The sequence below is a fragment of the Rhodomicrobium sp. R_RK_3 genome (assembly GCF_002198715.1).
Lineage (GTDB): Bacteria > Pseudomonadota > Alphaproteobacteria > Rhizobiales > Rhodomicrobiaceae > R-RK-3.
The window spans coordinates 169,327-225,582 of record NZ_MWLK01000001.1 but is presented as its reverse complement, the minus strand read 5'-3'; the positions used below and the strand labels follow the sequence as shown (position 1 = coordinate 225,582).

General features: G+C 65.0%; 52 protein-coding genes (2 of these 52 cut by a window edge). 14 read left to right on the top strand and 38 right to left on the bottom strand.

Annotation, left to right across the window (positions count from 1 at the left end):
• On the top strand, nt 1-682 hold the final stretch of the coding sequence (locus tag BLEFHOIH_RS01005; RefSeq protein ID WP_088342624.1) for a glycosyltransferase. 1,289 nt of this gene lie to the left of the window's left edge; 682 of the gene's 1,971 nt are visible here — the last part of the coding sequence; its start codon lies beyond the left edge, outside the window; it ends in the stop codon at nt 680-682.
• Between the two features lie 266 nt (nt 683-948).
• Here the strand turns inward: BLEFHOIH_RS01005 and BLEFHOIH_RS26005 are convergent, their stop codons facing one another.
• Nucleotides 949-1,851, bottom strand: a complete 903-nt coding sequence (locus BLEFHOIH_RS26005; RefSeq protein WP_125461528.1) for a hypothetical protein — start codon at nt 1,849-1,851, stop codon at nt 949-951.
• A 316-nt stretch (nt 1,852-2,167) separates the two neighbouring features.
• Here BLEFHOIH_RS26005 and BLEFHOIH_RS00995 point away from each other — a divergent pair, with 316 nt between their 5' ends.
• A complete protein-coding gene (locus BLEFHOIH_RS00995; protein WP_088342622.1) occupies nt 2,168-2,725 on the top strand; it encodes a DUF924 family protein in 558 nt (185 codons plus the stop codon).
• A gap of 26 nt (nt 2,726-2,751) precedes the next feature.
• Here the strand turns inward: BLEFHOIH_RS00995 and csgH are convergent, their stop codons facing one another.
• Complete coding sequence (gene csgH / locus BLEFHOIH_RS00990; RefSeq protein WP_088342621.1) at nt 2,752-3,105, bottom strand: curli-like amyloid fiber formation chaperone CsgH; 354 nt, start codon at nt 3,103-3,105, stop codon at nt 2,752-2,754.
• A 208-nt stretch (nt 3,106-3,313) separates the two neighbouring features.
• Nucleotides 3,314-4,768 carry a PLP-dependent aminotransferase family protein gene (locus BLEFHOIH_RS00985; protein ID WP_088342620.1) on the bottom strand — a complete coding sequence of 485 codons (1,455 nt, stop codon included), beginning with the start codon at nt 4,766-4,768 and terminating at the stop codon, nt 3,314-3,316.
• A gap of 92 nt (nt 4,769-4,860) precedes the next feature.
• On the opposite strand from BLEFHOIH_RS00985, the gene BLEFHOIH_RS00980 reads away from it, so the two are divergent.
• Both BLEFHOIH_RS00980 and BLEFHOIH_RS00975 read left to right on the top strand, forming a co-directional pair.
• Nucleotides 4,861-5,505, top strand: a complete 645-nt coding sequence (locus tag BLEFHOIH_RS00980) for a pyridoxamine 5'-phosphate oxidase family protein (RefSeq protein WP_088342619.1) — start codon at nt 4,861-4,863, stop codon at nt 5,503-5,505.
• 81 nt (nt 5,506-5,586) lie between these two features.
• Entirely contained in the window at nt 5,587-6,378 is a 792-nt protein-coding gene (locus BLEFHOIH_RS00975) for an SDR family oxidoreductase (protein ID WP_088342618.1), read from the top strand.
• 191 nt (nt 6,379-6,569) lie between these two features.
• On the opposite strand, the gene BLEFHOIH_RS00970 is transcribed toward BLEFHOIH_RS00975, so the two are convergent.
• The 6 genes from BLEFHOIH_RS00970 to BLEFHOIH_RS00945 all read right to left on the bottom strand — a co-directional run bounded on the left by BLEFHOIH_RS00970 (nt 6,570) and on the right by BLEFHOIH_RS00945 (nt 14,270).
• Nucleotides 6,570-7,745 (bottom strand): PLP-dependent aspartate aminotransferase family protein, encoded by a 1,176-nt coding sequence (locus tag BLEFHOIH_RS00970; RefSeq protein ID WP_088342617.1) that lies wholly within the window; start codon nt 7,743-7,745, stop codon nt 6,570-6,572.
• Nucleotides 7,742-9,133: a pyridoxal-phosphate dependent enzyme gene (locus BLEFHOIH_RS00965; RefSeq protein ID WP_088342616.1), complete on the bottom strand. Its 1,392-nt coding sequence runs from the start codon at nt 9,131-9,133 to the stop codon at nt 7,742-7,744. Before BLEFHOIH_RS00965 ends, BLEFHOIH_RS00970 begins: the two co-directional genes overlap by 4 nt.
• A 219-nt stretch (nt 9,134-9,352) precedes the next feature.
• Nucleotides 9,353-11,092 carry a cation:proton antiporter gene (locus tag BLEFHOIH_RS00960; RefSeq protein ID WP_088342615.1) on the bottom strand — a complete coding sequence of 580 codons (1,740 nt, stop codon included), beginning with the start codon at nt 11,090-11,092 and terminating at the stop codon, nt 9,353-9,355.
• 208 nt (nt 11,093-11,300) lie between these two features.
• Nucleotides 11,301-12,800 (bottom strand): tripartite tricarboxylate transporter permease, encoded by a 1,500-nt coding sequence (locus BLEFHOIH_RS00955; protein ID WP_170936929.1) that lies wholly within the window; start codon nt 12,798-12,800, stop codon nt 11,301-11,303.
• Between the two features lie 10 nt (nt 12,801-12,810).
• Nucleotides 12,811-13,293, bottom strand: coding sequence for a tripartite tricarboxylate transporter TctB family protein (locus tag BLEFHOIH_RS00950; RefSeq protein ID WP_088342614.1), 483 nt, complete (start codon nt 13,291-13,293; stop codon nt 12,811-12,813).
• An 8-nt stretch (nt 13,294-13,301) separates the two neighbouring features.
• Nucleotides 13,302-14,270, bottom strand: a complete 969-nt coding sequence (locus BLEFHOIH_RS00945) for a tripartite tricarboxylate transporter substrate-binding protein (protein WP_088342613.1) — start codon at nt 14,268-14,270, stop codon at nt 13,302-13,304.
• 494 nt (nt 14,271-14,764) lie between these two features.
• Between BLEFHOIH_RS00945 and BLEFHOIH_RS00940 the strand changes: the two genes are divergently transcribed.
• The gene (locus BLEFHOIH_RS00940; RefSeq protein ID WP_125461527.1) at nt 14,765-16,573 is read left to right on the top strand and encodes an ice-binding family protein; all 1,809 of its coding nucleotides are present in this window, start codon (nt 14,765-14,767) and stop codon (nt 16,571-16,573) included.
• A 145-nt stretch (nt 16,574-16,718) separates the two neighbouring features.
• Here BLEFHOIH_RS00940 and BLEFHOIH_RS00935 read toward each other — a convergent pair whose 3' ends face one another.
• A complete protein-coding gene (locus tag BLEFHOIH_RS00935; protein WP_088342611.1) occupies nt 16,719-17,771 on the bottom strand; it encodes a peptidase M42 in 1,053 nt (350 codons plus the stop codon).
• Between the two features lie 252 nt (nt 17,772-18,023).
• Here BLEFHOIH_RS00935 and BLEFHOIH_RS00930 point away from each other — a divergent pair, with 252 nt between their 5' ends.
• A complete protein-coding gene (locus tag BLEFHOIH_RS00930; protein WP_088342610.1) occupies nt 18,024-18,380 on the top strand; it encodes a thermonuclease family protein in 357 nt (118 codons plus the stop codon).
• 64 nt (nt 18,381-18,444) lie between these two features.
• On the opposite strand, the gene BLEFHOIH_RS26000 is transcribed toward BLEFHOIH_RS00930, so the two are convergent.
• The gene (locus BLEFHOIH_RS26000; protein ID WP_125461526.1) at nt 18,445-18,687 is read right to left on the bottom strand and encodes a hypothetical protein; all 243 of its coding nucleotides are present in this window, start codon (nt 18,685-18,687) and stop codon (nt 18,445-18,447) included.
• Between the two features lie 142 nt (nt 18,688-18,829).
• A complete protein-coding gene (locus BLEFHOIH_RS00925) occupies nt 18,830-19,030 on the bottom strand; it encodes a DUF2842 domain-containing protein (RefSeq protein ID WP_170936928.1) in 201 nt (66 codons plus the stop codon).
• A gap of 108 nt (nt 19,031-19,138) precedes the next feature.
• Here BLEFHOIH_RS00925 and BLEFHOIH_RS00920 point away from each other — a divergent pair, with 108 nt between their 5' ends.
• The gene (locus tag BLEFHOIH_RS00920; protein ID WP_088342608.1) at nt 19,139-20,206 is read left to right on the top strand and encodes a COX15/CtaA family protein; all 1,068 of its coding nucleotides are present in this window, start codon (nt 19,139-19,141) and stop codon (nt 20,204-20,206) included.
• A gap of 203 nt (nt 20,207-20,409) precedes the next feature.
• Nucleotides 20,410-22,209, top strand: coding sequence for an autotransporter domain-containing protein (locus tag BLEFHOIH_RS00915; protein WP_170936927.1), 1,800 nt, complete (start codon nt 20,410-20,412; stop codon nt 22,207-22,209).
• 217 nt (nt 22,210-22,426) lie between these two features.
• Here BLEFHOIH_RS00915 and BLEFHOIH_RS00910 read toward each other — a convergent pair whose 3' ends face one another.
• The 7 genes from BLEFHOIH_RS00910 to BLEFHOIH_RS00880 form a co-directional block, all read right to left on the bottom strand.
• Nucleotides 22,427-23,263 (bottom strand): ABC transporter ATP-binding protein, encoded by an 837-nt coding sequence (locus tag BLEFHOIH_RS00910; protein ID WP_088342606.1) that lies wholly within the window; start codon nt 23,261-23,263, stop codon nt 22,427-22,429.
• 355 nt (nt 23,264-23,618) lie between these two features.
• Nucleotides 23,619-24,881, bottom strand: coding sequence for an ABC transporter substrate-binding protein (locus BLEFHOIH_RS00905; RefSeq protein ID WP_245296813.1), 1,263 nt, complete (start codon nt 24,879-24,881; stop codon nt 23,619-23,621).
• Nucleotides 24,882-25,004: 123 nt separating this feature from the next.
• Nucleotides 25,005-25,886 carry a hypothetical protein gene (locus tag BLEFHOIH_RS00900; protein WP_125461525.1) on the bottom strand — a complete coding sequence of 294 codons (882 nt, stop codon included), beginning with the start codon at nt 25,884-25,886 and terminating at the stop codon, nt 25,005-25,007.
• A gap of 94 nt (nt 25,887-25,980) precedes the next feature.
• Nucleotides 25,981-27,054, bottom strand: a complete 1,074-nt coding sequence (locus tag BLEFHOIH_RS00895) for a branched-chain amino acid ABC transporter permease (protein ID WP_088342604.1) — start codon at nt 27,052-27,054, stop codon at nt 25,981-25,983.
• 175 nt (nt 27,055-27,229) lie between these two features.
• Nucleotides 27,230-28,123, bottom strand: coding sequence for a branched-chain amino acid ABC transporter permease (locus tag BLEFHOIH_RS00890; protein WP_088342603.1), 894 nt, complete (start codon nt 28,121-28,123; stop codon nt 27,230-27,232).
• A 3-nt stretch (nt 28,124-28,126) separates the two neighbouring features.
• Nucleotides 28,127-30,064 (bottom strand): long-chain fatty acid--CoA ligase, encoded by a 1,938-nt coding sequence (locus tag BLEFHOIH_RS00885; RefSeq protein WP_088342602.1) that lies wholly within the window; start codon nt 30,062-30,064, stop codon nt 28,127-28,129.
• A complete protein-coding gene (locus BLEFHOIH_RS00880) occupies nt 30,061-30,879 on the bottom strand; it encodes an ABC transporter ATP-binding protein (protein WP_088342601.1) in 819 nt (272 codons plus the stop codon). The genes BLEFHOIH_RS00885 and BLEFHOIH_RS00880 overlap by 4 nt, the downstream gene beginning before the upstream one ends.
• A gap of 176 nt (nt 30,880-31,055) precedes the next feature.
• Between BLEFHOIH_RS00880 and BLEFHOIH_RS00875 the strand changes: the two genes are divergently transcribed.
• From BLEFHOIH_RS00875 to BLEFHOIH_RS00865, 3 genes are all read left to right on the top strand, one after another.
• Nucleotides 31,056-31,943 (top strand): hypothetical protein, encoded by an 888-nt coding sequence (locus BLEFHOIH_RS00875; RefSeq protein WP_088342600.1) that lies wholly within the window; start codon nt 31,056-31,058, stop codon nt 31,941-31,943.
• Between the two features lie 18 nt (nt 31,944-31,961).
• The gene (gene kdsA, locus BLEFHOIH_RS00870) at nt 31,962-32,825 is read left to right on the top strand and encodes a 3-deoxy-8-phosphooctulonate synthase (RefSeq protein ID WP_088342599.1); all 864 of its coding nucleotides are present in this window, start codon (nt 31,962-31,964) and stop codon (nt 32,823-32,825) included.
• Nucleotides 32,826-32,926: 101 nt separating this feature from the next.
• Nucleotides 32,927-33,799: a YiiX/YebB-like N1pC/P60 family cysteine hydrolase gene (locus BLEFHOIH_RS00865; RefSeq protein WP_088342598.1), complete on the top strand. Its 873-nt coding sequence runs from the start codon at nt 32,927-32,929 to the stop codon at nt 33,797-33,799.
• A 164-nt stretch (nt 33,800-33,963) separates the two neighbouring features.
• Here the strand turns inward: BLEFHOIH_RS00865 and BLEFHOIH_RS00860 are convergent, their stop codons facing one another.
• From BLEFHOIH_RS00860 to BLEFHOIH_RS00820, 9 genes are all read right to left on the bottom strand, one after another.
• Nucleotides 33,964-34,425 (bottom strand): T6SS immunity protein Tdi1 domain-containing protein, encoded by a 462-nt coding sequence (locus tag BLEFHOIH_RS00860; RefSeq protein WP_088342597.1) that lies wholly within the window; start codon nt 34,423-34,425, stop codon nt 33,964-33,966.
• Between the two features lie 195 nt (nt 34,426-34,620).
• Nucleotides 34,621-35,616 (bottom strand): DUF1835 domain-containing protein, encoded by a 996-nt coding sequence (locus BLEFHOIH_RS00855; RefSeq protein WP_088342596.1) that lies wholly within the window; start codon nt 35,614-35,616, stop codon nt 34,621-34,623.
• Nucleotides 35,617-35,618: 2 nt separating this feature from the next.
• Entirely contained in the window at nt 35,619-36,086 is a 468-nt protein-coding gene (gene queF, locus BLEFHOIH_RS00850; protein WP_088342595.1) for a preQ(1) synthase, read from the bottom strand.
• Nucleotides 36,086-36,451 (bottom strand): 6-carboxytetrahydropterin synthase, encoded by a 366-nt coding sequence (locus tag BLEFHOIH_RS00845; RefSeq protein WP_088342594.1) that lies wholly within the window; start codon nt 36,449-36,451, stop codon nt 36,086-36,088. Before BLEFHOIH_RS00845 ends, queF begins: the two co-directional genes overlap by 1 nt.
• Nucleotides 36,452-36,511: 60 nt before the next feature.
• Complete coding sequence (queE, locus tag BLEFHOIH_RS00840) at nt 36,512-37,150, bottom strand: 7-carboxy-7-deazaguanine synthase (protein WP_088342593.1); 639 nt, start codon at nt 37,148-37,150, stop codon at nt 36,512-36,514.
• 113 nt (nt 37,151-37,263) lie between these two features.
• On the bottom strand, nt 37,264-38,217 hold the full coding sequence (locus BLEFHOIH_RS00835; RefSeq protein ID WP_088342592.1) for an AraC family transcriptional regulator: 954 nt from the start codon (nt 38,215-38,217) through the stop codon (nt 37,264-37,266).
• A gap of 164 nt (nt 38,218-38,381) precedes the next feature.
• Nucleotides 38,382-39,050: an amino acid ABC transporter permease gene (locus BLEFHOIH_RS00830; protein ID WP_245296812.1), complete on the bottom strand. Its 669-nt coding sequence runs from the start codon at nt 39,048-39,050 to the stop codon at nt 38,382-38,384.
• Between the two features lie 12 nt (nt 39,051-39,062).
• Entirely contained in the window at nt 39,063-39,803 is a 741-nt protein-coding gene (locus BLEFHOIH_RS00825; protein ID WP_245296811.1) for an amino acid ABC transporter substrate-binding protein, read from the bottom strand.
• 176 nt (nt 39,804-39,979) lie between these two features.
• The gene (locus BLEFHOIH_RS00820; RefSeq protein ID WP_088342589.1) at nt 39,980-41,410 is read right to left on the bottom strand and encodes an MATE family efflux transporter; all 1,431 of its coding nucleotides are present in this window, start codon (nt 41,408-41,410) and stop codon (nt 39,980-39,982) included.
• Between the two features lie 165 nt (nt 41,411-41,575).
• Here BLEFHOIH_RS00820 and BLEFHOIH_RS00815 point away from each other — a divergent pair, with 165 nt between their 5' ends.
• Nucleotides 41,576-42,172, top strand: coding sequence for a TetR/AcrR family transcriptional regulator (locus BLEFHOIH_RS00815; protein ID WP_088342588.1), 597 nt, complete (start codon nt 41,576-41,578; stop codon nt 42,170-42,172).
• Between the two features lie 5 nt (nt 42,173-42,177).
• Here BLEFHOIH_RS00815 and BLEFHOIH_RS00810 read toward each other — a convergent pair whose 3' ends face one another.
• From BLEFHOIH_RS00810 to BLEFHOIH_RS00765, 10 genes are all read right to left on the bottom strand, one after another.
• Entirely contained in the window at nt 42,178-44,457 is a 2,280-nt protein-coding gene (locus BLEFHOIH_RS00810) for a xanthine dehydrogenase family protein molybdopterin-binding subunit (protein WP_088342587.1), read from the bottom strand.
• Nucleotides 44,454-45,428, bottom strand: a complete 975-nt coding sequence (locus BLEFHOIH_RS00805; protein ID WP_088342586.1) for a xanthine dehydrogenase family protein subunit M — start codon at nt 45,426-45,428, stop codon at nt 44,454-44,456. Before BLEFHOIH_RS00805 ends, BLEFHOIH_RS00810 begins: the two co-directional genes overlap by 4 nt.
• Before the next feature lie 3 nt (nt 45,429-45,431).
• Entirely contained in the window at nt 45,432-46,085 is a 654-nt protein-coding gene (locus BLEFHOIH_RS00800) for a 2Fe-2S iron-sulfur cluster-binding protein (protein ID WP_088342585.1), read from the bottom strand.
• A gap of 126 nt (nt 46,086-46,211) precedes the next feature.
• The gene (locus BLEFHOIH_RS00795; RefSeq protein WP_088342584.1) at nt 46,212-47,594 is read right to left on the bottom strand and encodes an FGGY-family carbohydrate kinase; all 1,383 of its coding nucleotides are present in this window, start codon (nt 47,592-47,594) and stop codon (nt 46,212-46,214) included.
• Complete coding sequence (locus BLEFHOIH_RS00790; RefSeq protein ID WP_088342583.1) at nt 47,591-47,908, bottom strand: L-rhamnose mutarotase; 318 nt, start codon at nt 47,906-47,908, stop codon at nt 47,591-47,593. Before BLEFHOIH_RS00790 ends, BLEFHOIH_RS00795 begins: the two co-directional genes overlap by 4 nt.
• Nucleotides 47,908-48,912, bottom strand: coding sequence for an ABC transporter permease (locus BLEFHOIH_RS00785; RefSeq protein WP_088342582.1), 1,005 nt, complete (start codon nt 48,910-48,912; stop codon nt 47,908-47,910). The genes BLEFHOIH_RS00790 and BLEFHOIH_RS00785 overlap by 1 nt, the downstream gene beginning before the upstream one ends.
• Nucleotides 48,909-49,892 carry an ABC transporter permease gene (locus tag BLEFHOIH_RS00780; protein ID WP_088342581.1) on the bottom strand — a complete coding sequence of 328 codons (984 nt, stop codon included), beginning with the start codon at nt 49,890-49,892 and terminating at the stop codon, nt 48,909-48,911. Before BLEFHOIH_RS00780 ends, BLEFHOIH_RS00785 begins: the two co-directional genes overlap by 4 nt.
• The gene (locus BLEFHOIH_RS00775; protein ID WP_088342580.1) at nt 49,889-51,418 is read right to left on the bottom strand and encodes a sugar ABC transporter ATP-binding protein; all 1,530 of its coding nucleotides are present in this window, start codon (nt 51,416-51,418) and stop codon (nt 49,889-49,891) included. The genes BLEFHOIH_RS00780 and BLEFHOIH_RS00775 overlap by 4 nt, the downstream gene beginning before the upstream one ends.
• An 80-nt stretch (nt 51,419-51,498) precedes the next feature.
• On the bottom strand, nt 51,499-52,491 hold the full coding sequence (rhaS, locus tag BLEFHOIH_RS00770; protein WP_088342579.1) for a rhamnose ABC transporter substrate-binding protein: 993 nt from the start codon (nt 52,489-52,491) through the stop codon (nt 51,499-51,501).
• Between the two features lie 48 nt (nt 52,492-52,539).
• A complete protein-coding gene (locus tag BLEFHOIH_RS00765; RefSeq protein WP_088342578.1) occupies nt 52,540-53,349 on the bottom strand; it encodes a DeoR/GlpR family DNA-binding transcription regulator in 810 nt (269 codons plus the stop codon).
• Nucleotides 53,350-53,692: 343 nt separating this feature from the next.
• Here BLEFHOIH_RS00765 and BLEFHOIH_RS00760 point away from each other — a divergent pair, with 343 nt between their 5' ends.
• Both BLEFHOIH_RS00760 and BLEFHOIH_RS00755 read left to right on the top strand, forming a co-directional pair.
• Nucleotides 53,693-54,946, top strand: a complete 1,254-nt coding sequence (locus tag BLEFHOIH_RS00760) for a hypothetical protein (RefSeq protein WP_125461524.1) — start codon at nt 53,693-53,695, stop codon at nt 54,944-54,946.
• Between the two features lie 397 nt (nt 54,947-55,343).
• Nucleotides 55,344-56,256, top strand: the start of a protein-coding gene (locus tag BLEFHOIH_RS00755) for a bifunctional rhamnulose-1-phosphate aldolase/short-chain dehydrogenase (protein ID WP_088342576.1). The gene runs 1,190 nt beyond the window's last position; 913 of the gene's 2,103 nt are visible here — the first part of the coding sequence; its start codon is at nt 55,344-55,346; its stop codon lies beyond the right edge, outside the window.

Here is a 56,256-nt window from a genome sequence, read left to right as displayed (position 1 = left end):
GGACAAGGCGCGCCTGCCGATGCCGCTCGGCGGCACCTCCAATCATTTCCGCACCGAGATCTTGCGCAAGCTTGGCGGCTGGGACGCCCACAATGTCACCGAGGACGCCGATCTCGGCATGCGGCTTTATCGCTGCGGGCTGAGGGCCGAGGTTCTGGAATCGACGACATTCGAGGAGGCCGCCTGCCAGCCCGGCAATTGGATCCGGCAGCGCACGCGCTGGCTGAAGGGCTGGATGCAGACTTATGGCGTGCATATGCGCCAGCCCGCGCGGCTCTACCGGGAGCTCGGGCCGGCGGGGTTTTTGGCTTTCCAGGGCCATTTCGCCGGCATCATCATCGCGGCGCTGGTCTATCCCTTATCCTTCGTGCTGATCGTCCATGACGCCGCGGCCGGCATGATCTTTGCCCCGGCGGAGACCGCTTTCGGCCATCAGCTCTGGATGATCGCGGTCTTCAATCTGGTCGCGGGCTATGCGGCGTCGCTGGCGCTGGGGCTGTTCGTGCTGAAGGGCAGGTCGGTGCGCCGGCTGGCGCCGCAGCTCGTGTTCATCCCGGTCTACTGGCTGTTCATCTCCGCCGCCGCCTACCGCGCCGTTTACCAGCTCATCACCGCACCCCATTATTGGGAGAAGACGGAGCACGGGGTGACGAGGGTCAGTCGAGTCAAGAATAACCGGTAACTTGCAGCGCGCAATAGCGATTCGGAGCTAAAATTTCCTAATCTGTCGGCGGGTCTATTGCGCAAATATTTGATAATGTTCCAATATTGTGTCCCGCATGTGGGACAAATCCGGCTTGGCCGCAATCTCTTGAATGTCGTCATAGGTTAGGAGACTGCAGCGTTCCGACAGCGGGCCGGTCTCGAGCAGACTAAATACGGGTCGTTTTATCTGGTCTAAGACTGCCGATTGACGTTCCTCCGGCGCTACAATGTGTAAGGGGATATTTATGTCCGGCTGGAGCGCAACGAGGTCAGCCATGCGCAATAACCCAGAGTAGATGGCCGTGGTGTGCTCGATTTCAAATGCTCGCGCGAAGATCGCCCTCGCAACCACAAAACATCGATCTGCTCAATAGTGCGGATGGTTGCATCGTTATAGTTCATTGGCAGCATATCGGCAATAATGTTGGATAAATCATATGCAGAAGCGGATTTTACTCGCTCACGGTCCGCCCTGGGCAACCAAATCCTGAAGCCCATCTTGTTTCCAATCTCGGCGATTAGACCTTGGACAACGTGCGATTGGCGGGCTTCAGGCTCTTTCACTGCTTCCGACTCAACCGCCCCGATGTCATCGTCCTCGCCGGGGATCTCGACCGGCAACTCCCCTGAAACAGTGCGAACAGTTGCCCGATTCAAAGCTCGACGATCTTTTGAGGTCAGATCGTAGCGCTGCGGCTGATGAGACTGCGCGATGAGACGCTTGAGCAAATACGCTCCATCCTCCTCTGGCAATCGTCTGAGTGAACGTTGAAAATTCGCTCCCCACCCGACGGAGCCAGGCACGATAGCTTTAGTCCAGGCCAGCGTCCTCCATATGTCAAGTTCGCGTATGGGTAAGGCATGTTCCGGATCGAGAACTACTAGAGGAGATACGCGGAAGCGGATAATGAACGGGTCAGTCTCTTGTTTAAACAATGGCGTTTCGTCAATATAGGCTTCTGACTCGATCTTTAGAGCGCCGCACCACCGTCCTAAACCGACCAGATAACACAGGAATACACTGTCTAGCGCTAGCGAACGCTGCGCTTGTGTCTTTTGATGCCGAGAAAATCCGGTAACGGTACATCCAGCCTCGCGGAATGCTGTCCACGTCTCAGGTGAGAATAGATTTAGAAAATAGGGCATGAGAACTCTCCTATCGTAAAATAGTAAATGGCCTTATCGCGTGTTTGTTCTCAGCGAAATTGACGGATTGATGCGCGCGGTCCTGCACAGCACCCAAGCTTCCCGCAGAGCCCCGACGGGTGTAACTTGTCGGAACCAGTCATTGAATCACCTAGGTGCTGGATGTGGCAAGGAGTGGAGATGTCTTGCAACGATCGTGACACGTTCAGCATTCTATTCACCTCAGAGCGAGCCATATTTTCTGCTCTCCTGGCAGTTGGAGAAGACTGAGCATGGGGTGACGAAGGTCAGTCGCCGGCGTTGAGGAGCGAAAACGATGAGCGGCGGCGAGGCGGTGACGCCGGGGGACGTGGTGGGGTTCTGGTTCTCCGAGGCGGTAAAGGCGAAATGGTTCGACGCGGACGCCGATTTCGATGCGGGCTTGCGGATGAGGTTCGAGGCGGCGCTCGGCAAGGCGAAGCGCGGCGAGCTTGCGGCGTGGGAGGCGAGCGCGGAGGGGATGCTGGCGCTGGTCGTCCTGCTCGACCAGATCCCGCGCAACATCTATCGCGCAACCCCGGAAGCGTTCGCGACGGACGGGCAGGCGCTTTCGCTTGCCGAACGGGCGATTGCCGCGGGTCTCGATGCGAAATTGACGCCGGAGCAGCGGATTTTCCTCTATCTGCCGTTCATGCATTCAGAGCGGCTGGCAGTCCAGGAGCGGGGCATCGCGCTATATGACGAGCTCGGCATCGCGGAACAGATCGACTACATGCGGCGCCACCGTGACGTCATCGCGCGGTTCGGACGCTTCCCGCATCGCAATGCCATCCTCGGCCGTGTCTCGACCGAAGCGGAGCTGGCGTTTCTGACCGAGCCGGGATCGCGGTTTTAGGGTGGAGGCGGGCCGGGGCCATCGCCTCAAAGATTGCGCTCCTTCGCCCCGCCGACGCTCTCCTCGCATTCGACCGTGCCGCCGGACCACGTCACCTGCAGCTTGGCCGAGTAGGCCGCGTCATCGCCGCCGAGCGTCACCATGCCGACCTTGGCGGGCGCATCCGGCGCGGCGCTGAAATTTCCGCCCTGATTGACATTGGAGCTGCCGCCGCCACTGGTCTTGCGCACCTGCAGCCGGTAGCTGCCCGCCACCTTGTCGCTGGCGAACACCATGCCTTCCAGTTGCACGCCGCCGCCGTCCCTCAAAACCTTGATCTCGCAGCGGATCGGACCGGATTCCGCGCTCGCCGCCGCGCCATGCTCGCTTGCCACGACCATCACTCCCAATCCGAGGGCCAGCGGGATGAACCGTTGCCCAGCCATTGCATTGCCTGCCGCCATTTGGTCTCCCTGCCGCCGGTATCCCTGCGCGGCCGAAATCGCTCCGTTGAACATGACGGCGATGCTATCGCGCGAGGCTTGCGTCGCGGTTGCCGATATTAGCGCCGGGGCGGCCGCGCGCCATCCGCGTAGTGCCACGTAGCCGTCAGCGGTAAAGCCGGGCGAGCCGCGCCATGGCTTTTGCCGCCTCGGCTTCGCCCCAGGCCGCAAAACCCATCAGCATGCCGCGATGAACGGCCGCCTTGGGCACCATGTGGAAATCGCCGAGCGGCTGTCCCTGCATATCGGCCTTGGCCAGATGCGCGGCGAGCGCCGCATCCGCCATGCCGTCGCGGCTGGTGACGACCGTCTGCAAGCCGCCATCGGGCATGGCCGCCGCCAGCGCCCCGCCGGAGTGCCGGGCGATGCCTTCGCAGAAGGCCGACAGGCGGTCGGAATAGATCGATTTCATCCGGCGGACATGGGCGGCGTAATGGCCGCGTTCGAGGAAATCGGCGAGAGCAAGCTGGATCACCGGCGGCACGAATTGCGCGGTGTGCCGGTGCACCTTCCGGAAGCCGTCCGCCAGCCCGGCCGGCACCACCACGAAGCCGACGCGGATCGCCGGCAGAAGGCTCTTCGAAAATGTGCCGAGATAGAGCACGCAGCCGCTGCGGTCGAGGCCCTGCAGCGCGGCGATCGGGCGGCCGCGATATTGGAACTCGCTGTCATAATCGTCCTCGACGATATAGGCGCCGGCGCGGCTCGCCGCATCGAGCAGTTCCAGACGCCGCGCCAGGGTCATCACCGCGCCCGTCGGATATTGATGGGAGGGCGTGGTGTAGATCAGCCGCGGTTTGCCCGAGGCGGGCGCACGCGATGGATCGATGCCTTGCGCGTCGACAGGCACGGGGACCAGCCGGCCGCCATGCGCGGAGAAGATCGCCTTGGCGCTGCGGAAGCCGGGCTCCTCGACCCAGCACTCCTCGCCGGGGGAGAGCAGGGCGCTGGTCAGCAGGCTGAGGCCGCCGCGCGCCGAGGAGGTGACGATAATCTGCTCAGCTTCCGCCACGACGCCGCGCGCCTCGGCCAGATGTTTGCACAGCGCCTGCCGGAAGCGCGGATGGCCGGACATGTGGTCGTAGCCCGCGCTCGGCGTGTCCGCGAGACGCGCGGCGCGGCGCAGGGCGGTGCTCCATTGCTCATGCGGGAAGGCGTTGAGATCGGGGATGCCGGGCGCGAAGGGTTGGGGATGGGCGAGCGCGGAGGGCTGAAACTCGGCGAGCGGCAGACGCCAATGCGGCGCGAGGCGGTGTTGGCGCGCTGCCGCTTTCGCCGGCTTGGCGCGCAGGAGGTCCGGTTCCGGCAGCGGCGCGACGCGCATGCCCGAGCCGGGCAGGCTCTCCAGAAAGCCCTCGGCCTTGAGCTGATCGAGCGCCGCCATCACCGTGTTGCGGCTGACCGCGAGACCCGCCGCCATCGCCCGGCTCGACGGCAGGCGCAGCTTGGCCGGGAGCTTTCCGGCCAGCACCGCGCGCTTGATCTGGTCGATGATCTGCACATGCAGCGGCACGGGGGTGGCCCGGGAGAGGTCGAGAATTCCGGACAGGAGATCGGCCAACTGGTCCTCTCAAAAATCGGGAACTGGCACTTTTCACTGGGGCCAGATTACCGCAGATTGAACGCCATAAGCCAGACTTTCGAGAGGCCGCCATGTCCGAGACCGCCATCCCCCGTTACAGCAAGGTGCGCCGCGCCGATCGCGGCAGCTACGACCACGCCGCAATCCACGCCGTGCTCGACGAAGGGCTGGTCGCCCATGTCGGCTTTGTGGCCGATGACCGCCCGATGGTCATCCCGATGATTTACGGACGCGTCGGCGAGAATTTCTACCTGCACGGCGCCAAGGCGGCGCGCTTCGCCAAGACCATGGGTCCGGGCGTGCCGGTCTGCATCACGCTGACTTTGCCCGACGCCATCGTCGTTGGCCGCTCGGCCTTCCATTGCTCGATGAACTACCGCGCGGTGATGATCCATGGCAATGCGCGGCTCGTCACCGACCTGGAGGAAGCGGAAGCTGCGCTCGCCGCCGTCACCGATCATCTGCTGCCCGGCCGCTGGGCGGAGTCGCGCCCGATGACGGAGAAGGAGCTCCGCTCGACCGCCGTTTTGCGGGTCGAGGTCGAAGCGGCCTCGCTGAAGGCGCGCTCCGGCCCGCCCATCGACGAGGAGGAGGATTACGAGCTGCCGATCTGGGCCGGGCTGATCCCGCTGCGCGTCGCGGCGGGCGCGCCGGTCGGGGACAGCCGCCTGCGTGAGGGCGTCGCGATCCCGGCCTCGGTCAAGGCACGCCTCTGACCGGCTCGCGGCCAAGGGCCACGGCCCTTGGCCGACTCCGGCTTCCGGGCTATCGAATCCCTTGTGTATAGGGAGACCGCCATGGGATTCGACTTCACCTTCGCCGGTAAGACCGCCATCGTCACCGGCGCCAGCCGGGGCATCGGCCGGGCCATCGCGCTGGAATTTGCCCGGCTCGGCGCCACTGTCGCGGCGGTCGCGCGCACGCAGGCGGATCTCGACAGCCTCGCCGCCGAGATTGCGCAAGGCGGGCAGGGCAGGGCGCTTTTATGCGCGGTCGATCTGCGCGGGCCCAGCGTTCCGGCCGAAGTGGTTGAGCGCGTCGTGGCGACATTCGGCAGTGTTGATATGCTGGTCAACTGCGCCGGCACCACCAAGCGCGGCGGCTTCCTCGCCCTCACCGACGAGGACATGCTCGACGGCTTCCTGGTGAAATTTCATGCCGCGGTCAGGCTGTGCAAAGCGGCGTGGCCGCATCTGAAGGCCAGTCAGGGCGCCATCGTCAACATCGCGGGCGTCGGAGGCAATACGCCGGCGGCCGAGTTCACCATCGGCGGTCCGGTCAATTCGGCGCTGATCAACTTCACCAAGGCGATCGCGGATCAGGCGCTCACCGACGGTATCCGCGTCAATCTGGTGAACCCGGGCCATATCGCCACCGACCGGCTCGCCGGCCGCATCCGCACCTATGCGGCGCAAAAGGGCGTCAGCTATGACGAGGCCTATGCCGACACGCTGAAGAGCATGAGCCTCACCCGCTACGGCGAGCCTGTGGACATCGCGCGGGCGGTGGCGTTCCTGTGCTCCCCTTTCGCCGCCTATGTCCACGGCGTCAGCCTCGACGTCGATGGCGGCGCGACGAAGGGGATTTAGCTCCTTCTTTTGTCACGATCCGCAGCCGAACCCCCTCTCCCTTGGGAGAGGGCGGGGGTGAGGGGTTCGTGAGCGAGCCGAGACTCCGCAACCCCTCACCCGGCACGCTTCGCGCGCCACCCTCTTCCCTCGGAGAGGGTTCGGCTGCGGCGAGGAGCAGGGCAACTGCTTCCAACCAAAATGATCCCGCACTAACCCAAAGCCTGCGCCAGATCGGCCTGCAAATCGGCAACGTCTTCGATGCCGACGGAGAGGCGGATCAGGCTGTCGGTGATGCCGCTCTTGGCGCGCATTTCGGCGGGGATCGAGGCGTGCGTCATCACGGCGGGATATTCGATCAGGCTCTCGACGCCGCCCAGACTCTCGGCGAGCGTGAACAGATGCGTGCGCGACAAGGCGGCATCGACGGCGGGCCGTCCGCCCTTCAGGAAGGCCGTCACCATACCGCCGCCCTTGCCGCCCATCTGGCTTTGCGCCAGGGCATATTGCGGGTGGCTCTCCAGCCCCGGATAGATCACGCGCTCGACCTTGGGATGCGCCTCCAGCCAAGCCGCCAGATGCAGGGCGTTCGAGGAATGCCGCTCCATGCGCAGGCCGAGCGTCTTGACGCCGCGATGCATCAGGAAACTGTCGAACGGGCCGGAGATCGCGCCCGCCGCGTTTTGCAGGAAGCGGAGCTTGTCGACCAGATCGGGCCGGCTCGCCACCGCGACGCCGCCGATGACGTCGGAATGGCCGCTGATATATTTGGTCGCCGAATGCAGCGTGATGTCGGCGCCGAGTTCGAGCGGGCGCTGGATAAAGGGCGAGGCAAAGGTGTTGTCGACGACGACAATCAGGTCGTGCCTGTGCGCCTCCTCGGCGATGGCGGCGATGTCGGCCAGCTTCAGCAGCGGGTTGGTCGGGGTTTCCAGCCAGACCATGCGCGTGGTCGGGCGGATCGCCTCTTTCAGCCTCGATGCATCGGTGAGATCGACATAGCTTACCTCGAGCCCCGCCGAACGCCGCCGCACCCGCTCCAGCAGGCGGTAGGTGCCGCCATAGAGATCGTCGATGGCGATGACATGCGCGCCCGCGTCGAGCAGCTCCAGCACCGTCGCCGAGGCGGCGAGCCCCGAGGAAAACGCAAAGCCGGCCTGGCCGCCCTCGAGCGCCGCGACCGCCCGCTCGAAGGCGAAGCGCGTCGGGTTCTGGCTGCGGCCATATTCGAAGCCGGTGTGCACCCCCGGCGATTCCTGGGCATAGGTGGCGTTGGCGTAGATCGGCGTAATCAGCGCGTGCGTGGCCGGGTCGACATGCTGGCCGCCATGGATGGCGCGCGTGTCGAAACCCTTGATGAGATTGTCTTTTTCGGAAGCTGTGCTCATGGTTGTCCGGTTCTCTTGCGCAGGAAATTGAGAAAATCGATGGGCGTGATCAGCCCGAGGAACTGCCCGTCATCGACAACGCAGGCGGCCCGACATCGCTCGAAAATCGGGATCAGCTCGGCGACCGGGCTCTTTACATCGATGGTCTCGACCTCATGGCGCATCAAGCTGCCGACCGCCGCGTTGAAGGCGGCGGGGTTGCTGGTGACGGTGGTCAGAATATCGGCTTCGTCCATCAGACCGACAAGGCGGCCCCCGTCCATCACCGGAACTTGCGAAATCTCGTAAAGCCGCATCTTGGCGTAGACCTGCTGCAGCGTCTCCTGCGGCGCGGACCAGACCACGTCGCCGCGCAAAAATGGCCGGGCGATCAGGTCGCGCAGGTCATGCGTCAGCGGCCGGTTGGTCATGCCGTGATCGTCGAGCCAATAGGGATTGTAGATCTTCGACAGATATTTGTTGCCGCTGTCGCAGGCGAAGGTGAGCACGCGCTTCGGCTCCGTCTGCTCGCGGCAATATTTCAGCGTGGCGGCCAGCAGCGTGCCGGATGAGGAGCCGCAGAGCACGCCTTCCAGTTTGAGCAGATCGCCCGCCGCGGCGATGCTTTCGGCATCGGTGATGGTATAGGCGCGGCGGACGAGGCTGAGGTCGCAATTGTCGGGGACGAAATCCTCGCCGATCCCCTCGACCAGCCAGCTTCCCGGCTTGATCCGCACGCCCTCATTGACGAGCGGGGCAAGGATCGAGCCTTCGGGATCGGCCAGCACCATTTCGACATGCGGCGCGACGCGGGCCATGTAATGGCCGATGCCCGACAGCGTGCCGCCGCTGCCGACGCCGCAGACGATGGCGTCGAGCCGGTGGTCCATCTGCCGCCAGATTTCCGGCCCGGTGCCGGTCTCGTGCGCGGCGGGGTTGGCGGGGTTCTCGAACTGGTTGACGTAGAACGCGCCGGGCGTCGCCTCGGCGATGGCGCGGGCCTTGTCCTGGTAATAGTCGGGATGGCCTTTCTCGACATCGGAGCGCGTCATCACGACTTCCGCGCCGAGCGCCTTCAGGTGAAAGATCTTCTCCTGGCTCATCTTGTCGGGAATGACCAGTTTGAGCCGGTAGCCCTTCTGCACCGCGACCAGCGCCAAAGCGAGCCCGGTATTTCCGGCGGTCGCCTCGACCAGCGTGCCGCCGGGCGGCAGCCGGCCATCGCGCTCGGCCGCCTCGACCATGGCGAGCGCGATGCGGTCCTTGATCGAGCCGCCCGGATTCTGGCTCTCCAGCTTCAGGAACAGCTCGCAGGGCCCGGTGTCGAACTTGGTCAGCCGGATGATGGGCGTGTTGCCGATCAGGCCGAGTACGGTCGAGGGGGAAGCGTCCGAAGGAGATGAATCCATCTCTGTCTCCTAACAGGTTTCCGCGCCGGTCGTCGCAGCGGAATAGTCGTCAAACCAGGATACGCCTTCTCCCGTTCCGGAACCGGATCGGCGCAATCTGCCGGGTCAACAACAAAGAGACATGTATGCGATTCTCTCAAAAGCGACGTATCGGAGGGTATTGGAGGAAGCGGAGCGCGTCAACCGCGATGCGGGGATGATGGTATTCATGCGCATGTCTCAGGCCGCGCTCGCATTCTTGCTCTTGGCCAGGATCCCCTTGCGGAGCCGGTCGACGACGTCCTGCGCGCTGGCGGCGTCGAGGCCCATCTGGCGCAGCGTGTAATCGGACATCGAAAGCGCGATCTCGCGTTCGCCCATGATGACGAGGCCGACCCGCAGCTCGGTCAGATATTGGTAATCCTCATCGGAATGGGCGCGGGCGACGATGCCGATCTGCGGATTGGCCTGGCGGGCGAGCTCGATGACGCGGCGGGTGCGGAAGGCGTCGGGCAGGGCGACGACGATTAACCTAGCATGGCGGGGGCGGGCGACCTTGAACACCTCCTCGCGCGTTGCGTCGCCGAAGATCACCGTGGTGCCGGCGGTGCGGGCGAATTCGGAGACCCGCCATTGGCCGTCGATGACGACGAACGTCTGGCCGGCGGTTTTCAGCGCCCGGGCGATGACGCTGCCGACCCGGCCATGGCCGACGATGATGACATGGTCGCGCAGGACGGCGAGCGCGCGGGCGTTGGAATGCGGGTTGCGCAGGCGCATCGGGCCGAGCGGTAGGTCGAAGCGGCCGTCGAGTTTTGCCGCGAGGCTGCCATAGGCCCGGATGGTCAGCGAATGCAGCAGGATCGAGGACAAGGCGGCGGCGAGGACGAGGCCCTGCTGGGTGCCGGTCATCAGGCCGAGACCGGCGGCGAGCGTCGTCAGGATGAAGGAGAATTCGCCGACCTGGGCGAGCGTCCCGGCGACGAGCCCCGCGACGCTGCCGCGCACACCGAGCAGGATCAGCAGGAAAAAGAAGATGATGCCGCAGCCGGCGAGGATGGCGATCACCAGCGAGATGATCTGGAGCGGCGCGGTGATGAACAGCATCGGGTTGAACAGGGTGCCGACCGAGACGAAGAACAGCACGGTGAAGATGCTCTGGATCGGCAGGGATTCGGCGGCGGCCTGGTAGCTCAAGTCGGATTCGCCGAGCACCATGCCGGCGAAGAAGGCGCCGAGCGCGACGGAGAGGCCGAGCAGCGAGGCCGAGCCATAGGCGATGCCGAGCGCGATGACGATGACGCCGAGGGTGAACAGCTCCTGCGAGCCGAAGCGCGCGGTCCAGCCGAGGATGGCCGGCAGCAGCCAGCGGCCGACGCCGAGCAGCAGGCTGAGGAAGAGGGCGATCATCAGCATGGTCTCGCCGGTCAGCAGCGCGAGGGTTCGCAGGTCCGGCGCCTCGCGGGCGACCAGCGGCAGCAGGACCAGCGCCACGATGACGACGACGTCCTGCACGACGAGCCAGCCAAGCGTGATGCGTCCGGCCTCGGTCGCGAGCTGGCGGCGCTCCTCCAGCGCCTTGGTGGCGACGGCGGTCGAGGAAATGGCGATGGCGAGGCCGAGGATGAGCGCCGCGCCGGGCGGCCAGCCGAGCAGCAGCCCGATGCCGTAGCCGAGGGCGGTACAGCCCGCGATCTGCACCAGCGCGCCCGGCACGGCGATATGCCAGACGACGGTAAGGTCGCGCAGCGAGAAATGCAGGCCGATGGTGAACATCAGGAGCGCGACGCCGATTTCGGCGAGTTCGGTTGTCAGTTTCGGGTCGGCGATGAAGCCGGGCGTGTAGGGGCCGACGATGATGCCGGCGACGAGATAGCCGACGATGTTGGGCAGGCCGATCAATCGCGCCGCCAGCCCGCCCGCATAGGCGAACACCAGCGAGATGACGATCGTGGCGATGACGGGCGAGGCGTGCTCCATGATCCTGCCATCTTAGACGCAGGATGTGCCGCCGGCACCATGCCTTTCCCGCGCCGCAGCCTTGCGGCGGGCGAAAAGACGCTCGCCCACTCGTCGCCCCGGCCGAAGAGCCGGGGCCTACTCGCATCTCCTCTTGCCGCAGCGCTCGCGGATCGGCCGTTGGGTCCCGGCTCACCGCTGCGCGGTGTCCGGGACGACGAGAGGAAGCCTAATCCTCATCCGCCTTGAAGCGGCTGAGCTTGCCCGATACGAACGGTGCCACCAGCGCGATCAAGGCGATGGTCAGCAGGATCGCGGCGGTGGGGCTTTCGACCAGCGCCAGCGGATCGCCGAGACTGATGGAGAGGGCGCGGCGGAGTTGCTGCTCCGCGAGCGGCCCCAATATCAGCCCGATGATGACGGGCGCCACCGGGTAGTCGTAGCGGCGCATCAGGAAGCCCATGACGCCGAAAATCGCCAGCATCGACAGCTCGACCACCGAGGGTTTTGCCGCGATCGTCCCCATCGAGGCGAACAAGAGGATGCCCGCATAGAGCCAGGGCTGCGGGATGGCGAGCAGCCTCACCCACAGGCCGACCAGCGGCAGGTTGAGCACCAGCAGCATGAAATTGGCGATCAGCAGGCTGGCGACGAGGCCCCAGACCAGATCCGGGCGCTCGGCGAACAGCAGCGGTCCGGGATTGAGGCCGTATTGCTGGAAGCCGGCCAGCATCATCGCCGCCGTCGCCGAGGTCGGCAGGCCGAGCGTCAGCAGCGGCACCAGCGTGCCCGCCGCCGAGGCGTTGTTGGCCGCCTCCGGCCCCGCGACGCCTTCGATGGCGCCATGGCCGAATTCCTCCGGATGCTTGGCCAGCCGTTTTTCCAGCGAATAGGAGAGGAAGGTCGGGATTTCCGCGCCGCCGGCCGGCAAGGCGCCGATCGGGAAGCCGAGCATGGTGCCGCGCAGCCAAGGCTTCCAGGAGCGCAGCCAATCGCCCCGCGTCATCCAAAGCGAGCCGCGCACCGGCTCGATGGTCTCCGGCGCGTGACGCCAGCGCGAGGCCACATACATCGCCTCGCCGACGGCGAACAGGCCGACCGCCAGCGTCGTCACCTCGATGCCGTCGAGGAGATCCGGCACGCCGAAGGCCAGACGCGCCTGGCCGGACAGCTCGTCGATGCCGATCAGGCCGAGGGCGAGGCCGACGAACAGGCTGGTCAGGCCGCGCAAGGGGGAGGCGCCGAAGGTCGCGGAAATGGTGACGAAGGCGAGCACCATCAGCGCGAAATAATCGGCGGGGCCGAAGTTGATGGCGACCTCCACCAGCCAGGGCGCCAGGAAGACGATGCCGATGGTGGCGATGGTGCCGGCGACGAAGGAGCCGATGGCCGAGGTCGCCAGCGCCGGGCCGCCCCGGCCGGCCTTCGCCATCTTGTTGCCCTCGATGGTGGTGGCGAGCGAGGCGCTTTCGCCGGGCGTGTTGAGCAGGATCGCCGTGGTAGAGCCGCCATACATGCCGCCATAATAGATGCCGGCGAACATGATCAGCGAGCCGGCCGGGTCGAGCTTGTAGGTGACCGGCAGGAGCAGCGCCACGGTGAGGGCGGGGCCGATGCCCGGCAGCACGCCGACGGCGGTGCCGAGAAAGACGCCGATGAGCGCGAAGACCAGGTTCATCGGCTGGGTTGCGACGGTGAGGCCTTGCAGCAGGGCTGAGAACGTATCCACGGCGGACCCCTTAGAAAAGCCGCTCGAAGGGCCCTTGCGGCAGGCTGAGCGAAAGCAGTTTGGTGAACATCAGATAGACCAGGAAAGACAGCGTGAAGCCGATGGCGGCGTCGGCGATCAGCGCCTTGCGGCCGAAGGCGCGCGCCGTCGCGGCGAACAGCACGGTGGCGCCGAGGATGAAGCCGCCGCCGAAGGCGATGGCCGCGATCTGGCCGGCAAGACCGACGAGGATGAGGATGACCGGCAGCAGGTCGAAGGTCTCGCGCTCCGGCGCCTCGCCGCGCCATGCGGCGAGCAGGCTGGCGGCGCCGATGACGGCGAGGCCGGCGGCGACGGCATAGGCCGCCGCTGCCGGGCCGATGCGCGAATAGGCAGGCCCCGCGCCGTGATTGGAGGCATCCCAGGAGATCAGCACGGCGAAGGCGAGCAGCCCGGCCGCAATGAAGAATCCGGCCGCGTCGCGGCGGCCGGAGGGCTTCGGATCGCCGCTCATCGGAGCGACTACTTGCCGAGGCCGATGGAGGCGAGAACGCTCGACACGCGCTCCTGCTCCACCTTCAGGAAGGCCGCGAAAGCATCGCCGGAGAGATAGACATTGTCCCAGCCCTTGGCCTTCAGGATCTCGGCCCAGGCCGGCGAGGCGTTCATCTTGTCGACGGCATCGATCAGGGCCTTGCGCTGCTCGGGCGTGATGCCGGGCGCGGCGAAGACCGAGCGCCAGTTGACGACGTCGAGGTCGATGCCCTGTTCCTTCAGCGTCGGGCCGTTGACATTGGGCAGGCGCTCGGCCGAGGTGATGGCGATCAGGCGCAGCTTGCCGGATTTGATCTGGCCCTCGAACTCGCCATAGCCGGAGACGCCCGCCGTCACCTTGCCGCCGAGCACGGCCGCCAGCGCTTCGCCGCCGCCGGAGAAGGGGATGTAGTTGATCTTGGTCGGATCGGCGCCGACCGTCTTGGCGAACAGGCCGACGAGAATGTGGTCGACGCCGCCCGCCGAGCCGCCCGCCCAGGTGACTTTCGCCGGGTCGGCCTTGACGGCGGCGGCGAGGTCCTTGGCGTCCTTGATCGGCGAATTGGCCGGGACGACGATGGCTTCATATTCGCCGGTAAGTCGGGCGATCGGCGTCACCTGGTCGAGGCTGACGGGCGCCTTGTTGGTGATGATGGCGCCGACCATGACGAGGCCGTTGACCATGAGCTGGTTGCCGTCGCCCTTGGCGCTGTTGATGAACTGGGCAAGGCCGACCGTACCGCCCGCGCCGGGGATGTTGATGACCTGGGCGCTCTTGGCCGCGCCACTGGCGACCAGCGCATTCTGCATGGCGCGCGCGGTCTGGTCCCAGCCGCCGCCGGGCGCTGCGGGCGCGACGATCTTCAATTCGGCCTGCGCCAGCGCGCGGGCGGCAAATCCGGCGCCTGCGAGCGCGGCGAGGGCGCAAGCGGCAACGATCCGTTTCAGAGACGACATTCAATAACCTCCCAATTTGCCGCGACGCTCCCCTTGGGACGGCGATCGGCGGCCGCTGTGCTCGCAGCGCGCGTTCTTGTCCGCCCGTTGCCGGCGCGGATCGGCATCACCCTAGTCCCAAATTCGCGAAAAGACGAGTGGGTCCGGCAGGTTGTGCGGGACCGGACGGCGAAGCGAGAGGCGGCTGGAAACGCCGCCGGAACCGACGTTTTCCGCGCCCGCGCGCCGCCCGCGAAACTGGGGGAGATCGCACAATTTGCATTCATCCGAAGACGTTGCATCCCGGTAACAGTCAAAGGACAAAGCGGTTGTCCCCAGTTTACGCAAGGGGGCAAAAGAGATATGCACAACCACAGATTGAATCAGAATCGATTGGGAGAGCGCTCGTGGAACCGATTTTCAGCCCCGGACCGGGTCAAAAATCTCATTGCCGGCCCGCGAGCCGCAAGCGGTCGCGCCGCGTGGCCGGCGCGGGACGGCGCAGTCCGCTGGCGATGGCTGTCGTGGCAGCCGCGCTTGGTGTTGGCGGCGTGGTATTCTCCAGCGAGGCGGAAGCGCAAAATCTTGGCACCGCCGAGTTTTTCGGCGTGCTCGGCTCCAGCACGGTCACCAATACCGGCCCGAGCGTGATCCGGGGCAATGTCGGCACTTCGCCGGGAACCGCCATCGTCGGGTTTCCGCCCGGCATCGTCGTCGCGCCGGCGTCGATCCATGCCGCCGATGCCCTCGCCGCGCAGGCCCGCGTTGATACGATCACCGCTTACAATGCCCTGCAGGCCCTGCCCTCCCAGGTCAATCTGACCGGCCAGAATCTGGGCAATCTCGTGCTCTCCCCGGCGGTCTACAGCTTCGCCACCTCGGCGCAGCTCACGGGTCTGCTGACCCTCAACGGGCAAGGCAATTCCGCGGCGCGATTTGTCTTCCAGATCGGCTCCACGCTGACCACGGCCAGCAATTCGGCGGTCCTGCTGATCAATGGCGCGAATGGCGACAATGTCTTCTGGGCGGTCGGCAGTTCGGCGACGCTCGGCACCAACACGCGCTTCGCCGGCAACATCCTCGCCCTGACCAGCATCACGCTCAATACGGGCGCCTCGATCACCTGCGGCCGGGCTCTTGCCCAGAACGGCGCGGTGACGCTCGACAACAATGCCATCACCCTCTGCATCAACGGCGTCGTTCCTCCGGATATTCCCGGCGGCACTGGCAACGATATTCCGACCGGCACCCTGTTCGGCTCGGGCGTCACCGGATTCCAGAATGCCAGCTTCGGCGCGCTCGGATTGTTCGGCCTGTCGATGATGAGGCAGGGCATGTTCTGGCGCGACGGCGGGCCTGAGGACTATACCGGCATCACGCCGCAATCCTTCAAGGATATGCCGGGCGGATCGCTGAAAGACGCCGCCCCGGCAGGCTGGGACGGCATCATGCCGCAACTCGATCCGCGCCGGACCTGGCGGCTGTGGACGACCGGCTATGGCGGTACGGGACATTTCGACGGCGATCGCAATGAGGGTAGCAACGATCTCGACACCGAGACGCTCGGCTTCTCGGTCGGTCTCGATTATCAATTCGACCCGACCACCCTCGTCGGCATCGCGGCCGGCTACAGCAATGCGCGCTTTTCCGTCGATGACGTGACGACGCATGGCCAGGGCGAGGGCGGCCATGTCGGCGTTTATGGCGTGAAGACCTATGGCCGGGCCTATGTGGCCGGCGCCGCCGACTATGCTCATTTCCACAATGACACCGACCGTTTCATCGACTGGCTGGTGAATGAGCGCGCCAACTCCTCCTTCGACAGCGACGGCTTTGCCGCCCGCTTCGAAGCCGGCTGGAAACAGCCTGTCAACCGCTTCTACGTGACGCCCTTCGTCGGCGCCGGCGTCGCCTATCTGAACAGCGAGGATTTCACCGAGGACAGCCGGGCCATTGGCGGCGGACCCGGCATTCTCGGGCTGAGCTTCGACGGCGATTCAACCACGTCGGTGACGAGTTCGGTCGGCGTGCAGCTCGATACGCGCATCCTGATGGATGAGGGGCGCATTCTCACCCCCTTCGCCCGGGTCGCCTGGGTGCATGAATTCGAGCCCGACCGCGACCTCGACGGCTTCCTGACGCAATCGCCGGCGGTGTCCTTCACGGCCTTCGGCGCACCGGCGGCGGAGGACGCGGCCAAGGTCGACGCCGGTTTCCGCCTCGATCTGACCGACCGTATCGCCGTCTTCGCCTATTTCGACGGCGAGTTCTCTGACGACACCCAGATCTATTCCGGCAATGGTGGCGTCCGCATCGCGTGGTAACCCAGTCGTCGTCCCGGACGCCGCGAAGTGGTGAGCCGGGACGCAATGGCCGATCCGCGACCGCTGCGGCAAAGGGAGATGCGAGTGGGCCCCGGCTCTTACGGCCGGGGCGACGGGAGATGGAATTGCGAGCGGCGTCCGCGCCTCAAATCCGCGCCACATCCGCCAGCAGGCGGATGAAAGCCTCGCAGGATTCAACCGCCGCCGTTTCCTGCATGGTGTGATAGCCCGTCGTCGGGATTTGCAGCGTGGTGCCATCCACCAGCCCGTTCGAGGCCGCGATGATGCGGCCCATCTCGGTGCTGCCGAGCGAGCGCGGCTTCATCCCAGCCGCGGCCAGCCGCTCATTGTCCGCCGCGATATAATGGTCCTTGTAGCTGAAGGCGATATGCCGTTCGCGGCAGAGCGCTTCCAATTGCTTGGTCAGCTCGATGTTGAAGCCGGCATTGGCGTCGCGCGAGCGCAGGACGACATGCTGGCGGTCGGCTTCGTCGCGGTTCGGATAGGCGCTGGTGTCGAGCACCACGAGCTGGTTGGTCGAGCCGCCGAAGCGCCGGAACCATTCCAGCAGATAGCGCCAGCTCCGTCCGGCCTCCTCCTGCGCCGTGAAGAAGGCGGTGCCGCGAAAGCCGATCTCGAACAGATAGACGAGGATCGCGGCGGTCAGCACATTGTCGAGCTGGCCGACGAAATGCTCGTCATCGATCCGCAGGCTGTCGCGCAAGGCAACGGGCGTCCCGGCGACCAGATGCTCGAGCCCGCTCACCTCGAAAATCAGATTGTGCCGGTGCTCGCAGATCGAGGCGAGGCTGATCGCCCCCGCGCCGCGATAGGCGCCCGACCACGGCTCATAGGCATAGACCGGCACGCCCTCGAAGCGGTCGGCGATGGTCAGCATCAGCTCTTCGGAGACGGAATTGCCGAGCAGGTCGGAGCGGCTGCCGGCGACGAAGGCGGCATATTGGAACTCGTTCGGCCCGGTGCAGATCAGGCCGTGGCGGTCGATATGGGCGGAGAACATCATGCTGTCCGGCCGGTCGCCGCGCGCCACCAGCACGCCCTCGTACCAGGTGACGTCCGCGCCGCGTTCCTCGAGCTCGCGCTGCAAGACGCGAAAGAAGGAGTGTTCCGCGCCGACGACGCTCGGACTGCGCATCAGCAGTTTCAGGAGGTCGATGAGTGGCGCGTGGCTCGACAAGGTCGGGGCTGTCCGGAGGTGTGGCGGTCGGTCGAGGCAAATTCTGCCCGCCTTGCGCGCCAGCCGCAACCACCGATTGACGCTCACGGAGCGGCATAAGGACGGCGACTCCAGAATTTGCTGTGCGAACCGCGCCAAGCGGCTTGCGCCCTCCCGCAAATCCCAGAACTATACGTAGATTCCCGTACGGATTCTCCCAAGTGATGCGTATCCGCGCGGCCGCCAACGGCCCTGCCATGGAGACGCTGACCGATGAAACACGCCCTGCGTTTCGCCTTCTACGCGCTCGCCGCCTATATCGTCGTCGACGGCGACACCATCAAGGCGCCCTATGGCGTCACCTATCGCCTGCTCGGCTTCGACACGCCGGAAACCCATTTCGCCAAATGCGACGCCGAGCGCGAATTGGGCCTCGCCGCCAAGCAGCGGCTGGAAGAGCTGCTCGCCACCAGCGAAGTGAAGGTTTTGGAAAGCGGCAAGCGCGACCGCTACGGGCGCACCCTCGCCACCGTCACGGCGAACGGCAAGGATGTCGGCGAGATCCTGATCGGCGAGGGCTTAGCCCGGCCCTATCACGGCAAGAAGCGCGATGGCTGGTGCGGGACGTGAGGCGGGAAAAAAGACGACGGCCAAACCGGCCGCCGAACATTGATCCGATCGCCCACTGAGGCGTTTACGCCAGGCGCAGCGCCTTGGCCGCCTCGATCAGAAGGCTTTTGGGAATGACCACGGCGATCTCGCCTTCGCCGGTATGCTTCTGCACCGCCGCGCTGTTCAGCACGATGGCGTCGAGCTTGCCGACGATGACCACGTCTTCCGGCGAGCCGCCTTCCATCACGGTGGGGCAGCCGCAGCCGCAATCCCCGCAATCCTTGGCGATGACCTTAAATTCTTGTGAGTTCCCGTCCCCAGGCATGAATCGTCTCCCTACGCATTCACGTCAGGCACAATTCTAACACAATTCGGCGAGGCGTGTAGCGTTTTGGGCCTGACGATTCGGGCAAGGTCAGCCTGGGGCGAGGTTTGATCTGAGCGGGCCGGCGGAAGATGCCGCCGGATCAGGGCTTCTGGATCCAGCGGATCAGCAGCGCGCAAGGGATGAACCAGATCACCACGGTCAGGAAATAGAACAGGATGTGCCAGGGCGTGGCGAGGCCGGGCAGGCGCGCGATCGCCACCGAAATCGCGAAAGTGTAGAACACCAGCGAGAAGACGATCAGGCCGAGCGCGCCGATGAATTTTCTGAGACGGACATTCATGGCCTTAGCTCTAATGCATGATCCGGCAAAGCGCGAAGCGGCGATTTGGCCTGTCGAGGCGTCATTCACCCTATTGTGGCGCGGCGGCATCGGCGCTAGCTGTAGTTCATGAGCATCGCCGACCGCCACGCCCCCGCGACCGCCGCTCTCCGCTCCGATCCGGGCGAGGCGAGCCAAGCCGCGCTGCGGATCTGGCTCTTTGCCGTGGCGGGGCTGATCTTTGCCATGGTGATCGTCGGCGGGGCGACGCGGCTGACCGATTCCGGCCTCTCGATCACCGAATGGAAGCCGCTGCTCGGCGCCATCCCGCCGCTGACATCCGCCGACTGGCAGGACGCATTCCAGAAATACCAGCAGATTCCCGAATATCAGCTCATCAACAAGGGCATGAGCCTCGCCGAATTTAAGGCGATCTATTGGTGGGAATGGTCGCATCGCTTCCTCGGCCGCTTCATCGGCATCGCCTTCCTGTTGCCGTTCCTGGTGTTTTGGGCGCGCGGCATGATCCCCCGCCGCCTGCTGCCGAAGATGATCGGCCTGTTCGTGCTCGGCGGCGCGCAAGGCGCGCTCGGCTGGTACATGGTCAAGAGCGGCCTCGCCGAGCGCACCGATGTCAGCCAATACCGGCTCGCCGCGCATCTCGGGCTCGCCGTGCTGATTTTCGGCGCAATGCTCTGGGTGGCGTTCGGTCTGCGCGCGGGGCGCCGCGAGGAAAAGGCGGGATTGCCGGTGTTCGCCGCGGCCCTGTTCGCCGGGCTGGTGTTTCTGCAGATCATCCTCGGCGGCTTCGTCGCGGGGACAGATGCCGGGCTGTCGCATAATACCTGGCCTCTGATGGACGGCGCGCTGATCCCGAGCGGACTTGGCGCCATGGAGCCGTGGTACCTGAACGCGTTCGAGAATGTGCTGACGGTGCAGTTCAATCACCGAATGGTCGCCTATCTCACCGCGCTGGCTGGGGTGGTGAATCTGGTTCTGGCGTGGCGCGGAACCGATGCGGGCGCACGGGCCCTGACGCTGACGGTGTTCGCGGTTATCCTCTGCCAGATCGCGCTCGGCGTCTTCGCCCTGCTCAGCCAATTGCAGATCGGCCTCGCGCTGGCGCATCAGGCCGGGGCGCTGGTGCTGTTCGGCCTCGCGCTTTATCAACTCCATCGACGCCTGCACGCGGCTTAGATTTCCCGGCACGGCAATACTTGCGCGAATTATGAGCGGCGATCTGTGATCGGAACGCATCAGTTGCGGATATAACAAGTCTCGCTTTGAATTCACTCGGCTTTTTGCGGGCGAAAGCATTTGCGCCGCCGCCTCCTTCTTCACTAGCCTAAGAATTGGGCATGAAAGCCGGGAAACAATACCCGGCCGGGGGAGGGAACATCTTGAAACACGCAATTTCTTGCGTCGCCTTGTGCATGGCGCTGATCGGACCGGCGCAAGCAGGTCCGGACGATTACGACCGGGTGATCAGCTTCGGCGACAGCCTTTCGGATAATGGCAATCTCAAAGCGGCGATCGGTCTGCCCGACTATATAGGCGGCCGTTTTTCCAACGGGCCGACCTTTGCTGAGATTTTGGCCGGCACCGCCAATTTCGGTGCCGGAGAGAGTTCGCAGGCGCGATTCTGGGGGCCAGGCTTTTCGGTCAACCTCGGGGCCGTGACGGGCGATGTCAATCTGGCGGTCGGCGGCGCGCGCACCGTGGACGGCGACCTGCCCTCCGAGCGCCTCCAGATCGGAGCCTTTCTGCTCGCCGGCGGCCGGTTCGGCGAGAACGACCTCGTGACCATGCTGGCCGGAGCCAACGATCTTTTCGACCTCGGCTTCGTCCCCTCGGTCGCGCTGAGTGCCGCGGTTACGCAGACGCAAAATGTGGGTGCCGTGATCGGCGCGGGGGGGCGGACGATCCTTGTCGGCAATCTGCCGGATCTCGGCGCGACCCCGGCCCATAGCGGCGACCCGGCGGCGACGGCGGCGACCAATGCATTCAATCAGCAGCTCGACCAAGGGCTCCGTCAGCTCGCGGCGGCCTTTCCGCAGGCGAACATCATCCAGATGGACCTGCATGCCACGCTTGCAGTTGCGCTCGCCAATCCGGCGGCGTTCGGCTTTACCAATGTCGACAGCCCGTGCTTCATCAGCGCGGCCAACCAATGTTCGAACCCGGACCAATTTCAATTCTGGGACGGCGTGCACCCGACCGCCGCCGGTCATCGTTTCCTCGCCCAATACGCCGCCGCGCTGCTCTCCACCGACGAGCACGGCAAGGATGTGGCGGCGCTCGGCGATGTGGCGGTGTCCACACGGCTCGAGGCGTCCGACATTCTGTTCCGGCGCGGCGTGTCGATGCTCGACGATCACACCTCCGGCGGTCTCTATGCCGAAATCATCGGGACCGGCGCCAACGACTATCAGCTAGCCGGAATTCGCGCCGGTTTCGATACGAAGCAGTACGGATTGACCTTCGGTGGTGCTCTGGCGCATTTACGCGGTCAGGTTGACGCCGCAAGACTGAACTCGGATGCCACCACCACGCAGGCGGATATTTACGCGCTCTATTCGATGGCACCGTTCTTCGTCGGCGTCGAGGGCGGCGTGTCGTTCACCGATTACGACGACATCCGCCGTGACACGACCTTTCCGACGGTGTTCGGCAAGGCCGACGACACGGACAGCACCGCCTATAGCCTTGCGGCAACGCTCGGCACGCAGCTCAAGACGGGCGGCATCACGCTGACGCCGGCGCTGCGCGTCGGCTATCTGTCGGCCGATGTCGGCGCGTTCTCCGAGAGCGCACCGCTGCTGGCATTGGGATATTCGGAGCGCGAGATCGACGCCGGCTTCTGGACGGCGCGGCTTCGGGCCTCGTCGCAGGTCTTCCATGATCTGCGCTCGGTCGCCTATGTCGAAGCGGGTTACGAGGATCTGTTTTCGGTCGAGGACGGCTACAGCGCGAAGCTGGTGAATAATACCGCGCATGCGGTCGACATCGACACGGACCCGTCCGCGCGCGGCTTCTTTCTGAAGGCGGGCCTGAGCGCGTATGTGACCGAGACCGCAACGCTTGGCGCGGAGTACGGCGTCTCCTTCCAGGACGGCGACGACGAAGTGCATTCTGGACGGCTCACGCTGAGGATTCCGCTCGGCGGGCCGGAGGAAGGACTCGGCGGCGGGAAGGATTGAGTGCCGTCGTTGAGGTATGCAGAGGCGCGGGGGGCATCGCGGCACCGAGGCCGTGGCTCGAGGCGGCGGCTGCGGCGTACTGGGTCCCCGCTCCGTGGATGACGAACAAGCGAATGCTCGTTCCCGCCCTAGGAGGCTCCGCGCGTAGATCACGACGATGTTCGTCGCGTCTCGGTGCGAAGGCGCGGGGTCCGAGACCGGCTCACGCAGGCAAGGGCTACAGCCAGCGTTTGCGGCGCTTGAAACTCTTCAAATTCTTGAAGCTGCGCCGCTCGCCGCCTGAGCCGCCGAGGTAGAACTCCTTCACGTCCTCATTCGCGGCAAGGTCGGCGGCGGTGCCATCGAGGACGACCTTGCCTTGCTCCATCACATAGCCATAGCTGGCGACCTGGAGCGCGGCGCGGGCGTTCTGCTCGACCAGCAGGATGGTGACGCCGAGCTCGCGGTTGATGCGGGCGATGATGCCGAACACCTCCTTCACCAGGAGAGGCGACAGGCCCATCGAAGGCTCGTCCATCAGGATCAGTTTCGGGCGCGCCATCAGCGCACGGCCGATGGCCAGCATCTGCTGTTCGCCGCCGGAGAGATAGCCCGCGAGCCCGGTGCGCTCGCGCAACCGTGGAAAATAGTCGAGCACCATCTCCATGTCGCGGCCGATCTCGCGGTCGCGGCGCGTGAAGGCGCCGAGCTTGAGGTTTTCGATAGCGGTCATGTCGGCGATGATGCGGCGGCCTTCCATGACCTGGAAAATGCCGCGCCGGACGATCTTGTCCGGATCGACGCCGTCGATGCGCTGGCCGTCAAAAAGGATTTCGCCGCGCGTGACCTTGCCGTTTTCGGTTTTCAGCAGGCCGGAGATGGCTTTCAGCGTCGTGGATTTGCCCGCTCCGTTGGCGCCCAGCAGCGCGACGATGGCGCCTTTCGGCACGGCAAGGCTGAGGCCGCGCAAGACGAGGATGACCTCGTCATAGACGACCTCGATATTGCGCAGGTCGAGGAGCGCGGGGGCGGCGTCTACAGGCGAGGCGGTTTCGGCTGCGAGGTGAGGCGACATGGTTTTAGTCTCTCGAACAAGGCACAGCGTGGACGCTCGCCGCAGCGGACCCTCTCCCAGTGGGAGAGGGTGGCGCGCTGAAAGCGTGCCGGGTGAGGGGTTACAAACGATCGGGCAAGCACGATGGCTCCTCCGGCATTCAGAATTCCGAAGCTCCTCCTCCGTCGCCCCGGCCGTCAGGGCCGGGGTCTCCGCAGCAATAGCGGAAATATGATTGGGTCCCGGCTCGGCCTGACGGCCGTCCGGGACGACGGGGAGAGGACCTTCGATGCGCGAAGGTCTCCGATGGGAGAGGGGGCGATCCGTTGCGTCGTTAGCGCAGCTTCTCGGGCGGCCACCAAGCGGCCCGTCACCCTCACCAGCCCAGCCGGTCGGCCTTGCGCTCCAGTTCGACTGTCTTCACCTTCTCCAGCTTGATGGTGCCGTTCTTGACCAGATCGGCCACCGGCGCTTCCGTCGCGCCGCCGACATTCATGCGGTAGATGTTCACGCTCATCAGGCCGCGATGGTCTTCGGCGCTCCAGCTCGAGGGCAGGCAGACGCCTTCCATGCCGGCGGGCACCCAGTCCTTCTTCTGATACATGCCCTGCTGCACATTCGGCCCGGTGACGCCGCCATTCTTGGCCGCCCAGTCCATCGCCTCGGCCATATAATAGGCCGAGCAGACGCCGGTGAGATAATGCACCGGACGGTAGACATCGGCGCCGCCCGAGGAGAGTTTCGAAATCGCCGCCAGCGTCGCCTTGCCGGGCGCCTCGCCGTTCCAGGCGATGCCGGTGCGCATGGGGAAGACGACGCCGTTGGCCGCATCGCCGGCCGCCTTGGCGGCGTTCTCGTCCATGCCCCAGACATTGCCCATGAACTGTACATTGACGCCCGCCGTCTTGCACGCCTTCAGCACGGAGATGTTGGAGCCGGCGGTGTTGGCGAGATAGGCGTAGTTGGCGCCGGCGTCCTTGATGGTCAGGCATTGCGAGGTGTAGTCGCCCGGCGTCATGGCGAATTGCACCGGCGGGATGATGTCGAAGCCGAGCTCCTTGGCCATGGCCTCGCCGGCTTCCTTGGGCGAGTTCGGATAGGGATGGTTGGCGCCCATATGCACGAATTTCGGCTTGCCGGTACCGCCCTTGGCCTTCCAGTCCTCGGCGGCCCAGATCAGCAACGCGCGCACGGCGTCTGAATAGCTGGGGCCGTAGAAGAAATTATAGGGCGCGGCCTTGGTCCTGCCGCTCTTGCCCCCCGGATCGGTCAGCGCGGCGGAGTAGGAGGCGGAGAGATAGGGGATTTGGTCCTTGGTGACGAAGCCGATCATGGCCTCGGTGTCGGCGGTGCCCCAGCCCTGGATGGCGGCGACCTTGGTGCCCTCCGACCACTTCTTGTACTGCGCCACGGCGCGCGGCACCTGATAACCGTAATCGACGGTCTCGACCGCCAGCTTCTTGCCGGCGATGCCGCCCTTGCTGTTGATATAGGCCAGCGCATCGGCCACGCCCTGGCCGTAGGGCACGCCGACATCGGAGGTCGGGCCGCTCTGGTCGGCGAGATGGCCGACGGCGATATCCTGCGCCAGCGCCGCGCCGCCGGCGAGCGCCCCCGCCAGCGCCAAGGCGGCCGTCATACCGGTAATCCGCAAACGTGTCATGGAGCCTCCCATTCATTTTCTTATGAGAGTCCACTTAAGCAAAATGTCGCAGTTTGCTCAACGCGGATGAGGGATGCTCCGGCCGCCGGGTTCTTCCTATCAGTTCGCGGCGAAGAGCTGGGGCAGCACCTTCACTAGGCTCGGCTCCAGCAGTTCGGTGATGATCTTGCGCGTGCGCGGATCGGCGACGGCGGCCTTGGGATCGGGCGGCAGCCGGTTGCCTGCCTTCATCTCGACATTGGGCCCGCGCAGGAGATCGGGCTCGAAAGGATTGAAGGTGATGTTCAGATTGTGCTCGCCCCGCACCGGCTGGAATTTGCTGTCATAGACCTGCAAGGAGACATAGGCGTGGACAAATTCGAGGTCCTCCGAGAGCATTTCCCTGCGCAGGACGCCGAGACCGGACACGGACTGGTTGGTGCCGCCGACACGGTCGCCGGCCGGCCCGACCACGAGGTAATAGTCGCATGGCTGAGATCCCGCATGACCGGCGATGAATTTGCCGAGTTCGTCGGTGCGGCTGGTGAAAATGAAGCTGCCCGACTCGAATTTCTCGTAAGCGCCGTCCGGGAGGCGGATGGGCTTGACCTTGAAGGTCTTTTTCAGCGTCTTGGTGACGAGCGCGGCAACCTGATCGTTGATCTTCCAGGCGCCGATCGGGATTTTGTGCTCTTCATTGCCGAAGACCATGATGCCGACACGCTTGACCGTAAAAGTATCGCCGAGAACGGAAATCAGGCCGATGGTCTTGACGGACGCAGGTGCTGCCGCGGGCGGGGTAGCGGGCTTGGCCGCACCGGGTTTGACGGCCGCGACAGGCTTTTGCCCGGCGGCCGGCTCCTTGGCGATGAAGCGCGCGGGCGGCTTGTAGCCGTCGTCATTGCTGGATGATTGGGCCGGTTCTTGCTGCGCGGCCGCGGGATAGACGGCGGCCACCGATAGCAGCACGGCGAACGCCGCCGCGCGAAACGCAGTTAACATGATCCCCTCCAACATGTCCCCAACCACGATCGATGCCACGAGGCGAACGCCGCCGCAAGCGTCGGCGCTCGAAACATGGGGAAAGTGCCCGGCCTCAGTGAGCGAAGGGATACAGCTTCCAGTATGCCTTGATCTGCTTCCAGCGGTGGGCGAGGCCGTCGGGCTCGAACATCAGGAACAGCACGATCACCGCGCCGATGGCCATCTCGCGCAGGTAAGAGATGTTGTTCTTCAGGCTGAGCGCACGGTCGATGGCGCCGCCGGCGAGGCTGGAGGTCAGCCACTCCATAGCCTCGGGCAGCAGCACCATGAAGATGGTGCCGAGGATGGTGCCCATGATCGAGCCGAGCCCCCCGATGATGATCATGCCGAGGAACTGGATCGAGAACAGGATGGTGAAGCCTTCGACCGAGACGAATTGCAGGTAGTGCGCGTAGAGCGCGCCGCCGATGCCGGCGAAGAAGGCGGAGATGCCGAAGGAGAGCGTGCGGTATTTGGTGAGGTTGATGCCCATCATCTCGGCGGAGAGGTAATGGTCGCGCACGGCGACCAGGGCGCGCCCGTCGCGCGAGCGCATCAGGTTTGTCGCCAGCACGAAGCAGAGGACCATGTAGGAGAGCACGACGTAAAAATAGCGCGCGTCGGTGTCGAAGGCGTAGCCGAAGATGGAGAATGGGTAGGCGACGGTGCCCGCGACGCCGCCGGAGAACCATGAGGCGCGGGCGAAGAAGTCCTGCAGGATGTATTGCGCGGCGAGTGTGGCGATGGCGAGGTATAGGCCCTTCAGCCGGGCGGCGGGCAGGCCGAAGATGAGGCCGGCGGCGGTCGTCATGAGCCCGGCGAGCGGGATCGCGAAGAAGACCGGGATGCCGTGGACGTTGTTCAGCCAGGCCGAGGAGAAGGCGCCAAAGCCGAAAAAGGCGGCGTGGCCGATGGAGATCTGGCCGGTGAAACCGACCAGGATGTTGAGGCCGAGCGCGGCGATCGAGAGATAGCCGATCTGGATCATCAGGCTGAGGATGTAGCGGTCGAACACCAGCGGCGCGCAGGCAACGAGGATGAGCGCCAGGATGGCGGCGTTGCGGCTGGTGACGGTCGGGAAGATCGTCGTGTCGGCCGCGTAGCTGGTTTTGTACTCGCCGGCGGGGATCAGGCTGTGCGTTGCCATGACGGCCTCCGGGATAAAGGAAGAAAAAGCCCCCTCACCCACCCGCCTGCGGCGGGAGCCCTCTCCCTCGAGGGGAGAGGGCAAGGAAGGGGCGTCTTGTTTTTAGCCCTCTCCCCTTGAGGGAGAGGGCGGGCGCCGTAGGCGACCGGGTGAGGGGGCTTTGGCACGGACTTGATCATACCCGCTCGATGTCTTTGGTGCCGAACAGGCCATATGGGCGGATCATCAGGATGATGATGAGCACGTAAAAGGGCGCGATCTCGTAGAGATTGCCCCAATGCAGATATTGCCCGTCCACATATTGCGCGAGGTTCTCCAGCAGCCCCACGATCAGACCGCCGATCACCGCGCCCGCGATGCTGTCGAGGCCGCCCAGGATCACCGCCGGGAACACCTTGATGCCGTAGAAGGACAGCGCCGACGAGACGCCGTTGACGATGCCGACCGTCACGCCCGCAACGGACGAGACCACTGCCGAAATCGCCCAGGCCATCGCAAACACGTTCTTCACCGAAATCCCGAGCGACTGCGCAACCTGCTGGTCGAAGGCGGTCGCGCGCATGGCGAGGCCGTATTTGGAGTATTTGAAGAACACCGCAAAACCCGCCATCAGGAATAGCGAGATGCCGAGACTCATCAGGTAGACGGTCTGGATCTGCACGCCGCCAATATTGATCTGCTGCGTCTCGAACACCGGCGGGAAGGGCTGGGCGAAGACGCCGAACATCCATTTCATCAGCGCCTGGAAGACGATGGACAGGCCGATCGTCACCATGATGACGGAGATGATCGGCTCGCCGATCAGCGGGCGCAGCACCACCACCTGGATGGCGACGCCGAGCACCAGCATGAAGGCGAAGGTCAGCAGCATCGCCCAGACGAACGGCACTTGGTGCGCGGTCATGATCCACCAGCAGGCCCACGCGCCGATCAGCAGGAATTCGCCTTGCGCGAAGTTCACCACCTGGCTCGCCTTGTAGATCAGCACGAAGGACATGGCGACGACGCCGTACAGAGCGCCGACGATCAGGCCGTTGATGATGAGCTGGATGAGGAGCGGGTCGACCATGGCTCAGGCGGCTTTCGCTGGCGTGGAGGGCGGGGCGGTGGCGGTCAGGTCCGCGACGGGGAGCGTCGTTTGGATGCGCTGGGTGGTGCCGTCCTGGAAGTGGATGACGGTGTCGATGTCGATGGCCGGGCGGCCGGCATAGATGGCGTCGATGATGGTGCCGTATTTTTCCGCGACGACGCCGCGCCGCACTTTCCGGGTGCGCGTCAGCTCGCCGTCGTCGGCGTCCAGCTCCTTGTAGAGCAGGATGAATTTCGCGATCCGCTGCGCCGCCGGCAGCGAGGCGTTCACCGTCTCGACTTCCTTGCGCAGGAGTTCGTAGACCTCGGGGCGGCTGGCGAGGTCGCTGTAGGTTGTAAAGGCGATGCGCTTCTTCTCCGCCCATTTGGAGACGATCGAAAAGCGGATGCAGATCATCGCGGCGAGATAGTCGCGCCCCGCCCCGGTAATGACCGCCTCGGCGATGAAGGGCGAGAACTTCAGCTTGTTCTCGATATATTGCGGGGAATAGCGGTCGCCGCGCGCGGTGACGGCGAGATCCTTGATGCGGTCGATGACGATCAGGTGGCCGTTCTTGTCGAAATAGCCGGCGTCGCCCGTATACATCCAGCCGCCGCGCAGATCCGCCTCCGTCGCCTCAGGCGCTTTGTAATAGCCCGAGAACATGTTCGGGTGCCGCGCCACCACTTCGCCGACGCCGTTCGGGTCGGGCTTGTCGATGCGGATATCGACGCCGGTGAAGCCGACGCCGACCGTGTCGAAATCGACCTCGCCCGCCTTGTGGATGGTGTAGGCGCCGAGCAGTTCGGTCTGGCCGTAGAGCTGGCGCAGCGGCACGCCGATGGCCTGGAAGAAGCGGAAGGTGTCGGGGCCGAGCGCCGCGCCGCCCGTCGCCGCCGAGCGTAGCCGGGTGAAGCCGAGACGGTCGCGCAAGGGACGGAACACCAGCAGCTCCGCGAGGCGCGAGCGGCGGCCTTCCGCTTGCGCCTTCAGCCCGCGCGCCAGACCGAAATTGTAGAGGCCGCGCTTCAGCGCCGAGGCGTCCATGATGCGCGAGCGCACGTCGGCGGCGATGCCCTCCCACAGGCGCGGGGCGAACAGCACGAAGCTCGGCGCGATCTCGCGGAAATCGTGCATCATCGTGTCCGCTTCCTCGACGAAGTTGACCTTCATCCGGCTGATCAGCGCTTTGCCGAGCGCATAGATCTGCTCCATGATCCAGGGCAGCGGCAGCACGGAGACATATTCGTCGTCGGGGCCTTTCGGGTCGCGCTCGAGATAGGCGGCGCAGTGGAAGAGCACCGCGCCGGCGCTCAGCATGGCGAGTTTTGGATTGGCGGTCGTGCCCGATGTGGTGCACAGGATCGCGACATCGCCCCCGCGGGTCGCATCGACGAGCCGGTCGTAGAGGCCGGGATCGGCGGCGGCCAGCTCGCGGCCCTTGGCGGCGAGCGCTTCGGCTGAGATCAGCCGCGGATCGTCATATTTGCGCATGCCGCGCGGGTCGCAATAGACAATGTGCGCGAGGCTCGGGATGCTCCCGGCGAGATTGAGCAGCTTGTCCGCCTGCTCCTCGTCCTCGGCGATGACGAGTTTGGCCTCGCCATCGTTGATGAGATAGGCGGCCTCTTCTTCCAGCGCGTCGCGGTAGATGCCGAGCGTCATCGCTTTCACCGCATGCGCGGCGATTTCGCCTGCCACCCAGTCCGGCCGGTTGTCGCCCATCAGCGCCACCACATCGCCCTCGCCGATGCCGAGCGCCTTCAGGCCGAGCGCGAAATCGCGGACGCGCTCGTGATAGCGCTGCCAGCTCCAGGCGTGCCAGATGCCAAAGTCCTTCTCGCGCAGGGCGATGTCGGCGGGGTGCTCGCGGGCGTTCAGGCGCAGCAGCTTGGGAAACGTATCCGCCTCGGCGAGCCGCGCCGCGATCCCGGCCGTCATGCGCCGGCCTCCGCCAGCGGCACGTCGTCAGGATCGGCGAGCACCGGGTCCACCTCGCCGAGATAGGCGGCCCGCACATGCGCATTGGCCATCACCTCGCCCGGCACCCCCTCGGCGATCTTCTTCCCGAAATCCAGCACGGCGACGCGCGAGGAAATGTCCATGACCACGCCCATATCGTGCTCGATCATGATCACGGTCATGCCGAACTCCTCGTTCAAGTCGACGATGTAGCGGGCCATGTCCTCCTTTTCCTCGAGGTTCATGCCGGCCATCGGCTCGTCGAGCAGGATCAGTTCCGGCTCGATGGCCATGGCGCGCGCCAGTTCCACCCGCTTGCGCAGGCCGTAGGAGAGCGTCCCGGCCTGCGCCTTGCGGACGGGCTGCAAATCGAGGAAGTCAATGATCTCTTCGACGCGGCGGCGGTGGGTGAGTTCCTCCGCGCGCGCGCCGGTCAGCCAGTAGAGCGAGCCGGTGATAAAATTGTTGGCCAGCAGGTGATGGCGGCCGACCATGATGTTGTCGAGCACGCTCATATGCTGGAACAGCGCCAGGTTCTGGAAGGTGCGGCCGATGCCGATCCTGGCGCGGTCGGCGGGCGGGCGGCGGGTGATGTCCTGGCCTTTATAGACGACGTGGCCCTCGGTCGGACGGTAGCGGCCGGAAATGCAGTTGACCAGCGAGGTCTTGCCCGCGCCGTTCGGGCCGATGACGGAAAACAGCTCGCCCTTGCCCACGGCAAGGCTGACATTGGACAGCGCGCGCACGCCGCCGAAGCGCAACGAGACGTTGCGTATTTCCAGTAGCCCCGCCATCGGGAGGCGCCTTTGTTGCGTTTCCTCTGCGTGCAGTGAACCGCTAAGACGCTGGCGGATCAAGCCCGCTGTCGTCCGAATGGCCGTAAAAGCGCTGCAAAAACCTTCAACGGTTGGCGCGGGGGCGCATCGGAGCTATGGTGCCGGTCATTCTTAATTTCGGGTGAGGGCAGGGCATGGCGGCGGCGATTTCGGCGTTTTTGCGCGGTGCGGGCACCGGACTTGCCCTGCTGTTGGGTTTTGCGGGCGCGGCCATGGCCCAGACCGGCGCGGACAGTCTGAGCCGCGCCGACGACGTCGTGACCCAGGCCGACATGGTGGACTTCGCCTCCGGTCTCGTCGGCAAGCCGGTCGCCGTGGCGCGCAGCCTGCCGACGCCGGAGGAGCTGGACCAGAAGGCCAAGCGCATCGCCGCGCTCGGCAGCGGCGCCGACCGGAGCGAGGTCAAGCTGGGCGATATCCGGCTGACGCTGGAGCCGCCCGGCGGCCATTGCTTCCTCGACGCCTCCCAGCCGAGCGACGCCCGGCTCGAAAGCCTGCTCCATTCGATCTTCCGCGGCGAGCTGCGCATGCTCGGCGCCTTCGCCGATTGCGCGCAGCTCAAGAGCTGGCGCACCGGCCAGCGCAAGACCTTGAGCGATTACGGCCAGTTCCTGGTGCCGCTCGATTTCCTCGACAAGAAGCTGGAGGGCGCGGCAAAGCCCTATATCGAGACCATGTGCAAGACGTTGCGCGACAATGGCGGCGAGCTGATAGCGAAAAGCGAAGGCGATGTCCGCCAGCGCTTCGAGCAGGTGCTGGCCGGCGCGAAAATGAACGAGGTGCGCTTTCTCGGCGTGGTTGGCCAGGACGACAATGCCTGCTATTTCGGGCTGATCCAGAATATCATCACCGAGCACGGCGACCCCAAGACGCAGGTCGATGTTTCGGCGATCTCGTTCATCTCGGGCAAGATGGTCTATATCAATCTCTACGCCGTGCATCAGGGCGACGAGACGCTGACCGAGCTGTTCGAGCGGCAGAAATCCAATGTCGAGCGCAATATCCGCGTCAATGGCGGCTGAGCGCCAAGGGAGTGCTATATGGCGAATTCCGCTGATCGGGGTGTTGCGCCCAACAAAACGGTGCGGATCGGCAGCGTGACGCTGGCCAATGACGCGCCGCTCGCCGTCTTCGCCGGCCCCTGCCAGATGGAGAGCCGCGACCACGCCCTGGAAATGGCCGCGGCGCTCAAGGAGATCTGCGCCCGGCTTGGCCTCGGCCTCGTGTTCAAGACTTCGTTCGACAAGGCTAACCGCACCAGCGTTTCCGGCGCGCGCGGCATCGGCCTCGACCGGGCGCTCGGCGTTTTCGCCGAGATCCGCGAGAGCCTTGGCCTGCCCGTCGTCACCGACGTCCACACCGAGGAGCAATGCGCCATCGTCGGCGAAGTCGTCGACGTGCTGCAGATCCCGGCATTCCTGTGCCGCCAGACCGACCTGCTCATCGCGGCGGCGAAGACCGGCCGGGTGGTGAAGATCAAGAAGGGCCAGTTCCTGGCGCCCTGGGACATGAAGAATGTGCTGGCCAAGGTGCTGGCCGTCGGCAATCCCAACGTGCTGCTGACTGAGCGCGGCGCGAGCTTCGGCTACAACACGCTGGTGTCCGACATGCGCGCGCTGCCGATCATGGCCGAGACGGGCTGTCCGGTGGTGTTCGACGCGACGCATTCCGTGCAGCAGCCGGGCGGCCAGGGCACCTCGAGCGGCGGCGACCGGCGCTTCGTGCCGGTGCTGGCAAGGGCGGCGGTGGCGGTCGGCGTGGCGGGCCTGTTCATCGAGACGCATGAAGATCCCGACCGCGCCCCCTCGGACGGCCCCAACATGGTCCCGCTGCGGGAATTCGAGGCGCTGATGCGGGGGCTGATGGCTGTTGACGCCGTGGTCAAGCCGCGCCAACAATCATAAAAAATGCAAAATTAATTCTTCTAACTTCGAGCCATCATCATTTCAGCTTTGGCGCGGTGAAATCTCCCGCGATCCGGGGCGCTATCGTTCGGGTGCACCAAATGTTGCGCAACACACTTTCCCGTCGCGATTTGCTTCAGGGTTTCTCCGCCATATCCGTGCTGGGTTTCGGTACGCGGGCCGCGCTGGCGGCCCCCACGCCGTCGCATCCCCGCGCCGAGCTGTTCCAGAGCGGCGATTTCCTCTGGCCCGCCAAGCCCGGCGCCTTCATTCCGAAATTCGCCCTGCGCAGCATCCAGCCGAGCGCCGAGGCCGTCGCCTGGGAGGAGGAGAAGCGGGCGTTCATCGAGAGAGCGCGCACATCCGGCACAGCGGACGACAAGGCCGCCGCCGACCAGATGGAGCAGCTCACCTTCCAGGATTTCCAGCGCCAATATTTCGAAGCCGACCGCAGCCCCGAGCCCGGCTCGGAGGGGTTGCGCACGCGCGGCATCTCGCCGATGCCGGCAGCGCTCCCGGAAGTTGGCCACGTTGCCCTGATCGAGGTCGACGGCAGCGGCAAACCCTGGGTGATCGAGGCCATGCCGCGCGCCAAATACCGCTATGCATCGCTCTACAGCCGCTTCCCCGACGGCGTCATCCGCACGACCTACGCCGACTGGATCGCCCAGCACAAGGATTACAATGTCTGGCACGGCCGGCTGAAGGAGATCGAAGCCGCCAAGCGCCGCCGCATCGTCACGGAAGCCAGCCGCTTCCTCGGCAAGGATTACTGGTTCTGGAGCTTCAACCTCAGCGATGAGAGCGCGTTTTACTGCTCGAAGCTGGTCTGGGTCAGCGTCTGGAAGGCGGCTGAGCTGGCGCTTGACGGAGACAAGAGCTTTGGGCGGAAGTTCTGGGTGACGCCGAAGGCGCTGGTCTATGCGCAAGGCATGGAGCTGCTGCACAATCCGGGGGTTTATGGGCGGGAGTGAGACCTCCGGGACCTGCGTTAGCCTGGGCAGCGAACCATTAGCGCGTTCAGCGCCATCCGGTAGCGAAACGAGGTTTTCGGCGATCGCTTGGGATGCAGCTGCCACGGCAACAGAGTCCACAAGCGATGCGCCGAGACAATCGGCCGGGTGTGTGAGCTCAATGTTCAATCTACAATGCGTATCTGAATACGGGAGCCATTCGGCAAGTCCTTGGTCTGCACATGGATCGAGGCCGTAAAGCTGATCCACTCACTCCACGAGCACATCCAGATGTTGTCGGTTTGGTACTTTCCACCGAACAGGGGGAGTGTTGTGAAGGCGTAGCATTGACAGGTGGTCGGATTCATTCCTGCCGACCGGCACCGATCCACCAGCGGACGCAATAACCAACCGTCTTCATCATCAAAGCAGCGCTGAAAAAACTCCTCCTTAGAACGAGCGATCTTTGTGATCGAAGCAGCAGATACTTGCAGCATGTGGATCGCGCCGGTGGCATCAGCCAAAAATATATCGGCAAATAGGTTGGCTCCCAAGACACGGCATTGCGCAGGCAAAATGTCCGCCCACCCGCTCAAATCTACGGCGGTCACTTCATCAGGAAGGAAATCCGAGCGGGCATGGTTCATCGCGCACCCATGAGCGGTAAGCCGGCCGACGACAAGCTACGACGCCTCAGTTAGCGTCTTTTATGAGTTTTCGATTACAGCGTTCTTCAGCGAAGTGGGATACCGGTTTGCATCGTGTTAGTTCGATCTGACTCCAGGGCCTAGATCAAGAGGCCCGTTTCGATTCGATTGTAGGTTTAGTGAGCTCTAGGGTCGTCAAATTCTCGGCGCCACCAGGCTCCGGCTGCCCGCATCCCAGCGCCAGCAGCCCTTATTCGTCAGATGCACGCCGCCCATCCAGCGGTCGAGGCGGCGGAAATCGATGGCGTCCTTGCGGCCTGTCAGGGTGGTCATGCCGAGGCCGGTCAGCTTCAGCTCGCTGCCGAGATAAGTGGTGCGCTGCTCTTCGGAAAAGGCCGGCGAGAAATGCGCGATCCGCATCCCCGTCACGAAGGGCGCCGCGCCCGACGAAAGTGAGTCCAGGATGCGCCAAAAGCTCCAGTCGCCCATGAACGGGGCTTCCTCGTTCTCCTCGAAGAAATGGAACAGCGCGACCGGCGTCGCGTGGCCGGTATAGATCATGTCGAGGATGAAGGTTTCCGTGCGCGTCAGGCCGGTGCCGGGCGCGGGATATTCGTCGAGATGGCGCAGGATGGCCGAGCGCAGGAAGGGGAGGGCGGAGGTGTCGTAGCGCAGCAGCGCGACCCAGCTTTCCGGCGTCGGGCTGCGGAACGCGGCCCAGGCGGCTTGCGCGAGGCCGAATTGCAGCTCGCTGACTGGGCGGCGCAGTTTTAGATGCATCCGCAGGCGCGACGGCGTCTCACGGCCGATGAATGTGCCCGCCTGGATCAGCGACAGGCGCGGATGCACCGACGGTTCGCGGCTGAGGAAGTCGAGGATCTGCAAAAGCTGGAGCTGGTCGTAGAGGTCGTGCTCGAACCAGAGGGTGATGTCGGAATAGTCGGCGAGGCTGCGCATGATGGCGTCGCGCTCGGCGAAGGCGGTGTAGATTTCCTGCGGCTCGCCCCAGCCGCCGCCAGCGAGGTAATCGACGCGGATCGCCGACAGCTCCTCGAAACTGTCGGTCAGCGGTACCGGGCCCTCATGCAGAATGTCGCGCCAGCACAGAATGTCGCCGTTGATGCGGGCTTCCCGCATCTTGTCGGCCGCTGTGTCGCCATTGGTGATGATGAGGCTCTTCGTCTGCGGCACAGCTAGCCCCGCCCGCGATAGGGGGCGACGCCCTGGTCCGGCAGCCACAGCCCTTCCGGCGGCGCGCCGGTCTGCCAGAAAATGTCGATCGGGATGCCGCCGCGCGGATACCAATAGCCGCCGATGCGCAGCCATTTGGGCGCGAGGAACGCCACCAGCCGCTTGCCGATATCGAGCGTGCAGCCCTCGTGGAAGGCGCCGTGATTGCGGAACGCGCCGAGATAGAGTTTCAGCGATTTCGACTCGACGATGTAGTCGCCGGGCACGTAGTCGATGACGATATGGGCGAAATCAGGCTGGCAGGTGATCGGGCAGAGCGAGGTGAATTCGGGCGCGGTGAAGCGGATCAGATAGGCATCGCCCGGATGCGGATTGGCGACGCGTTCGAGTTGGGCTTCGTCCGGCGAGGAGGGCAGGGGCACGGTGTGCCCGAGCTGCCGCAGATCGATCTCGTCGCTTCCCTCAGCCATCACACCTTACGCCCCCGGTAGATGCATCCTTCATGACATGAGGGGCGCGAAATGTGAACCTCCCAAAGGCCGGGAATCCGGGGCTCCAGACGGTTCCAGAGAAAGACTGTGATATTTTCCAGCGTCGGCGCGCCGATGCCTTCGACCTCGTTCAAAAACTGGTGGTCGAGCTCGAGGCGCACGTCCTCGATGGAGGCGGCGAAATCGTCGAAATGCACGACGAGGCCGGTCTCGGGATCCGGCTCGCCATCGACGGTGACGCGCACATGGAAGGAGTGGCCGTGGATGCGCGAATTCGGATGCCCCGGCGCGGCGGACGGCAGGAAATGCGCGGCTTCGAATGTGAATTCTTTATAGATCTGCATGGAGCATCTCGGCTGTGGCGCGGCGCGTGGCCGTCATGAGCCGTCAATGTGGTAGCTTGTTCAGGGAATGCCAGCAAGCTTATGCGTCTGCAAAGATAAACGCCAACGCGGATGGGCGAGGCAATAGGCCACGGTCTCGGCCAGATTGGCGGCAAGGCGCGGGCCGTCCATCGGCTGCAGGAAGAAATGGGTGAAGTCGAGCGCTTCGAGGGAGGCCGGATCGGCGTCGGTCTGCGGGTAGACGAATTTAAGCTCGTCGCCCGAGCGCTGCGCCAGCGGCGCGCGGCCCTTCGGGCTGACGCAGATCCAGTCGATGCCGGGCGGCGCGGCCAGCGTGCCGTTGGTCTCGATGGCGATCTCGAAGCCGCGCGCATGGAGGGCGTCGATCAGCGGCGCGTCGAGTTGCAGCAGCGGCTCGCCGCCGGTGCAGACGACGTATGGTCTTCCCCGTATGGCGTCGGCCGGCCAGAGGCCGGCAACCGCTTCGGCCAGCGCCTCCGGGCCGGCGAACTTGCCGCCGCCGGTGCCGTCCGTGCCGACGAAATCGGTGTCGCAGAAGCGGCAGACGGCATTCTCGCGGTCCTGCTCGCGTCCGGTCCACAGATTGCAGCCGGCAAAGCGCAGGAACACCGCCGCGCGGCCCGACTGCGCGCCTTCGCCCTGCAGCGTGTAGAAGATTTCCTTGACGGCGTAGACCATGGACGCAACCTGCCGCTCAACCGGTGCCAGCTCCGGCGGCGTGCTTTGCCCTTTACCACCTCGCGGGGGCGGTGAACAGGATTTCGCGGGGAGGCGAGGCTTGCGCGGACTTCCTAGGAGACCGTCCGGGGCACCCGGAGCCGGCTCGGTGTGAGGCCATAGGCGGCCTTGAAGGCACGGCAAAAGCTGGAACTGTCCGAAAAGCCGCTATTGCAGGCGATGGCGCTAAGGCTCAGCCCGGACGCCTGCTCGCTCAGGATTTGTTGCCTGGCATATTCCAGCCGCTCGCGCCGGATGAAGTCTGCCGGAGTCACGCCCATTGCCGCGAAATGGTTGTAAAGCGATCGCCGCGACAGGCCGAGATCGCGCGCGAGCTGATCCGGGCCATAGGTTTCGTCGGCGATATTGTGCTCGATGAGCAGGCGCGCGCGGCGAAGCCGGGATTGCCTATGCTCGGCGGGGCGCGCTTCGCCGGCGATCTCGTCCGCCGCGGTGAGCACGAGATCGATCAGCGCGTGCACCGCCAGATCGTCGGCCCGGCCGCCATCGGCGTGGCGCAGCAGCGCGGAAGCCCCAGCCGCGGAGGCCGCGATCGCGCCATTGCCCGCGATGACTTGGCAGATCGCTCTCCCGGCTGCCTTACCCCAGGACGGCACAGTTTCCGGATCGAAGGTCAGCACCATGCTTTCGTGTTGGTCCCGCAATTCCAGATGATGCGAGTGAACCATCGGCAAGATCACCAATTCGCCCGCTTTTACGATGAACGAGCGGTTATAATCTTCGTAATAGGTCTCTCCGGCGATTTGCCAGACGATTTTCATGATATTTGTCAGATCCTTGCCGACCGCGCGCCGGCCGCAGGATTCTGCGTTGATCTTCGACGCGTTCACCTGGGCGAGGGTATGCCCGCCTATGATCCGTGTGGTGAGGCTTTGGGCGGCCCCTTCGTCCAGCAGCGCGACGGCTGCCAGGCCGGGAAACACGCGTAACGTATGGGCGACCAACGCCGGCCCGGAGGATACGTCAAGCGAACGGTTACTCGGGCGCATTTCGTAGGAGGCTTTCATTCGTCACCTGGAGTCGAACATATTGCATTATAATGAGCGGCCGGCGCGGGTCGATGCCTGCCGTTACAACTGAAACGCGATTGCGGGCGGAGGCATAGCGTTCCGCGGCTTTTTCCGGCCGGATCTGCCAAATGGCCCACCGATCCGCCCGGCGGCGTGTCCGCCTAACGGCGATAAGCCCGGTTCAGACGGCTCTCGAGCCCGGACTGAACGTAAGACAGCGCCTCGACAATCACCCAATAGATGCAGGCCACCAGGATGAAGGCCTCGAAATAGAGAAAGCTGCCGGCGGCCTCCTTCTGCGCCGATCCCATCAGTTCGGTGACGCCGAGGGTGAAGGCCAGCGAGGTGCTTTTGATGATGTCGATAAAATAATTAACCAGCGTCGGCGCGGCGACGCGGGCGGCCTGCGGCAGGATGATCCGCCGCAGCATGAGCCCCGTGCCCATGCCGAATGCCTGGGCCGCCTCCCACTGTCCCTCATCGACGCCGATGATCGCGGCGCGGATGCTTTCGGCCATGTAGGCGGCGAAATGCAAGGTCAGGCCGGCGATGGCGGCGGTAATGCCGTCGATAGCGGTCAGCGAGGGAAAGAGCTGCGGCAGGCCGTAATAGAACAGGAAAAGCTGGACCAGAAGCGGCGTGCCGCGGAAGAAACTGATGAATACCCGCGTAAGCGGATCCGCAACGGGCAGGTTCAACACCCGAATCACGGCGAGCACCGAGCCGAGCGACAGGGCAAGCGCCATCGCCAATGACGCCATGCCCAAGGTCAGCGGTACATAGCCGAGCAGCACGGGCACCAGCCCGGCCATATATTCAAGGTTGAGCAACCGCCCGCCGCCTTATTTCTGGGTGACGTCGTCGCCCAGCCATTTCTTGGAAATCTCGGTGAGCGTGCCGTTTGCCCGCAATTTGGTGATGGCGGCGTCGAAACGGTCGCGCAGGGCGCGGCCCTTGTCGTCATTGCGGAAGGGCAGGGCGTTCTGAATCTCGGAGAACGGCTTGCCGGCGAGCGCCAGCGGCAGGTTCTTCTCCTTGATGACCTGCGTCGCGCTCACCCGGTCCATGACGAAAGCATCGACCCGGCCGAGCGCGGTGTCCTGCTCGATATTCTTGTCATAGGTGCGGATGGTGATGTCCTTGGCATAGGGAAGCTCGCGCAGAAGCTGCTCGAAATTGGAGCCGAGATTGACCGCCACCGTCTTGCCCTTCAGCGCCTCGACGCCGGTGATGGTGCCCTCATTGCCCTTCTTCACCACGACCTGGGCTCCGTCATAGACATAGGGCTGGCTGAAGGCGAATTTGGCCGAGCGCTCCGGCGTGATGGTGATCTGGTTGGAGATGGTGTCGATCCGGTTCGCCTCCAGCGCGCCGACGAGGCCGGAAAAGCTCATGGTCACGAATTCGACGGTGTCGCCCGTCTCCTTGGCGACGGCGGTGGCGAAGTCGACCTCGAAACCTTTCAGTTTGTCCTGCTCGACGAACGTGAAGGGATAATAGCTGCCGGACATGCCAACGCGAATGGTTTCGGCCGATGCCGGCCCGGCAAGGACCAGCATGGCGAGAACGAGAAATCTTTTCAAAGGAGCCCCCAAGGCGGATTCGCGCGACAGCCGGCAAGCGGCGCCCACACGTTTTACGTCGATAGTGCAGCGTAATCCATCACGACCGGCGGGCCAACGAAGGAATAATGCAGAACTTATTCAGTTCGGCGGGTTGCAACGCCGGACCTTACACGCTTCGCGACAGGTGGTCCGTTTCACCGGATGCCCTCTTCGGCCACCGTCTCCCCCGCCACTTTGGCGACCTGCCTGTCCTCCTCGGTCAGCCGCGTCCGCTTCCAGCCGCCTTGCGCGAACCATAGCGCCGCGACCAGTGCGACGGCGATGTTGGCGATGGGAAAGGACCACCACACACCCGCCGCCTCGAGCGACGTATGCTTGGCGAGGATGTAGGCGAGCGGAAACTGGACCATGAATTGCGACACGAGCGCGATCACCATGGCGATCAGCATGTTGCCGGAGGCGCGGAAGGCGGCGACCATGCAGAGCTGTACGCCCATCGCGCCCCAGGCAAGGCTCATGATGCGGATGAAGCGCGCGCCCTCCGCGATGACCTCGGCATCATCCGGTACGAAGAACGCCACGATGCCGGGCGCCAGCATATAGGCTGCAATACCCGTCAGCGTCAGAACGCCGAAGCTCGTCAGGCCGCCGAGCGTCGTCACCTGCGCGGCGCGCTCGCTATTGCCGGCGCCGATATTCTGGCTGACCAGCGTCGCAACGGCCATGGAGATGCCCATCGCCGGGATGGTGATAAAGATCAGGATGTTCGAGCCGACGCCATAGGCCGCGAGAGAGACGGTTCCGAAGCCCGCCACCAGGAACGACAGCAGCAACGGGCCGAGGCCGCGCGTCGCCAGCTCGATCGAGCCGGGGAAGCCGAGGAAGAAGGCCCGCTTGATATAGGCCGGATCGGGCTTGAAGCCGGACCAGGAGAGCTGAATGCCGTGGCGGCCGCGCAGGAAGATGGTGATGCCGACCGCCGCCGCCAGCGCCTGTGTCGCCAGCGTAGCGAGCGCGGCGCCCATCACGCCCTGTCCGGGCAGCGGCCCCCAGCCGAAGATGAAGAGCGGATCGAGAATGAAATTAAGGAGCACCGTGCCGAGCACGATCAGCAGCGGGATCCGGGTTTCGCCGACGCCGCGCATCAGCGCCTGGAACATGGCGTAGAGGAAGACGAAGATGATGCCGATGAAAGACACGCGCATGAAGCCGAGCGCGCCGTCATAAACATCGGGCGCGACCGCCAGCAGGCCGAGCAGATAGGGCGCGAGCACGAAGCCCGCCGTGCCGAGCACCGCCGAGGTGACGGCGACCATCAGCATCGTCTGCGCCGCGACGTGATTGACCATGTCCTGGCGGCCGGCGCCCATATATTGGGCGGACAAGGTTGCCCCGGCGATGGCGAGTCCCGCCCCCAGCGCGATGACCAGGAACGATACCGGGAAGCTGATCGAAACCGCCGCCACCGCCGCCGCCCCCAGCCGTCCGACCCAGAAGGCGTCGGTGAGCTGATAGCCGGTCTGCAGCAGGTTGCCGAGCATGATCGGAACGGCGAGACGGATCAGCGCGGCGCCGATCGGACCTTCGAGGAAAAGCTGCTGGCGATCCTGTGTGATGGTGCTCATGACCCGACCTTTCCACGCGCGCCGCTCGCCGGTTTACGTTCCGCCTTGAGGCGATTTGGCAAGCGGCCGCCTATAAAAATAGAGCGAGCGTTCTATCTATAAGAGGATTGGCCCCATCGTCAATCGTTGATAGAGTGATCGATCTATTTTTAGGGCGATGCCGCGATGCGCAAGCTGGACCCGGTCAAGCATGAGGAGAAACGGCGGCTCATTCTCGAAGCCGCGGGGCGGTGCTTTGCGCGCAGTGGCTTTCGCGGGGCGAGCATTTCCGACATTTGCGCCGAGGCCGGCATCAGCCCCGGCCACCTCTATCATTATTTTGCCAGCAAGGAGGCGATCGTCGGCGCCATGGCCGAGGCCCGACTTGAGGGGGCGGCGGCACGCTTTGCGGAGATGATCGCGCAGCCTAGCGCGGTCGCCGCGCTCATCGCCGAAATCGACGTGACGACGGCCCGCCATGGGCGCGTCGGACAATTGCTCGTCCTCGATATGCTGGCGGAGGCGGGGCGTAACCCGGCGATGGCCAGCATCCTGGAGGAGCACAGCCGGGGGGTACGGAGGCTGCTGGCGGATTTTCTCAGCCAGTGTCAGGCGCGCGGCGAGATCGACCCGGAGCTCGACCCGGAGCTGGCGGCGGGCGTTCTCCTGAGCGTCATCGACGGCTCCAAGACGCTGACGCTGCGAGACCCCGGCGTGGACATCCAAAAGAGCCTCGACTTGCTCAAGACCCTGATAACGCGGTTCCTGATGCCGCCTGGCTAACGCGCTCAGATCTCCCGGTCGTTGCGGACGAGCTTGGGCAGCAGCTTGTCGAGCGTGATCGGATAGTCGCGCACGCGGATGCCGGTCGCGTTATAGACCGCGTTCGCCACCGCCGCGCCCGCGCCGCAAATGCCCAACTCGCCGATACCCTTGATGCCGAGCGGGTTGCCCTTGTCGTCCTGCTCCTCTAGGAAGACCGCCTCCACGTCAGGAATGTCGGCATGGACCGGCACGTGATATTCGGCGAGGTCGTGATTGACGAACTGGCCGTAGCGGGGATCGACGACATTCTCCTCCATCAGCGCCGCGCCGACGCCCCAGATCATGCCGCCGAGCAATTGCGAGCGCGCGATCTTGGGATTGAGAATATGGCCGGCCGCGAACACGCCGAGCATCCGCCGCAGCCGGATTTCGCCGCTGTCCATGTCGACCGCGACCTCGGCAAATTGCGCGCCATAGGCATATTGCGAGAATGCCTTGTAGCTCGCGCCCGGCTCGGCGGCGCCTTGGGCCGTGAGACCGTCCGGCGCGATCAGAGGCATCAGATCGGCCAGCGTTTCATGCTTGTTGCCGGCCTGGATCTCGCCATTGGCAAGGTTCGCCTCGGTCAGCTCGGCGCCTTCGAAGGGCGAGCCTACGGTTCTCCGCGCGGCCTCGACGATCTTTGCCCGGAGTGCCCGGCAGGCGTAGTGCAGCGCCGTGCCGGAACTCGCGGCGCCGAACGAGCCGCCGGAGCCCGCCGTCTGCGGATAGCGCGAATCGGCCAGCAGCACGGTCACCGCGTCCATCGGCACGCCGAGCGTGTCGGCGGCGATCTGGGTCAGCACCGTGTAGCTGCCGGTGCCGATATCGGTCATGTCGAGCCGGGCGGTGACGCGGCCGTCGGCGCTGATGCTGGCCTCGGCCTTGGCGGGCCGCATCGCATTCGGCCGGATCGTCGCCGACATGCCGATGCCGATCAGATGGCGTCCGTCGCGCACGGAAGCGGGGCGCGGATTGCGCTGGTCCCAGCCGAAGCTTGCCGCGCCTTCCCTCATGCAGGGGACGAGCGCGCGGCTCGAAAACGGCACCTTGCGTTCCGGGTCTTGCGCCGGCTCATTGCGCATGCGCAGCTCGATTGGGTCGAGGCCGAGCTTTTCGGCGAGTTCGTCCATCGCAACTTCGACCGCCATCAATCCGGGCGCTTCGCCGGGCGCGCGCATCCACTCGCCGCGATGCAGGTCGAGCGCGACCAGCCGGTGCCGGGTCAGCCGGTTTGGCGCGGCGTAGAGCGAGCGGCTGAACACGGCGGTCTGTTCGGCGGATTCCTCGTAGCGCGCCGTATGCGACCACACCTCGTGGCCGATCGCGGTCAGCCGGCCCTGGCGATCCGCACCCAGCCGAAGTTTCTGAATGCTCATCGGCCGGAAGCCGGTATTGGCAAACATCTGCTGGCGGGTCAGCGCAACCTTGACAGGCCGCTTCAGCTCGCGCGCGGCGAGCGCGGCAAAGACCGGCTCGGCATGAAGCAGCAGCTTGCTGCCGAAGCCGCCGCCGGTGAACGGGCTGACCACACGCACCTTTTCGACGGGTATCTTCAGCGTGGCGGCGAGCGCTCCCCGCGCATTCGCGATCACCTGCGTCGACATGTAGACGGTCAGCTCGTCGCCCGACCAGAGGGCGAGCGCCGCATGCGGCTCCATCGCCGCGTGGCACTCGTAAGGCGTCGAATAAGTCTGCTCGATCTGCACCGGAGCGGCGGCGAAGGCGCCCTCGAAATCGCCGAGCGTGCTATCGGTCTCATAGCCGGCATTGAGCTTTTCAGGCTTATAGGCCTTGCTGAGATCGGCCGTAAGGTCGAAGGCGCCGGGCTGGCGGTCATAATGCACGCTGATCAGGCCGGCGGCGAAACGCGCCGCCTCAAAACTCTCGGCGACGACGAAGGCGACCGGCTCGTCGTAATATTGCACCGCGCTGCCGGTCAGAACCGGGCGCGGGCGGGCATAGCCGTTGGGGACGACGGGCGGGCCGAACGCGCCCTGCTCGGGCACGTTCTCATGCGTCATGACGTGGACGACGCCCGGCGCCCTGGCGGCGTCGGAGACATCGATGGCGGTGATGCGTCCCTTGCCGATCGCCGCGCCGAGCAGGAAGCCATAGAGCGGCTTGCCGCCCTGGCGCTGCTCATAGGCGTAGGTCGCCTTGCCGGTGACTTTCAACTGCCCGTCGACGCGGTCGAGCGGCTCGCCGATGGGGCCATTGCCGAGCGGCCATTGCGCAAAGCCGGTTGCGGTTTCCTCTGTCATGCGGCCTCCGTCAGAACGCTTTGCACCATGCGCATCGCCAATTCGATCTTGAACTCATTATGGCCGTAGCCGCGCGCGCCCTGCATCGAGGCATCGGCAGCGGCCCGCATCCTTGCTTCCGACGAGCCGCTGCCGCCGAGCGCACGCTCCGCCGCTGTGGCGCGCCAGGGCATCGGGGCGACGCCGCCGAGCGCGATCTGCGCCCCGCCGATGCGCCCGCGCTCCGCGTCGACGATGGCGGCGACCGACACCAATGCGAAGGCGTAGGAGGCCCGGTCGCGGACCTTGCGGTAGATCTGCCGGCCGGGCGGAGGGGGCGGCAAAGTCACTGCGGCGACCATCTCGCCGGGCTGCAGGCTGGTTTCGATATGTGGCGTCGCCTCGGGCAGGCGGTAGAATTCGTCCATCGCGAGATTGCGGCTGCCGCCATCGGGGAGGATGGTTTCGATCCGGGCGTCGAGCGCCGACATGGCGACGGCCATGTCCGAGGGGTGGGTGGCGATGCAGGCGTCGCTGGCGCCGAGCACGGCGTGCCCCCGGTTGAAGCCTTGCATGGCGGAACAGCCGGAGCCGGGTTCGCGCTTGTTGCAGGGCATGTTGCGGTCATAGAAATAGGCGCAGCGCGTCCGTTGCAGCAGATTGCCGCCGGTCGAGGCCTTGTTGCGGATCTGGCCCGACGCTCCGGCCAGCAGCGCCATGGCGAGCACCGGATAGCGGGCGCGCACGCGCGGTTCGGCGGCGAGGTCGCTGTTGCGGACCTGCGCGCCGATGCGCAGTCCGCCATCGATCGTGTCCTCGATCGTCGCGGGCAAACGGCTGATGTCGACCAGATGGGCCGGGTGCTCGATGCCGAGCTTCATCAGGTCGAGCAGGTTGGTGCCGCCGCTGATGAATTTCGCCTCGGGCCTCGCCGCGACGGCGGCCGCGGCCTCGGCCGGATTGCCGGCGCGTTCATAGGTGAAGGGACGCATGGCTCAAGCTCCCCTCGCCACGTCGCCGATGGCGGCGACGATGTTCGGATAGGCGCCGCAGCGGCAGATATTGCCGCTCATGCGCTCGCGGATCTCGGGGCCGGTCAGGGCGATGTCGGTCGCGGCGATATCGGCGCTGACATGGCTCGGCCAGCCGGCCTTGGCCTCCTCCATCATGCCCGCCGCCGAGCAGATCTGCCCGGGGGTGCAATAGCCGCATTGAAAGCCGTCATGTGCGATGAAGGCCGCTTGCAGCGGATGCAGATTGTCGCCCGCCGCCAGCCCCTCGATGGTGGTGATCTCGTCGCCCGGATGCATGATGGCGAGCGTCAGGCAGCTATTGATCCGGCGTCCGTTGACCAGCACCGTGCAGGCGCCGCATTGCCCATGGTCGCAGCCCTTCTTGGATCCGGTGAGGCCGATCTCGTTGCGCAGCGCATCGAGTAGCGTGGTGCGGGCGTCGAGGTCCAGCGGATGGTCGAGGCCGTTGATGTTGAGGGTGAAGGCCGTGGTCGGCAGCGGCGCGGGCGCCGCTGTTTGCGCTGCGGCTCTGGCGGGCGACAGCCCGTCGCTCGCCATCATCAGCGCGGACGCGCCTCCGCTAAATTCCAACATTTGGCGGCGTGTCAGGCCATATTCGCCTGTGTCTTCCATCATCGGCCAACCTCATCTTCGCGAACGGGGGGTTTGGGTCGCCCACTCGATTTGTGCAACGCACAAGGTTCGCAGAGGGTTCAGGTCCGCGCTATTCACGGAAGTGAACATGCCCGTGATTGCAGGGGGTTAGACCGGCGCGCGCCGCAGCGCGTCCTGCCAGGCGCGTGCATATTCGGCCCAGAACGGGCCGGGAGAGTCTACCGCCGCATCCTCGGCAGGGCGGGGCATTCCGATGCGCGGCGGCAGCAAGGCGGCGCCCGCGCAAGGCCCGATACAGGCGGTTTCCGCGATCACCGGGCGGCCGGTCGCGGCGGCGAGCATTTGGGTGAACAAAGCATTGCCGGCAAGCGGGCCGTCGGTGATGGTCGGGCCGTCGGCGCCGATCAATTGCAGGCAGCTTGCCGTCATCATGGCGAGGTAGAAGGAAGCGGCGGCCCGGCGCTCGCCCGGAGGGAGCGCGCCGTCACAGACCCATTCGGCCTTGCGGCGCGGGAATGGGCCGCAGCCGGTCTGCACGGAGGGCAACAGGAATGTCCGCTTGCCGAGCACGGCGGCGACATCCTCGTCGGTGCAGCCCGCGTCGAGCGCGTCGGTCAGGATGGCGAATTCGCGGCCGCCCATGAAGCGCGCGGAGGGAACCGGCTCGCCGAGCGCATTGACGTTGATGAGCGTGTCGCGCTCCGGATCGAGCCTAGCACCCGTGCCGCCGACCGTCATCGCGACCACCCATGTCCCCGTGGAGACCACGGAGAAAGGTGGCCGCCGCGAAAGCAGATGGGGCAGCAGCGAGGCGTTCGAATCGTGGATGCCACAATAGACGGGCGTGTCCGCGCGGAGCCCCGTCGCGGCCGCGATGTCGGGCCGGATGGTGCCGAGGCGATCGTTTGCGGCGCGCAGTGGTGCGAACAGGCGCCGCCAGCCGAGGCGGTCGACGAGCGAGGCATAATCGCGCCTCGCCGGGCACCAGAGATCGGTGTGGGAGCCGAGCGAGGTGACTTCACCCGCAGCGGTCCCGGTCAGCCGAAAGCCCCAATATTGCGGGTACATGACGATGGCCGACACGTTGCGGAAGGCATCGGGGAAGCGTCGTTCCTGCCAAAAGATCTGCGCCGCAAGATTGAGGCCGAGCGGCAGACGCGGCGATCCGGTCTCGGCGAACAGCGAGCGCAGCGCGCCATATTCGGCGGCGAAATCCTCCGGGCCGTCATGCTCATAATCGAGCACCGGCAGCGCCAGTCCGCCCTCGCTGTCGAGCAGCGCGCAGGTCGCGCCATGCGCCGTGACGGTGATGGCGTCGATGCCGCCTTCGCGGTTCAGCCCGGCGAGCGCGTCGAGGATGAAGGCCCACAAGCCGTCAATGTCGTAATGCGGGTACGGACCGTCGCGCCGCACAATGTTCGGCTTGGTGCGCAGCGAGATCTCGGTGAGCCGCGCCGGATCGATCACCGCCACCTTGGCGTTGGTCTTGCCGATGTCGATCACCGCGATCCGGGGCGCGCCGTGTGTCATGGCATGTGGAAGACGGTTTCGAGCGGGATCACGACCGGCTCGTTATCGGGCTTGGTCTCCATGATGTCCGCCATGCGCCGCCACCAGCGCCGCATGAGCTGGTGTTCGGGCAGCATCGCCATCTTGTGGCCGTCACGCCGCCACAGCACGCCGAACAGCACATTGGTCTCGGCGTCGAAATGGATCGAATAATCCGAAATGCCGGCATCGCGCAGCAGCGTCAGCAATTCCGGCCAGATCTCGTCATGCCGCCGCTGATACTCGGCTTTCATGCCCGGCTTGAGCCGCATCTTGAAGGCGTATTTTTCCGGCATCAGGCAAAGCCCTCCCCACGCAGACGGCGCCACAGGATGGGCGCGGCGATCACCGCGATCAGCAACAGGCCAATGAAGATCGACATGACGATGCCCGGCACGTTCACGAGGCCGAATCCGAAGGTCACCATGCCCATGATGAAGGCGGCGATGACGACGCCCAGGATGCTGCCGGAGCCGCCCAGAATGCTGACGCCGCCGAGCACGACCATCGTCACCACCTCCAGCTCCCAGCCGAGCGCGATGGACGGACGCGTCGAGCCGAGGCGCGAGGTGAGGCAGATGGCGGCGATGCCGGACATCAGGCCGGTCAACAGGAACAGGATGAATTTGACGCGCGCGACGCGGATGCCGGAGAACAGCGCGCCGGTCGGGTTGTTGCCGATGGCGTAGACGAGGCGGCCGAAGCTGGTCGCGTGCAGCAGGATGCCGAAGGCGAGCGCGATGGCGGCGAACAGCGCCAGCTCGAAGGAGAACACCCACCAGGCATAGCCCTGGCCGAAATAGGCGAATTCGGAGGGGTAGCCGGTAAAAGCCTGGTCGCCGAGGATGATGTAGGCGATGCCGCGGAAGAGGCTCATCGTGCCGATGGTGACGACGATCGAGGGCAGGGCGAAGCCGGAGACGAGCAGCCCGTTGAAGGCACCGCAGAGGAGGCCGGTGGCAAGGCCGGTGAGCACGAGCACCGGCGTGTCCGCGCCGAATTGCAGTGCGAGGCCCATCGCCGTCGAGGCGAGCGCGATGATGGCGGCGACGGAGAGGTCGATTTCCCCGGCGATGATGAGCAGCGCCATGGCCATGGCGATCATGGCCTTTTCCGTGAAGTTGAAGGTCGCGTCCGACAGGTTCCACGGATTGAGGAAATGAGGCGAGGCCAGAGCATTGACCGCGAAGACGGCGAGCGCCACGGCGATCAGCAGCATCTCCCAGCTTTTCAGCCCGGCGGCAAAGCGGCTCTCCAGCCGGTCCGGAATCACCATCGGGGTGCGTTTGGCGCTGCTCATGCCAAAACCTCCGCCTTGCGCAGAATGATGCGGCGCGCCCGGCCTTCGGCGCGCGCATTGGCGACGACGGCGATGATGATGGCGGTACCGGAAATGGCGAGCTGCCAGAAGGGCGAGACGTTGACCACCGGCAGCGCGTTCTTGATGAGGCCGAGGAACAGCGCGCCGAGCACCGCCCCGCCGACCGAGCCGATGCCGCCCGCGATGGAAATGCCGCCGATGACGCAGGCGGCGATGATGTCGAGTTCGAAGCCGGCGGCGATGTCGACATAGGCCACCGCATAGCGCGAGACCCAGAGATAGCCCGATAGGCCCGCGATGGCGCCCGCCAGGGTGAAGGCGGCAAAGCGCGTGCGGCCGACGTCGATGCCGGCATAGATGGCGGCCGTGGGGTTGCCGCCCACGGCGTAGAAGGCGCGGCCGAGCGGCGCGCGCGTCATCAGCACCGCCATGGCGGCGACGACCAGGAAGGCGATCCAGGACAGCACGGGCAGGCCGAGCAATTCGGCGCGGGCAAAGTCCTTGAAGGGCTCGCTCATCTGGTGGGCGTTGACCCATTCGCCGCCGGAGAGCACGAAGATCAGGCCGCGATAGATGGTCAGGGTGCCGAGCGTCACCACGATGGGCGGAATGCCGAGCTGCCAGACCAGCGCGCCGTTGATGGCCCCAAGCGCCGCGCCAGTCAGGATGGCGAGCGCCAGCAGCGCGCCGACGGGAATGCCGGGCGCGGCGGCGTTCAGCATCGCCGCGACCATGCCGCACAGCGCCAGATTGGCCGCCATAGACAGGTCGATGCAGCGGGTGAGGATAACGGCGGTCTGGCCCAGCGCCAGGATAATGAGGATGGCGGTGTCGTTGAAGATGCGGGCGAGATTTTCCGGGGCCACGAAGCCGGGAAAGCGCCAGGACACCAGCGCCAGCAGCAAGGCGATCGCCCCAGCCAGCAGCGCCTCGCGGGATTTCAGCAGCCGCGCCATCATGCGGCCTCCCGGATGCCGGCGGCGGCGCGCACCAGCATCTCCGCGCCGAGACCTTCGCGCGGCAGGCTCGCCACGATGCGCCCCTCGCGCATGACGATCACCCGGTCCGACATGCCGAGGATTTCAGGAATCTCCGACGACACCATGATGATGCTGAGGCCGCGTGCGGCCAGTTCGCTCATGAAGGCGTGGATGGCGGCCTTCGAGCCGATATCGACGCCCTTGGTCGGCTCGTCGAGGATGATGATCTTCGGCCTTGTCGCCAGCCATTTGGCGATGACGACCTTTTGCTGATTGCCGCCCGACAGCGTGCCGACATCGCGGTCGAGCGCGGCGGCGCGCAGGTTCAGCCGCGCGGTGTATTCGCGGGCCAGCGCAAATTCTTCGGCGAGGCGGATGAAGCCGGCGCGCGAGGTTTTCGCCAGCGACGGCAGCGTGATGTTCTGGAAGATCGGCAGTCCGGCGATGGTGCCCTGCTGGCCGCGCTCCTCGGGGACGTAGACGATGCCCTGGGCGATGGCCTCGGCGGGGGTGCGGATGCGCGCCGCCTTGCCGTCGATGCGCAGCGTGCCGCTAGAGGCCCGCGTGATGCCGAACAGCGCCTGCATGATCTCGCTGCGGCCCGCGCCGATCAGGCCGTAAAAGCCGAGGATTTCGCCGCGCCGCAATTCGAAGCCGATATCCTCGAATTCGGTCGGGTGGCTGTAACCGGAGACGCTGAGCACCGGCGCGCCGATCTCGGCCGCCGTCTTGGGGAAAATCTGATCGACCGAGCGGCCGACCATCAGCCGCACCAGCTCATTGTGATCGGTCTCGGCGGTCATCCCCCCGCCGACGCATTCGCCGTCGCGGAAGACGCAATAGCGGTCGGAGATGCGGAAGATTTCCTCGAATTTGTGCGAGATGAAGAGGATCGCCTTGCCCTCGGCCTTCAGCCGCTCGATCAGCTCGTAAAGCTCGGCGATCTCCTTGTGGGAGAGCGAGGCGGTCGGCTCGTCCATGATGACGATGCGCGCCTCGACCGACAGCGCGCGGGCGATGGCGACCAGATGGCGGCTGGCGAGGCCGAGATCGCGCAGCCGAGTCTCGGGCGCGATGCGGGCGCCGATGCGGTCGAGCAGGGCGGCGGCGTTGCGGCGCATGGCGGGCCAGTCGATCAGGCCGAAGCGGCTGCGCGGGGCGTGGCCGAGGAAGATGTTCTCCGCGACGCTGAGTTCGTCGAACAGCACGGTCTCCTGATGGATCGCCGTGATGCCCGCCGCCGCCGCGTCATGCGCCGCGCGGAAGCTCACCTCCGCGCCGCCGAGGCGGATCGTCCCGGCGTCGGGCTGGTAGATGCCGGTCAGGATCTTGACCAGCGTCGACTTGCCGGCGCCGTTCTCGCCGATCAGGGCGGTGACTTCGCCGGGAAAAATCTCGAGCGCCACGCCGGCGAGCGCGCGCACGCCGGGAAAGCCTTTCGAGATGCCAGAAAGCGTCAACAGGGGCGTCTTCGCCCGGATGGACGTAGAAGGCGCATGAAGCATGGCGCGTGCCGATGGCTCGTGATGGTGGTCAGCTCAGCCGGACGCGGCCCGGCAGCGACGCCGGGCCGGCCACAATCGCCTTAAAAAATCTTGGCGAATTGCTCGACATTGCTGGCGTCGTAGACGAACGGGTCGGCCATCGCGCCTTCATTGTTCTCGTCAAGCTTGACCTTGCCCATGCGGCCTATCGGGATTTCCGCGCCGGGCTTCGCCTCCGCCTTCTTGGCCGCCAGATTGTAGGCGATCATGGTGGCGGAGTAGCCGAGGTCGATCGGGTTCCAGATGGCAAAACTCTTCGAGGCGCCCGACTTCACATGCGCCGCCATCTCGGACGGCAGGCCGAGGCCGGTGACGTTGATCGTCCCGATCTTGCCCGCATCCTTCACCGCCTGCGCGGCCGCGACGATGCCCACCGAGGTCGGCGCGATGATTGCCTTCAGGCCGGGCTGCGACTGGATCAGCCCTTGCGTTTCGCGGTAGGACTTGTCGGCGAGGTCGTCGCCATAGACGGTCGCCACGATCTTGATGCCGGGATAGTTCGGCAAGACCTTCTTCATCTCCGCGATCCAGGTGTTCTGGTTGGTCGCGGTGGCGCTCGCCGAGAGGATGGCGACGTCGCCGCCACCCGGCAAATTGTCCGCCGCCATCTTCACGCACATATTGCCGATCAGCGCGTTGGACGAGGGGTTGAGATGCGCCTGCCGCCCGGCCGGAGCAACGCCGGAATCCCATGAGATCACCGTGATGCCCCGGCTCATCGCCTTCTTCAGCGCCGGGACGAGCGCGTCCTTGTCATTGGCCGAGACGGCGATGGCGTTGACGTTCTGCGCGATCAGCGCGTTGATGGTCTCGATCTGGGCTTCGGCGGTGGTGGCGGTCGGGCCGGTATAGATCACCTCGACATTGCCGAGCTCCTTGGCGGCCTCCTGCGCCCCCTTGTTGGCGGCCTCGAAGAAGCCGATGCCGAGCGCTTTGACGACCAGCGCGATCTTGACGGTTTCCGCGTGAGCGGAATTGACGGAAAGTGCGGACGACAGGGCCGCCGCGACCATGATCTTTTTGATCAGGCTCATTATATTTTTCCTCCCTAGTTTCTTTTTATATGCACGGCGAACGGCGGCTCAGGCGAGCCGCGACGCATCCTCCTCTTTCACCGCCGACGGGGTGGCGACGATCAGTCCGACGCCGGCCGAGGCCAGCATCTTGGCGTCGCGGTCCTCGATGGCGTCATCGGTGATCACGGTCGAGATCCGCGACAGCGGACACAGGATCAGGCTCGACCGCTGGCGGAATTTCGATGAGTCGACCAGTACCACCAGCTCCTCGGCCTGGTCGATCAGCTTCTGTTCGGCCTGGATCAGCATGGCGTCACTCTCCATCAAGCCGAGCGAGGCGAGACCTTGCGCCCCCATGAACATCCTCCGCGCGTAGAAATTACGCGTTACGTCATTGTCGAAGGGCGACAAGATGATGTTTTGCTCGCGATAGATGGTGCCGCCGGGCAACAGTACGGTATTCTTCGAATGGCGCAGCAAATGCTCCGCGATGACGAAGCTATTGGTCAGAATCGGCATCCGGTGGCTGGCCAGGAACTGCACCATCTGGAAGGTGGTCGTGCCGCCATTGATGATGATCGGCTCGCAGCCGGTGCACAGCGCGACCGCCTCCCGGGCAATGGCGCGCTTCCTGGAGGTGTGCAGCGTCTCATTCACGCTGTAGGGCCGCCCGGCCAAGCCGATAAATTGAGGCGGTGAAAGGGCTTCGGCGCCGCCGCGCACACGGCGCAGCTTGTTCTGCATGTGGAGCGCCGCGATGTCACGCCGGATGGTTGCCTCGGATGATCCCGTCAGTTCGACCAGTTCCGGCACCGTCGCGACCGGCTTATCCTGGATCGCCGAAAGGATGATCCGATGCCGTTCTTTTTCGTGCATGAGGCCTCCTGTTTGGCTCTTCATTTAGCGCATTGGTGGAGCTTAGCGTCAATCAATCTCAGTCAAAATTTTCCCGATTATGGATCGGTCGTGGTTGAATTTGATCGTTTCTGATTGACTCCAATATATCCCTGCGACACATTCACCCTTGGGGACTAAGCTCTCGCATTGGGCGCTGAGGGGAGAATATTAATGTCAATAACGTGCAACGGCACGCATCCCGTCATTGTATGGGGTGAAGCTGTCGTCGACTTGAACAGCAAGCTTAACCGCTTGGCTGTCTCCCCCTCATCTCGCCTGACGCCGAGTAGCGCGTCGCCGAGGTGTTTGGAGGGAGAAAACCATGACACAAGCAAGCAAGCTCCTAATAACGGGGGCTGCAGTGGCGCTGATGTGCGGCGCTGCATCTACGACTACGCGAGCGGCGGATCTCGGCAAGGGAGGCGCCAACGACCTTGAGGACCGGGTTGCGGAACTCGAGGCAACGGCCGCCCGCAAGGGCAACCGCGCAGTAACGCTGCAGGTTTCGGGCCAAGTCAATCGCGCTTTGCTGATCTGGGACGACGGCACGGATTCCGACGCTTATGTGGTCGACCCGGATTCGGACGGATCGCGCTTCCGCTTCACCGGCGAAGCCAAGATCAAGCCGGGCTGGAGCGCCGGCTACATCATGGAAATGAATGTTGTCGACTCGGCGTCCAACCGGGTTTCGCAGCTCGATGATGAGGGCCTGAACGAAAGCAACGGCTTCAGCATCCGTCAGAACGCCTTTTATATTGAGAGCGAGCAGCTCGGCCGCGTGACCTTGGGTCAGGCGTCGCAGCCGACCGACGGCATCAACGAAATCGATATCGTCGCGACCTACGCCACGGTTTCGAAGACGCATTATGCCGGCAATTTTCTCGTTCGGACGCATGATGGCGACCTGACCGCGGGCGACGCAAATGGCGTTCGCTGGCAGGACGTCCTCGGCGCGATCGGCGGCACCCAGGAAGACATCATCCGCTATGACAGCCCGTCCATCTACGGGTTCATCGTGTCGGCGAGCTGGGGCGACAACGACATTTGGGACGCATCTTTGCGTTTCGCCAAGGAATGGAACTCGATCAAGCTCGCCGCCGGCATCGGCTATCTCAAGGATAACCGCGACGAGGCTGGCTTCAATATCGACAGCCAATTGTCGGGATCGGCGTCGGCCATCCACGTGCCGAGCGGCCTGTTTGCGACGGTCGCGGCAGGACGGCGGACCTTCGATGACGACAGCCCCGACGCGACCAACTGGTACGTCAAGGGCGGTATCTCGAAGAACTGGACCGGCTACGGCGCCACCACGCTCTTCGCCGATTACGCCCATTTCAATGACTTCGGCGTCGGCGCCCGGCGCGATATAGACGGTTCCGGCATTGGCTCGCTTGATACGATCACCGGCTCCGAATCGAACGTCTTCGGCTTCGGCATCGTGCAAGGCTTCGACTCGGCGGCGCTGAACATCTATGCCGTCGCGCAATTCTACGACACTGACATCGAAGCCAATATCGGCGATGTCAATTCCGACGATCACTTCGCGCTCATTCTGGGCTCGCACATAAAGTTCTAACCGCAAGCAGAAAGAGGCGGGCTCGCTTCTCCCCCGTGGCGATCCCGTCCTCTTAAGTCCTTTACTTGCTGATCCGCCGCGCTGCACTGAGCCGGATGCGGCGCTCGTGCCACAGGCCTTTGGCAGATCGCAATCTTGCCATGATTTGGCCTCGCTTGTCTTAGCAAGATGTTTCCGTAAGCTTTAAATCCTGCCAGGCCGCTGGACTATCGCCAGGGCGTGAGTAGCCGCGTGCGGCTCATTGTCAAACGATCAAAAACGATCACATTCGATCAAATCTACGCAATCTTCCCGTAAGTACCGCCATTTCTGATGGTTTCTGATTGACCGTCTCTGGGCCATTTGAGAGCTTCGTCACAGCATCCCCGCTTTCGCCTTGCCCTCAGGAGGTCCTTCAATGCTCGAGACGCGCATCGGCGCGCGCCTGACCAACCTCTGGAATGACGCCGCCGTCATGCAGATGAGTGAGCCCGAACAGCTCCTCTACCGGTCCAATCTCCTCGGTTCCGACAAACGCATCACCAATTATGGCGGCGGCAACACCTCCGCCAAGCTGCTTGAAACCGACCCGCTCACCGGCGCGCCGGTCGAAGTGCTCTGGGTCAAGGGCTCCGGCGGCGATGTCGGCAGCATGGCCCTCGACGGGTTCGCCACCCTCTACATGGACAAGCTGCGCGGGCTGAAGGCGCTTTATCGCGGCCCCGCGCATGAAGACGCGATGGTCGGCTATCTCCCGCATTGCACCTTCAACCTCAATGCGCGCGCCGCCTCGATCGACACGCCGCTGCATGCCTTCGTGCCGGCCCGCCATGTCGACCACATGCATCCCGACGCCGTCATCGCCATCGCCGCCTCGAAGGACAGCCGCGCCCTGACGCGGGTGATCTACGGCGATGAGATCGGCTGGCTGCCCTGGCGGCGGCCCGGCTACGAGCTGGGGATATGGCTCGGCGATTTCTGCCGCGACAATCCGCAGGCGAAGGGTGTCGTGCTGGAGAGCCACGGGCTTTTCACCTGGGGCGACAGCGCCAAGGATTGCTATGAGACGACGATTCGCATCATCAACCGCGCTATCGAGTGGTTCGAGCAGGAGCGCAAGGGCAAGCCGGCCTTCGGCGGCGAGGCGCGCCGACCGCTGCCCACGCCTGAGCGGCGCGCCATCGCCGCGCGGCTAATGCCGGCGATTCGCGGCCTGATTTCCGGCTCGGAGCGCAAGACCGGCCATTTCGACGACCAACCCGGCGTGCTGGAATTCGTCGCCTCGGCGCAGATGGAGCGGCTGGCGGCCCTCGGCACGAGCTGCCCGGATC

Coding starts and splice junctions, on each gene's coding strand:
- BLEFHOIH_RS26005 (WP_125461528.1), bottom strand. CDS start 1,851: ATGCCCTATTTTCTAAATCTATTCTCACCTGAGACGTGGACAGCATTC.
- BLEFHOIH_RS00995 (WP_088342622.1), top strand. CDS start 2,168: ATGAGCGGCGGCGAGGCGGTGACGCCGGGGGACGTGGTGGGGTTCTGG.
- csgH (WP_088342621.1), bottom strand. CDS start 3,105: ATGGTCGTGGCAAGCGAGCATGGCGCGGCGGCGAGCGCGGAATCCGGT.
- BLEFHOIH_RS00980 (WP_088342619.1), top strand. CDS start 4,861: ATGTCCGAGACCGCCATCCCCCGTTACAGCAAGGTGCGCCGCGCCGAT.
- BLEFHOIH_RS00975 (WP_088342618.1), top strand. CDS start 5,587: ATGGGATTCGACTTCACCTTCGCCGGTAAGACCGCCATCGTCACCGGC.
- BLEFHOIH_RS00970 (WP_088342617.1), bottom strand. CDS start 7,745: ATGAGCACAGCTTCCGAAAAAGACAATCTCATCAAGGGTTTCGACACG.
- BLEFHOIH_RS00965 (WP_088342616.1), bottom strand. CDS start 9,133: ATGGATTCATCTCCTTCGGACGCTTCCCCCTCGACCGTACTCGGCCTG.
- BLEFHOIH_RS00960 (WP_088342615.1), bottom strand. CDS start 11,092: ATGGAGCACGCCTCGCCCGTCATCGCCACGATCGTCATCTCGCTGGTG.
- BLEFHOIH_RS00950 (WP_088342614.1), bottom strand. CDS start 13,293: ATGAGCGGCGATCCGAAGCCCTCCGGCCGCCGCGACGCGGCCGGATTC.
- BLEFHOIH_RS00945 (WP_088342613.1), bottom strand. CDS start 14,270: ATGTCGTCTCTGAAACGGATCGTTGCCGCTTGCGCCCTCGCCGCGCTC.
- BLEFHOIH_RS00940 (WP_125461527.1), top strand. CDS start 14,765: ATGGCTGTCGTGGCAGCCGCGCTTGGTGTTGGCGGCGTGGTATTCTCC.
- BLEFHOIH_RS00930 (WP_088342610.1), top strand. CDS start 18,024: ATGAAACACGCCCTGCGTTTCGCCTTCTACGCGCTCGCCGCCTATATC.
- BLEFHOIH_RS26000 (WP_125461526.1), bottom strand. CDS start 18,687: ATGCCTGGGGACGGGAACTCACAAGAATTTAAGGTCATCGCCAAGGAT.
- BLEFHOIH_RS00925 (WP_170936928.1), bottom strand. CDS start 19,030: ATGAATGTCCGTCTCAGAAAATTCATCGGCGCGCTCGGCCTGATCGTC.
- BLEFHOIH_RS00920 (WP_088342608.1), top strand. CDS start 19,139: ATGAGCATCGCCGACCGCCACGCCCCCGCGACCGCCGCTCTCCGCTCC.
- BLEFHOIH_RS00910 (WP_088342606.1), bottom strand. CDS start 23,263: ATGTCGCCTCACCTCGCAGCCGAAACCGCCTCGCCTGTAGACGCCGCC.
- BLEFHOIH_RS00905 (WP_245296813.1), bottom strand. CDS start 24,881: ATGACGGCCGCCTTGGCGCTGGCGGGGGCGCTCGCCGGCGGCGCGGCG.
- BLEFHOIH_RS00900 (WP_125461525.1), bottom strand. CDS start 25,886: ATGTTAACTGCGTTTCGCGCGGCGGCGTTCGCCGTGCTGCTATCGGTG.
- BLEFHOIH_RS00895 (WP_088342604.1), bottom strand. CDS start 27,054: ATGGCAACGCACAGCCTGATCCCCGCCGGCGAGTACAAAACCAGCTAC.
- BLEFHOIH_RS00890 (WP_088342603.1), bottom strand. CDS start 28,123: ATGGTCGACCCGCTCCTCATCCAGCTCATCATCAACGGCCTGATCGTC.
- BLEFHOIH_RS00885 (WP_088342602.1), bottom strand. CDS start 30,064: ATGACGGCCGGGATCGCGGCGCGGCTCGCCGAGGCGGATACGTTTCCC.
- BLEFHOIH_RS00880 (WP_088342601.1), bottom strand. CDS start 30,879: ATGGCGGGGCTACTGGAAATACGCAACGTCTCGTTGCGCTTCGGCGGC.
- BLEFHOIH_RS00875 (WP_088342600.1), top strand. CDS start 31,056: ATGGCGGCGGCGATTTCGGCGTTTTTGCGCGGTGCGGGCACCGGACTT.
- kdsA (WP_088342599.1), top strand. CDS start 31,962: ATGGCGAATTCCGCTGATCGGGGTGTTGCGCCCAACAAAACGGTGCGG.
- BLEFHOIH_RS00865 (WP_088342598.1), top strand. CDS start 32,927: ATGTTGCGCAACACACTTTCCCGTCGCGATTTGCTTCAGGGTTTCTCC.
- BLEFHOIH_RS00860 (WP_088342597.1), bottom strand. CDS start 34,425: ATGAACCATGCCCGCTCGGATTTCCTTCCTGATGAAGTGACCGCCGTA.
- queF (WP_088342595.1), bottom strand. CDS start 36,086: ATGGCTGAGGGAAGCGACGAGATCGATCTGCGGCAGCTCGGGCACACC.
- BLEFHOIH_RS00845 (WP_088342594.1), bottom strand. CDS start 36,451: ATGCAGATCTATAAAGAATTCACATTCGAAGCCGCGCATTTCCTGCCG.
- queE (WP_088342593.1), bottom strand. CDS start 37,150: ATGGTCTACGCCGTCAAGGAAATCTTCTACACGCTGCAGGGCGAAGGC.
- BLEFHOIH_RS00835 (WP_088342592.1), bottom strand. CDS start 38,217: ATGAAAGCCTCCTACGAAATGCGCCCGAGTAACCGTTCGCTTGACGTA.
- BLEFHOIH_RS00820 (WP_088342589.1), bottom strand. CDS start 41,410: ATGAGCACCATCACACAGGATCGCCAGCAGCTTTTCCTCGAAGGTCCG.
- BLEFHOIH_RS00815 (WP_088342588.1), top strand. CDS start 41,576: ATGCGCAAGCTGGACCCGGTCAAGCATGAGGAGAAACGGCGGCTCATT.
- BLEFHOIH_RS00810 (WP_088342587.1), bottom strand. CDS start 44,457: ATGACAGAGGAAACCGCAACCGGCTTTGCGCAATGGCCGCTCGGCAAT.
- BLEFHOIH_RS00805 (WP_088342586.1), bottom strand. CDS start 45,428: ATGCGTCCCTTCACCTATGAACGCGCCGGCAATCCGGCCGAGGCCGCG.
- BLEFHOIH_RS00800 (WP_088342585.1), bottom strand. CDS start 46,085: ATGATGGAAGACACAGGCGAATATGGCCTGACACGCCGCCAAATGTTG.
- BLEFHOIH_RS00795 (WP_088342584.1), bottom strand. CDS start 47,594: ATGACACACGGCGCGCCCCGGATCGCGGTGATCGACATCGGCAAGACC.
- BLEFHOIH_RS00790 (WP_088342583.1), bottom strand. CDS start 47,908: ATGCCGGAAAAATACGCCTTCAAGATGCGGCTCAAGCCGGGCATGAAA.
- BLEFHOIH_RS00785 (WP_088342582.1), bottom strand. CDS start 48,912: ATGAGCAGCGCCAAACGCACCCCGATGGTGATTCCGGACCGGCTGGAG.
- BLEFHOIH_RS00780 (WP_088342581.1), bottom strand. CDS start 49,892: ATGATGGCGCGGCTGCTGAAATCCCGCGAGGCGCTGCTGGCTGGGGCG.
- BLEFHOIH_RS00775 (WP_088342580.1), bottom strand. CDS start 51,418: ATGCTTCATGCGCCTTCTACGTCCATCCGGGCGAAGACGCCCCTGTTG.
- rhaS (WP_088342579.1), bottom strand. CDS start 52,491: ATGAGCCTGATCAAAAAGATCATGGTCGCGGCGGCCCTGTCGTCCGCA.
- BLEFHOIH_RS00765 (WP_088342578.1), bottom strand. CDS start 53,349: ATGCACGAAAAAGAACGGCATCGGATCATCCTTTCGGCGATCCAGGAT.
- BLEFHOIH_RS00760 (WP_125461524.1), top strand. CDS start 53,693: ATGACACAAGCAAGCAAGCTCCTAATAACGGGGGCTGCAGTGGCGCTG.